General features: G+C 39.2%; 48 protein-coding genes and 2 tRNA genes (1 of these 50 running past the window's edge). 27 read left to right on the forward strand and 23 right to left on the reverse strand.

What is annotated here, in order from left to right:
- Positions 1-200: 200 nt before the first annotated feature.
- The 9 genes from A33Q_RS04215 (at position 201) to A33Q_RS04255 (ending at position 6,037) form a co-directional block, all read left to right on the forward strand.
- Positions 201-274: transfer RNA gene (locus A33Q_RS04215), tRNA-Asp, on the forward strand.
- Positions 275-309: 35 nt separating this feature from the next.
- Positions 310-567 carry a GIY-YIG nuclease family protein gene (locus tag A33Q_RS04220; protein ID WP_009036510.1) on the forward strand — a complete coding sequence of 86 codons (258 nt, stop codon included), beginning with the start codon at positions 310-312 and terminating at the stop codon, positions 565-567.
- Positions 568-713: 146 nt separating this feature from the next.
- Complete coding sequence (locus tag A33Q_RS04225; protein WP_040489904.1) at positions 714-971, forward strand: GIY-YIG nuclease family protein; 258 nt, start codon at positions 714-716, stop codon at positions 969-971.
- 109 nt (positions 972-1,080) lie between these two features.
- A complete protein-coding gene (locus A33Q_RS04230; protein ID WP_040489905.1) occupies positions 1,081-1,308 on the forward strand; it encodes a GIY-YIG nuclease family protein in 228 nt (75 codons plus the stop codon).
- A 128-nt stretch (positions 1,309-1,436) separates the two neighbouring features.
- Complete coding sequence (locus A33Q_RS04235; RefSeq protein ID WP_009032264.1) at positions 1,437-2,600, forward strand: lycopene cyclase family protein; 1,164 nt, start codon at positions 1,437-1,439, stop codon at positions 2,598-2,600.
- 219 nt (positions 2,601-2,819) lie between these two features.
- Positions 2,820-3,767, forward strand: a complete 948-nt coding sequence (locus A33Q_RS04240) for an acetyl-CoA carboxylase carboxyltransferase subunit alpha (protein WP_009032265.1) — start codon at positions 2,820-2,822, stop codon at positions 3,765-3,767.
- A 74-nt stretch (positions 3,768-3,841) separates the two neighbouring features.
- A complete protein-coding gene (locus A33Q_RS04245) occupies positions 3,842-4,687 on the forward strand; it encodes an MBL fold metallo-hydrolase (RefSeq protein WP_040489923.1) in 846 nt (281 codons plus the stop codon).
- A complete protein-coding gene (locus tag A33Q_RS04250; protein ID WP_009032267.1) occupies positions 4,677-5,477 on the forward strand; it encodes a patatin-like phospholipase family protein in 801 nt (266 codons plus the stop codon). The genes A33Q_RS04245 and A33Q_RS04250 overlap by 11 nt, the downstream gene beginning before the upstream one ends.
- Positions 5,477-6,037 (forward strand): 1-acyl-sn-glycerol-3-phosphate acyltransferase, encoded by a 561-nt coding sequence (locus A33Q_RS04255; RefSeq protein WP_009032268.1) that lies wholly within the window; start codon positions 5,477-5,479, stop codon positions 6,035-6,037. Before A33Q_RS04250 ends, A33Q_RS04255 begins: the two co-directional genes overlap by 1 nt.
- Here the strand turns inward: A33Q_RS04255 and A33Q_RS04260 are convergent, their stop codons facing one another.
- Positions 6,038-6,628 (reverse strand): hypothetical protein, encoded by a 591-nt coding sequence (locus A33Q_RS04260; RefSeq protein WP_009032269.1) that lies wholly within the window; start codon positions 6,626-6,628, stop codon positions 6,038-6,040.
- A gap of 146 nt (positions 6,629-6,774) precedes the next feature.
- On the opposite strand from A33Q_RS04260, the gene A33Q_RS04265 reads away from it, so the two are divergent.
- Complete coding sequence (locus tag A33Q_RS04265) at positions 6,775-7,635, forward strand: bile acid:sodium symporter family protein (protein WP_009032270.1); 861 nt, start codon at positions 6,775-6,777, stop codon at positions 7,633-7,635.
- Positions 7,636-7,654: 19 nt separating this feature from the next.
- Here A33Q_RS04265 and A33Q_RS04270 read toward each other — a convergent pair whose 3' ends face one another.
- The 4 genes from A33Q_RS04270 to A33Q_RS04285 all read right to left on the reverse strand — a co-directional run bounded on the left by A33Q_RS04270 (position 7,655) and on the right by A33Q_RS04285 (position 12,031).
- Positions 7,655-9,136 (reverse strand): M28 family peptidase, encoded by a 1,482-nt coding sequence (locus A33Q_RS04270; RefSeq protein WP_009032271.1) that lies wholly within the window; start codon positions 9,134-9,136, stop codon positions 7,655-7,657.
- A gap of 89 nt (positions 9,137-9,225) precedes the next feature.
- Positions 9,226-9,936, reverse strand: coding sequence for a pseudouridine synthase (locus tag A33Q_RS04275; protein WP_009032272.1), 711 nt, complete (start codon positions 9,934-9,936; stop codon positions 9,226-9,228).
- A gap of 50 nt (positions 9,937-9,986) precedes the next feature.
- Positions 9,987-11,198 (reverse strand): tRNA 2-thiouridine(34) synthase MnmA, encoded by a 1,212-nt coding sequence (mnmA, locus tag A33Q_RS04280; RefSeq protein ID WP_040490027.1) that lies wholly within the window; start codon positions 11,196-11,198, stop codon positions 9,987-9,989.
- Positions 11,199-11,290: 92 nt separating this feature from the next.
- Positions 11,291-12,031: an NYN domain-containing protein gene (locus A33Q_RS04285; RefSeq protein ID WP_009032274.1), complete on the reverse strand. Its 741-nt coding sequence runs from the start codon at positions 12,029-12,031 to the stop codon at positions 11,291-11,293.
- A 140-nt stretch (positions 12,032-12,171) separates the two neighbouring features.
- On the opposite strand from A33Q_RS04285, the gene A33Q_RS04290 reads away from it, so the two are divergent.
- Together A33Q_RS04290 and A33Q_RS04295 are read left to right on the forward strand one after the other, a co-directional pair.
- Positions 12,172-13,263, forward strand: a complete 1,092-nt coding sequence (locus A33Q_RS04290; protein ID WP_009032275.1) for a 6-phosphofructokinase — start codon at positions 12,172-12,174, stop codon at positions 13,261-13,263.
- A gap of 10 nt (positions 13,264-13,273) precedes the next feature.
- Positions 13,274-13,717 carry a DinB family protein gene (locus A33Q_RS04295; protein ID WP_009032276.1) on the forward strand — a complete coding sequence of 148 codons (444 nt, stop codon included), beginning with the start codon at positions 13,274-13,276 and terminating at the stop codon, positions 13,715-13,717.
- A 32-nt stretch (positions 13,718-13,749) separates the two neighbouring features.
- Here the strand turns inward: A33Q_RS04295 and A33Q_RS04300 are convergent, their stop codons facing one another.
- A complete protein-coding gene (locus A33Q_RS04300) occupies positions 13,750-14,961 on the reverse strand; it encodes a PQQ-dependent sugar dehydrogenase (protein WP_009032277.1) in 1,212 nt (403 codons plus the stop codon).
- A 147-nt stretch (positions 14,962-15,108) separates the two neighbouring features.
- Here A33Q_RS04300 and A33Q_RS04305 point away from each other — a divergent pair, with 147 nt between their 5' ends.
- The gene (locus A33Q_RS04305) at positions 15,109-16,569 is read left to right on the forward strand and encodes a sulfatase family protein (protein WP_009032278.1); all 1,461 of its coding nucleotides are present in this window, start codon (positions 15,109-15,111) and stop codon (positions 16,567-16,569) included.
- A 79-nt stretch (positions 16,570-16,648) separates the two neighbouring features.
- Complete coding sequence (locus A33Q_RS04310; protein WP_009032279.1) at positions 16,649-19,783, forward strand: AsmA-like C-terminal region-containing protein; 3,135 nt, start codon at positions 16,649-16,651, stop codon at positions 19,781-19,783.
- A 90-nt stretch (positions 19,784-19,873) separates the two neighbouring features.
- Here the strand turns inward: A33Q_RS04310 and A33Q_RS04315 are convergent, their stop codons facing one another.
- The 5 genes from A33Q_RS04315 to A33Q_RS04335 form a co-directional block, all read right to left on the reverse strand.
- A complete protein-coding gene (locus tag A33Q_RS04315; protein ID WP_009032280.1) occupies positions 19,874-20,308 on the reverse strand; it encodes a hypothetical protein in 435 nt (144 codons plus the stop codon).
- Between the two features lie 64 nt (positions 20,309-20,372).
- The gene (locus A33Q_RS04320; RefSeq protein WP_009032281.1) at positions 20,373-21,554 is read right to left on the reverse strand and encodes a class I SAM-dependent rRNA methyltransferase; all 1,182 of its coding nucleotides are present in this window, start codon (positions 21,552-21,554) and stop codon (positions 20,373-20,375) included.
- A complete protein-coding gene (locus A33Q_RS04325; RefSeq protein ID WP_009032282.1) occupies positions 21,517-22,935 on the reverse strand; it encodes a sodium:solute symporter family protein in 1,419 nt (472 codons plus the stop codon). The genes A33Q_RS04320 and A33Q_RS04325 overlap by 38 nt, the downstream gene beginning before the upstream one ends.
- Before the next feature lie 249 nt (positions 22,936-23,184).
- Positions 23,185-24,798 (reverse strand): ABC-F family ATP-binding cassette domain-containing protein, encoded by a 1,614-nt coding sequence (locus A33Q_RS04330; RefSeq protein WP_009032283.1) that lies wholly within the window; start codon positions 24,796-24,798, stop codon positions 23,185-23,187.
- 148 nt (positions 24,799-24,946) lie between these two features.
- Entirely contained in the window at positions 24,947-25,708 is a 762-nt protein-coding gene (locus tag A33Q_RS04335; RefSeq protein ID WP_009032284.1) for a 3-keto-disaccharide hydrolase, read from the reverse strand.
- Positions 25,709-25,845: 137 nt separating this feature from the next.
- On the opposite strand from A33Q_RS04335, the gene A33Q_RS04340 reads away from it, so the two are divergent.
- Positions 25,846-26,751: a DUF1684 domain-containing protein gene (locus A33Q_RS04340; protein ID WP_009032285.1), complete on the forward strand. Its 906-nt coding sequence runs from the start codon at positions 25,846-25,848 to the stop codon at positions 26,749-26,751.
- Here the strand turns inward: A33Q_RS04340 and A33Q_RS04345 are convergent, their stop codons facing one another.
- The 3 genes from A33Q_RS04345 to A33Q_RS04355 all read right to left on the reverse strand — a co-directional run bounded on the left by A33Q_RS04345 (position 26,752) and on the right by A33Q_RS04355 (position 31,847).
- A complete protein-coding gene (locus A33Q_RS04345) occupies positions 26,752-27,792 on the reverse strand; it encodes an alpha/beta hydrolase (protein ID WP_009032286.1) in 1,041 nt (346 codons plus the stop codon).
- The gene (locus tag A33Q_RS04350) at positions 27,786-28,466 is read right to left on the reverse strand and encodes a Crp/Fnr family transcriptional regulator (RefSeq protein WP_009032287.1); all 681 of its coding nucleotides are present in this window, start codon (positions 28,464-28,466) and stop codon (positions 27,786-27,788) included. Before A33Q_RS04350 ends, A33Q_RS04345 begins: the two co-directional genes overlap by 7 nt.
- 138 nt (positions 28,467-28,604) lie before the next feature.
- Positions 28,605-31,847 carry a TonB-dependent receptor gene (locus tag A33Q_RS04355; RefSeq protein ID WP_016254658.1) on the reverse strand — a complete coding sequence of 1,081 codons (3,243 nt, stop codon included), beginning with the start codon at positions 31,845-31,847 and terminating at the stop codon, positions 28,605-28,607.
- A gap of 414 nt (positions 31,848-32,261) precedes the next feature.
- Between A33Q_RS04355 and A33Q_RS04360 the strand changes: the two genes are divergently transcribed.
- Genes A33Q_RS04360 through A33Q_RS04375 form a run of 4 tightly spaced genes read left to right on the forward strand, consistent with a single transcriptional unit; the run spans position 32,262 to position 37,385 of the window.
- Complete coding sequence (locus tag A33Q_RS04360; RefSeq protein WP_009032289.1) at positions 32,262-32,942, forward strand: TetR/AcrR family transcriptional regulator; 681 nt, start codon at positions 32,262-32,264, stop codon at positions 32,940-32,942.
- The gene (locus A33Q_RS04365; RefSeq protein ID WP_009032290.1) at positions 32,932-34,632 is read left to right on the forward strand and encodes a peptidase domain-containing ABC transporter; all 1,701 of its coding nucleotides are present in this window, start codon (positions 32,932-32,934) and stop codon (positions 34,630-34,632) included. The genes A33Q_RS04360 and A33Q_RS04365 overlap by 11 nt, the downstream gene beginning before the upstream one ends.
- Before the next feature lie 11 nt (positions 34,633-34,643).
- A complete protein-coding gene (locus A33Q_RS04370; protein WP_009032291.1) occupies positions 34,644-35,990 on the forward strand; it encodes an HlyD family secretion protein in 1,347 nt (448 codons plus the stop codon).
- A 9-nt stretch (positions 35,991-35,999) separates the two neighbouring features.
- Positions 36,000-37,385, forward strand: a complete 1,386-nt coding sequence (locus tag A33Q_RS04375) for a TolC family protein (RefSeq protein WP_009032292.1) — start codon at positions 36,000-36,002, stop codon at positions 37,383-37,385.
- Between the two features lie 208 nt (positions 37,386-37,593).
- On the opposite strand, the gene A33Q_RS04380 is transcribed toward A33Q_RS04375, so the two are convergent.
- Entirely contained in the window at positions 37,594-39,054 is a 1,461-nt protein-coding gene (locus A33Q_RS04380) for a Gfo/Idh/MocA family protein (protein WP_009032293.1), read from the reverse strand.
- Between the two features lie 214 nt (positions 39,055-39,268).
- On the opposite strand from A33Q_RS04380, the gene A33Q_RS04385 reads away from it, so the two are divergent.
- From A33Q_RS04385 to A33Q_RS04395, 3 genes are all read left to right on the forward strand, one after another.
- Positions 39,269-40,861: a beta-N-acetylhexosaminidase gene (locus tag A33Q_RS04385; protein ID WP_016254659.1), complete on the forward strand. Its 1,593-nt coding sequence runs from the start codon at positions 39,269-39,271 to the stop codon at positions 40,859-40,861.
- A 118-nt stretch (positions 40,862-40,979) separates the two neighbouring features.
- Positions 40,980-42,338, forward strand: coding sequence for an alanine/glycine:cation symporter family protein (locus A33Q_RS04390; protein WP_009032295.1), 1,359 nt, complete (start codon positions 40,980-40,982; stop codon positions 42,336-42,338).
- Between the two features lie 2 nt (positions 42,339-42,340).
- Entirely contained in the window at positions 42,341-43,438 is a 1,098-nt protein-coding gene (locus A33Q_RS04395) for a glycerate kinase (RefSeq protein WP_009032296.1), read from the forward strand.
- 6 nt (positions 43,439-43,444) lie between these two features.
- On the opposite strand, the gene A33Q_RS04400 is transcribed toward A33Q_RS04395, so the two are convergent.
- The gene (locus tag A33Q_RS04400) at positions 43,445-45,223 is read right to left on the reverse strand and encodes an acyl-CoA dehydrogenase (RefSeq protein ID WP_009032297.1); all 1,779 of its coding nucleotides are present in this window, start codon (positions 45,221-45,223) and stop codon (positions 43,445-43,447) included.
- A 552-nt stretch (positions 45,224-45,775) separates the two neighbouring features.
- Here A33Q_RS04400 and A33Q_RS04410 point away from each other — a divergent pair.
- Positions 45,776-46,570, forward strand: a complete 795-nt coding sequence (locus tag A33Q_RS04410) for a type IV toxin-antitoxin system AbiEi family antitoxin domain-containing protein (RefSeq protein ID WP_009032299.1) — start codon at positions 45,776-45,778, stop codon at positions 46,568-46,570.
- The gene (locus A33Q_RS04415) at positions 46,567-47,358 is read left to right on the forward strand and encodes a nucleotidyl transferase AbiEii/AbiGii toxin family protein (protein WP_009032300.1); all 792 of its coding nucleotides are present in this window, start codon (positions 46,567-46,569) and stop codon (positions 47,356-47,358) included. The genes A33Q_RS04410 and A33Q_RS04415 overlap by 4 nt, the downstream gene beginning before the upstream one ends.
- A 96-nt stretch (positions 47,359-47,454) precedes the next feature.
- On the opposite strand, the gene A33Q_RS04420 is transcribed toward A33Q_RS04415, so the two are convergent.
- A tRNA-Ile gene (locus tag A33Q_RS04420) sits at positions 47,455-47,528 on the reverse strand.
- A gap of 78 nt (positions 47,529-47,606) precedes the next feature.
- Here A33Q_RS04420 and A33Q_RS04425 point away from each other — a divergent pair.
- Complete coding sequence (locus tag A33Q_RS04425; RefSeq protein WP_009032301.1) at positions 47,607-48,239, forward strand: HAD family hydrolase; 633 nt, start codon at positions 47,607-47,609, stop codon at positions 48,237-48,239.
- Complete coding sequence (locus A33Q_RS04430) at positions 48,229-49,344, forward strand: site-2 protease family protein (RefSeq protein WP_009032302.1); 1,116 nt, start codon at positions 48,229-48,231, stop codon at positions 49,342-49,344. The genes A33Q_RS04425 and A33Q_RS04430 overlap by 11 nt, the downstream gene beginning before the upstream one ends.
- A gap of 49 nt (positions 49,345-49,393) precedes the next feature.
- On the opposite strand, the gene A33Q_RS04435 is transcribed toward A33Q_RS04430, so the two are convergent.
- From A33Q_RS04435 to A33Q_RS04460, 6 genes are all read right to left on the reverse strand, one after another.
- Complete coding sequence (locus tag A33Q_RS04435; protein ID WP_009032303.1) at positions 49,394-49,705, reverse strand: rhodanese-like domain-containing protein; 312 nt, start codon at positions 49,703-49,705, stop codon at positions 49,394-49,396.
- A gap of 4 nt (positions 49,706-49,709) precedes the next feature.
- Complete coding sequence (locus A33Q_RS04440) at positions 49,710-51,551, reverse strand: T9SS type A sorting domain-containing protein (RefSeq protein ID WP_009032304.1); 1,842 nt, start codon at positions 51,549-51,551, stop codon at positions 49,710-49,712.
- A 1-nt stretch (position 51,552) separates the two neighbouring features.
- Entirely contained in the window at positions 51,553-52,326 is a 774-nt protein-coding gene (locus A33Q_RS04445) for a PASTA domain-containing protein (RefSeq protein WP_009032305.1), read from the reverse strand.
- A gap of 162 nt (positions 52,327-52,488) precedes the next feature.
- Positions 52,489-55,533 carry a zinc-dependent metalloprotease gene (locus A33Q_RS04450; protein ID WP_040489942.1) on the reverse strand — a complete coding sequence of 1,015 codons (3,045 nt, stop codon included), beginning with the start codon at positions 55,531-55,533 and terminating at the stop codon, positions 52,489-52,491.
- A gap of 16 nt (positions 55,534-55,549) precedes the next feature.
- Complete coding sequence (locus A33Q_RS04455; protein WP_009032307.1) at positions 55,550-55,798, reverse strand: NifU family protein; 249 nt, start codon at positions 55,796-55,798, stop codon at positions 55,550-55,552.
- A gap of 4 nt (positions 55,799-55,802) precedes the next feature.
- The gene (locus A33Q_RS04460; RefSeq protein WP_009032308.1) at positions 55,803-56,897 is read right to left on the reverse strand and encodes an Mrp/NBP35 family ATP-binding protein; all 1,095 of its coding nucleotides are present in this window, start codon (positions 56,895-56,897) and stop codon (positions 55,803-55,805) included.
- Positions 56,898-57,073: 176 nt separating this feature from the next.
- On the opposite strand from A33Q_RS04460, the gene dnaG reads away from it, so the two are divergent.
- Positions 57,074-57,671, forward strand: partial view of a DNA primase gene (gene dnaG / locus A33Q_RS04465; protein ID WP_009032309.1) — the 5' portion only. 1,337 nt of this gene lie beyond the right edge of the window; the window shows 598 of its 1,935 coding nt (coding positions 1-598); its start codon is at positions 57,074-57,076; the stop codon falls past the right edge of the window.

Consider the following 57,671-nt stretch of genomic DNA (forward strand, 5'->3'; position numbering starts at 1 on the left):
CTGGTTAGAATGCCTGCCTGTCACGCAGGAGGTCGCGGGTTCGAGTCCCGTCCATTCCGCTTAAATTCATTTGTTTTGAACTTCAAGTGAATTAGTTTTAGTTTAAAAAGTTCTATATTAAGAGTGGTAGTTCAGCTGGTTAGATTGTCTGTCCCGAGTTTTCGGGAAGGTCGCTGTAGTTGAGTTATTAAAAAATAAAAGGAGTGGTAGTTCAGCTGGTTAGAATGCCTGCCTGTCACGCAGGAGGTCGCGGGTTCGAGTCCCGTCCATTCCGCAAAGTCTCAGTCATATCTGAGACTTTTTTCATTTATGGTCTTTTTTGTCTACATACTACAATCCCTGAAGGATAGAAGCTTTTACGTAGGTGTATCTCACAATCCAGAGGAACGCTTAGAGAAACACAACCGCCCTCACAAAGGGTATACTGGTAGAAAACAACCTTGGGTTTTGGTTTATACTGAGACCTTCCCAACAAAAACTGAAGCGCTGAAAAGAGAAAATTTTATCAAAGCCCAGAAAAGCAGGGTATTCATTGAAAATTTAATCAAAGGTAGTTCGGCTGGTTAGAATGCCTGTCCCGAGTCCTCGGGAAGGTCGCGGGTTCGAGTCCGTCTCCCGTTCCACAGGAAGGTCGCGGGTTCGAGTCCCGTCTCCCGTTTCACGGGACAGGCTATTCCTTAAAGTCTCAGTCAAATCTGAGACTTTTTTCATTTATGGTCTTTTTTGTCTACATACATCAATCCCTGAAGGATAAAAGCTTTTACATAGGTGTATCTCAGAATCCAGAGGAACGCTTGGAGAAACATAACCGCCCTCACAAAGGATACACCGGAAGAAAGCAACCGTGGATTTTGGTCTATACGGAGTCCTTTCCGACAAAGACTGAAGCGCTGAAAAGAGAAAATTTTATCAAAGCTCAAAAAAGCAGAGCATTCATTGAAAGTTTAATCAAAGGTAGTTCAGCTGGTTAGAATGCCTGTCCCGAGTTCTCGGGAAGGTCGCGGGTTCGAGTCCCGTCTCCCGTTTCACGGGACAGGCTATTCCTTAAAGTCTCAGTCAAATCTGAGACTTTTTTCATTTATGGTCTTTTTTGTCTACATACATCAATCCCTGAAGGATAAAAGCTTTTACATAGGTGTATCTCAGAATCCAGTGGAACGCTTGGAGAAACATAACCGCCCTCACAAAGGATACACCGGAAGAAAGCAACCGTGGATTTTGGTCTACACGGAGTCCATTCCGACAAAGACTGAAGCGCTGAAAAGAGAAAATTTTATCAAGGCCTTGTTTCTCGTCATACTAGCTTGAGGTCTTCAAGCAATATATTTTCTTAAGGATCGACAACATTCCTTCTGATCTTGTTTCTTGATTTGAGGAATTGGATAAACACTATCCCGATTTTATGGTATTATTGGAAAATAATTAAACAAGAATCCATGTCGAAAAACTACGATTTTATCTTTGCAGGTTCTGGATTGGCTGGTTTGAGCTTGTTATACAGGTTAGTTAAAGAAAAAGAATTTTCTAAAAAGAAGATTTTGGTAATTGATCAATTTCAAAAGAATCAAAATGACAGGACTTGGTGTTTTTGGGAACGAGAGATTGGCCCTTTTGAACAATTGGTATGCAAGCAATGGAATAGCCTGCGTTTTTTTTCTCCATCAGTGACCCGTGAATTTGCTCTAAAGGAATACAGTTACAAAATGATACAGTCAGGAGATTTTTACAAACATGTTTTGGATTTTGTAGGGAGCTTTGACAATGTTGAGTTTTTGGTAGAGAAGATTGAAGAAATCGGAGACAATGGAAATAATGCCTTTATAAAAACCGTAAATAACATTTACAAAGCAGGATTTGTGTTTAATTCTACACCTTTGTTTCACCCTGTGATGTCGGAAGAAAATACCCTTTTACAGCACTTCATGGGTTGGTTTATTCAAAGTGATCAACCAGCATTCGATGCTGAAGTAGGTACTTTGATGGATTTTACGGTATCTCAATCTTATGGTACTACCTTTATGTATATGTTACCTACTTCAGAAAATGAGGCTTTGGTGGAATACACGCTTTTTTCAGAAAAGGTTTTGGACAAATCAACTTATGAAGTGGCTTTACGCCAGTATATAGATGAAAAACTAAAATTAGATAATTATAAAATATTACATCGTGAATTTGGTGTGATTCCGATGTCGAAGGCAAAATTTCCCAGATTTGTGGGGGATAAAAAGCACATCATCAATATTGGGACAGCAGGTGGACATACCAAAGCAAGTTCAGGGTACACTTTTCAGTTTGTACAAGGTCAGGTAGGTAAAATTGTGGATGCCCTTAAGAAAGGAGAGTCCCCCTTAGTACCTTTATCTTGGCGGGACGAGATGTTCCAATGGTATGATATGACTTTGCTTGATGTGTTATTAGATAAAAAAATAGAAGGGGAGAAGCTCTTCAGTCTTTTGTTCAAGGGAAATGATCCAGAGCGTATCTTGGCATTTTTAGCGAATGAAAGTGGTTTTTGGGAGGAGTTTAAAATCCGGAATTCAGTTCCGTTTTGGCCCTTTTTTACTTCTGGAATGAAGGAAATATACAGAAAGCTGCGCTAAATGTAATTTGAAAGAGGGTTTTTGGTTGGAATATTTAACAGTGAACTGGCGAAATCAATGATTTAATCAAATGTATCTTTTTGCCAAAATAATATGCAGAAAATATATTTGAGGTTGAAGTCTAACAGGTCTATACAAAAGAGTTTTTTTCAAGTCGTGTAAATTAAATTTTACTTCCTGAGATTATTTTTATCTTTGCCAGTGTCAAAAAACCTAAGTATGCTATTAGAATTCGAAAAACCAATTGCTGATTTAGAGCTAAAGCTTCAGGAAATGAAAGATTTAGCAAAAGGTAGAAATATAGATTTATCTGCAGATATTCAGTCTTTGGAAGATAAAATTCAGATTTTGAAAAAAGAAACGTTTCAGAACCTTACCAGATGGCAAAGGGTTCAACTTTCCAGACATGCTGACAGACCATATGCTCTGGACTATATATATGAAATTACAAATGATTTTATAGAAATTCATGGAGATAGGACTGTCAAAGATGATAAAGCAATGATTGGTGGCCTTGGGGATATTGACGGAAGAACAGTGATGTTTGTCGGCCAACAGAAAGGGAGAAACACCAAACAAAGACAGGAAAGGAATTTTGGAATGGCTAATCCTGAGGGCTACAGGAAAGCATTGAGGCTGATGAAAATGGCTGAAAAGTTTGGAAAGCCGATTGTAACTTTAATTGATACACCTGGGGCATTTCCGGGGCTTGAAGCTGAGGAACGTGGCCAAGGTGAAGCTATTGCAAAAAATCTCCGGGAAATGTTCATGTTGAAAGTACCTGTCATTTGTATTATTATCGGGGAAGGTGCTTCTGGCGGTGCTTTGGGAATTGCTATCGGAGATAAAGTTTTCATGTTGGAAAACACCTGGTATTCGGTGATATCTCCTGAGTCCTGCTCCTCAATATTATGGAGAAGCTGGGATTACAAAGAGCAGGCCGCAGAAGCGCTTAAACTGACTGCAAGCGATATGAAAAAGAATGCCCTCATAGATGGCATTATTGAAGAGCCTTTAGGCGGAGCCCATAAAGACATGAAAAATATGGCAAAAACTCTAAAATCTACCATTTTGGAGGCACTCAAAGAGTTAGATAAAGTCAAGCCTGAGAAGCGAATAGACCAAAGAATTGAGAAATTCTGTTCTATGGGTGTTTTTGAGGATTAAAGATCATAATACATAAGACACAATACTTGTATTAGTTTATTGAACTATCAGGCGTTGTGTTTTTTCTTTTGCAAATGAATCTTAAAGTAATCAATACTGGGTATTTTAAACTTGATGGTGGAGCCATGTTTGGAGTCGTGCCCAAAGTTTTATGGTCCAGGACCAATCCTGCTGATGCTAATAACCTTTGTACTTGGGCGATGAGATGTCTTTTGGTGGAAGATGAGGGAAGGATTGTATTGATAGATAATGGCATAGGGACTAAACAAGACGCTAAATTCTTTTCGCACTATTATCTTCATGGGACAGATTCTTTAGAAAAATCTCTTCATCTAGCAGGAATTGATTTTAAAGATATTACAGATAATTTTCTAACGCATTTACATTTTGATCATTGCGGGGGTGCTGTGGCCTATCAGGATGGAGATTTAAATAAGCCTAGAACTGTTTTTCCGAATGCAAAATATTGGAGCAATAGGGACCATTGGATCTGGGCCACGGAACCTAATGGTCGGGAAAAAGCCTCTTTTCTCAGAGAAAATATTCTTCCGATTCAGGAAAGTGGACAGTTGGAGTATCTGGATCTGGAAAAGAAACAGCTATTTGAAGGGTTTGAATTCTTTACCGCTGATGGACATACGGATAAGCAGATGATCCCCAAAATTCATTATAAAGGCAGGACTTTGGTGTTTGCTGCTGATTTACTTCCTTCAGTAGGGCATATTCCTCTACCGTATGTGATGGGTTACGATACAAGACCTTTATTGACATTGGAGGAGAAAAAGTTTTTTTTGGAAGAAGCAGCAAGAGATGAATATGTTATTTTTTTGGAACATGATCCAAATTATGAATGTTGCACAGTCAAGATGACCGAAAAAGGAGTCAGGCTTGATCAAACATTTTCATTAAATGAAATCTGAAAAAAAGATAGGACTTGCCCTTTCAGGAGGAGGGGTAAGAGGAATAGCGCACTTGGGTGTGCTGAAAGCTCTGAACGATCACGACATCTTTCCCAATAGGCTAAGTGGAAGCAGTGCAGGCGCAATAGCGGGCGCGCTTTATTGTTCAGGTCATGATCCAAGTGAAATCCTTGAAATCATCATCAAAACAAACTATTTTAAATTTTTGAGACCTGCTATCTCTTGGACAGGGATTCTTAAAATGGATGTCGTTGAAGATTTATTTTTAAAATATATTCCTGAGAACAAATTTGAGTCATTAAAAATACCTCTCTCAGTGGCAGCTACTGATATCAAACGTGGCAAAGTGGTGTATTTTTCAGAAGGACCGCTAATCAGACCTCTTATGGCCTCCAGCTGTATTCCTGGGATGTTTGACCCCATTGCTATAGACAATAAGTTTTATGTCGATGGGGGAGTACTTAATAACCTTCCCGTAGAGCCATTAGATGGATCTTGTGACTATATTATTGGTGTTAATTGTAACCATTTACCCGTTGAGCATAATATCAATAATATCAAAAAACTTATTGAAAGGACAGTAATAATGTCCATGAATTACAATGTGTACAGCAGAAAGGAAAAATGTGATTTTTTTATTGAGCCAAAGGGCCTGGCAAGGTATGGAGTATTTGACATCAAAAAATCCGAAGATATTTTTAAGGCGGGATATGAAGCAACGTTAATATTTATTGAAGAAAACCAGCAGATTTTAGAACTTGCCAACTCCAATGTTAAATCAATAAGCTAATGATGAAATTTTTGTCAAAAATCGTTTTTTTTATTGCTGGATGGAAACTCAACGTAGGTTGGCCGGATGGTCTAAAGAAGGCTGTTCTGATAGCCATCCCACATACAAGCAATTGGGATTTGCTATATGCTAGAGCCGCCTTTTATTTGATGGATATTCCGGTAAGGTTTACGATTAAAAAAGAAATAATGGTGGGGCCTTTAGGTTGGTTGATCAAAGGGCTAGGAGGTATTGCAATTGACAGGAAAAGAGTGCCTGGCGGGAGAAAACAAACCTATACAGAGGCCATGACTAATATGCTGAAAGAAGCTGATGAATTGGTAATTATGGTCACTCCTGAAGGAACCAGAAGTTATGCCCCAAGGTGGAAATCAGGTTTTTACCATATTGCCCTTGGAGCAGAAGTTCCGGTAGTAATTGGTTATTTGGATTATAAAAAGAAGGAAGCAGGCATTGGACCTGTAATCTATCCAAATGGGGACAGGGATGGTCAAATTGAAGAAATGATGGTTTTCGGAAGAACCGTTACTGGTAAATATCCCGAAAAAGGGATCAGGTAATTATTCTACCGAAAGGGTTACATTGTCGAAGTATACCTTACCAAAAGTTTTTCCTGACATTACTAAAAATACAGTAAGCTCCTCCACTTCTTCCGGAAAACTCGGTAATACAATTTCTATAGGCTCCCAGTCAAAGGTCCCATTTACCAATATCCTGTTTTGTGTAGAAGCAAATCTGTTTCTGGTGATGCCCGAACTGTCTTCTACAGGAAATGCCCTGATTGAAATAAAAACATTACTTACAGATCCATTTGAAATAATATTTTCACCCTTGATGAAGGCTTGTAGTCTTAACCTTCTTCCAGGCGCAGGCATTGCCCCTCTGTATGTTTGGCGCCATGTTCCTGAATTAGAACTTAGGCTGTCAGTACTCTCTATAAAAACAGATCTAGTTCCAGTTTGAAATTCCTCTGTACTGATACCAGCTCTAAATCCTGCTGGAGCTACCGAACTCCAAGGAGAAACATTGTTTTCCGAAACGGAGAAGTCCGTATTGCTTAATAGTTGGGAGCCAACCGGAATCCCATTTTCATCTCGAATGCAGGAGATAAAAAGGAAAAATATCAAACATGGGATAAGTGTTCTAAACATGATTCAAATTTATATCAAATTATAAAACGGATTCAATTTTTTGAGGTTCTTTGTTTCGTTTTGAGATAATTGATTTTTCTTTCTAAATTGATTTTCATGTCTCTTTTTGAAAAATATCATTTAGTGTTCTTTAACTCAAAAAATTTATGCAGGATAGTATTTTAACGGCCGTTTTTCTTCCTCTCGCCCTAGCTTTCATCATGTTGGGAATGGGGCTCTCCCTCTCTTTGAAGGATTTTAAAAATATAGTGATTTTCCCCAAAGCCGTCATTTTGGGGCTTACAAATCAACTCATACTATTACCGCTTTTTGGCTTTGCACTTGTTCAGTTATTTGGTTTATCAGGGGCCATGGCCGTGGGTGTTATGATCCTTGCTGCTTGCCCAGGTGGTGCCACTTCTAACTTGATTACGCACCTCTCAAGAGGAGATATAGCCCTTTCAATTAGTCTCACTGCTGTAAGTTCATTTCTGACAATAGTTACCATACCTCTAATAGTAAACTTTGCTATCAATTTCTTTGGGGAGGAGGGTAGTGTCACTTTACCAATTATGGAAACTATCATTCAGATCATGGGGGTTACTGTTATACCGGTTTCCATAGGCATGTTTCTTAAGAAGAAGTTTCCTGTTTTAGCTATCAAAGCGGACAGACCTGTAAGGTTTGCATCAGCTGTGTTTTTTGCTCTGATCATCTTTGCAGCAATTTTAAAAGAAAAGGAATCCATTGTGGAGTTTTTTGTTTTGTCCGGCCCGGTTATGTTTTCCCTAAATTTGATTACACTTGTTGTTGGATTTTTCTTGGCCTCTGTTTTTTTATTACCTAAAAGACAGCGTTTAACTATTTCAATAGAATCAGGAATCCAGAATGGGACACTTGGAATCATGATTGCTGCCACACTTCTTAAAAACTCGGAGATGACTATCCCAATAGCCATTTACAGCCTTATCATGTTTATTACTTCAGCAATCATAATTTTTGCAGCAAATAAGAGAGCCCGCTATTAGACGGGCTCTTGATCAAATTCTATTTTTCATAACCATACAACTCTTTGGCAGCCTGTTCATATTTATCTCCTGCTGTCCAAATAGGTCTTTCCGGATTGTTGGCGATTTTTTCAGCGGTGAGTATATATGATTTCCAATATTTGACAGCATAGTCCAAGTCAAAATTATCCACTTCATCAGATGGCTGATGATAGTGCCGGGTAATTTCTTCATCAAATGCTGTAAACCCTAAGCTGAAGGTTGGAGAGGGAATTCCCTTTCTAGCAAAATTCACATTGTCAGACCTGTCATAAAGCCCTTGCTCCGGAGATGGATCTCCGATTGTTTTAAGGCCAAAAATCTCTGTAGCTTCAGCTATCAAAGGATCTATAGAAGTTCTCCCAAAACCGATTACAGTAATGATAGATGTATCATTATACCCTCCGTTGTCTATATTAAGATTATAGACAATTTTGTCTAAGGGCACTAGTGGGTTGTCAGCAAAATAACCACTCCCCAGCAATCCCTTTTCCTCAGCCGTCCAAGCGCATAGTAAGATTGATCTCTTTGGAGGATTTTTTACAAAATATTTTGCAGCTTTAATTACAGCTACAGTGCCTACAGCATTATCTCTTGCTCCATTGTAAATGGAGTCACCTTCTGCATTTGGTCTGCCAACTCCCACATGATCATAGTGTGCTGAAAGCATGATATACTCCTCTTTCAATTCCGGGTCTGACCCTTCAATGTAGGCTACAACATTTTTTCCAATAATGGCCTTATTTACTTTTCCCTTAATTTCAAGCCCAGCTGACGGATAATCTCCTTTACCTATAGCGTTTATCAGTTCATTTTTTGGATCCTTAAGCCACAAATAGGGGATACTTTCGGTTCCTCCACTTGTATCGATAGTCAATTGGGATCGGTTTAGGAAGTTTGTAGCCATTTGCCATGGAAGCGTTGGAACATTGAAAATTTCAACCAAAGCTACAGCTCCTTTTTCTTTGGCTAGGGCAAGTTTTTTTCTACCTCCTGAAAAAAGATCAGCGGGCCCTAGTTTGCCAGGCTCACCTACATTTGTTACAACTACTTTACCCCTTACATCTTTTCCTTTATAATCACTTTCAAGGCCGTACCCTAAGACAATCAGTTCGTGTTCACCAATATAAGATGGACCATCAAGTACTAAAATATCTTCACCCTGCTGATATACTTTTTCTCCCAAAATCAATTTCCCACTTTCAGGAGGTGCAGATAATCGGAATGGAATATGCTGATAGTAGCCATTGGCTCCTTGGATTTTTTTTGCTCCATACTTCCAAAACTGCTCTGCAATAAACCTTGAGGCTGCATCTATCTCTGGTCTTATTGGATCGCGTCCCATTAATTCATCCGAAGCTAGATATCTAAAACTTGACAATGCATCTTTCTCATCAAAAGCTGCTTCAATTCTTTCTTTTTCATTTTGAGCACTCGCACAAAAACTGAAAACTAGTAGTGCTAATGTGATTTTCAACTTCATAATTTTTAAGGGTAGTTTGTTAATTTTTTTGATTTTTAGAAAAACAATAAATCAGTCATAATATAAGGAGTAATAGTAAGATAACTATTTTACAATGGTAGTTCCAATTCAAGTTTTTTCAGAATTTCAAGAAAGTGAGATGGTAATGGTGCTGTAACAGAGATGGGTATCTGTTTTTTCGGATGAATAAAATCCAATTGAAATGCATGCAATAACAGGTTATTCAAATCGAATTGAGCCCTGAAAAAATTATTCTGCTTATTATCTCCATGTGTGGTATCTCCTATGATATAATGCCTTAAGTGAGCCATATGTCTTCTGATTTGGTGCATTCTGCCAGTTATTGGATAAGCTCTGATCAAGGAATACCGGCTTGTTTTATATCTCGGTGAAGATGAATAAGGGATCTCTGATTTTGAAATGAGGCTGTATTCTGTCCTTGCTTCCTGAAGTTCACCGTGAAGGTCTTTTTTCAATGGGGAATCAATAGTTCCTGGAATTTCTGGCATAAATCCTCTCACTACTGCGAGATACTTTTTTTTGACAGCATCTGTAGGGAATAAAGGTTGAAATAACCCAGCTGCTTCCGAAGATTTGGCAAAAACCAAGATTCCGGTAGTAGGCCTGTCTATCCGGTGAAGCGGATAGACCCTACAGCCTATTTGGTCCCTCAGAATCTGAACAGCTATGAGTTTTTGTTCTTCTTTGGCTATACTGGTCTTATGGACCAGTACGCCAGCCGGCTTATCAATGATGATATAATCTTCATCTTCGTAAATTACATTCAATAAAGGATTCAATATTTTGGATTGTCTTTAATCATCTCAGGGTCAGTCCGGAGAATCTTGAGTTAATAAATTACCCCTGACCCAACAGCTTCATTTTCTATGTACCAGGCCACAAATTGCCCAGATGCAATACCTCTTTGCAATTGGTCAAAAACCACAAAAAGCCCCTCTTTTTTCATTAGAAGTGTGGCTTCAGACAAAGGTTGCCTGTAACGGATGCGCGTTTGGTACCTGGCTGATTCGCCAGGGTTTAGTTTCAGATCCTCCCTAATCCAATGCACCTCTTGGGCAGGTACAAATAAGCCATACCTATTTAGACCTGGGTGATCCTCACCCAGTCCTGTATAAATAATATTGGACTGGGTATCCGTAGCAATAACAAAAAGCGGTTTGCCAGTTCCTCCCACTTGAAGGCCTTTTCTTTGACCAACTGTGAAATAATGAGCGCCGGTATGTTCCCCTACTTTTTTTCCGTCTACCGGATTGTATTGGATAGGTAGACAAATGCTTTCAAGCATTTCAATATCCAAATCCTGAGTATCTATACCCGCAGGAATATTTGTTTTTTGATAAATTGGCAAATCCTCACTGACCATCAGAATTTCGCCTTTCTTGGGTTTGAGTTGTTGTTGTAGAAAATCCGGTAATCTTACTTTTCCGATGAAACAGAGTCCTTGGCTATCTTTTTTATCTGCCGTGATCAGGTCTTGTTCTTTTGCAATTTTTCTAACCTCGGATTTTTGAAGATGCCCAATTGGGAATAGTGCTTTGGATAACTGTTCCTGATCCAATTGACAAAGAAAATAACTTTGGTCTTTATTTGGGTCAGCTCCTGCTATCAGCTGGTAAATGGTTTTCCCATCCTTTTGAAATTGATTTTTTTGACAGTAATGACCTGTTGCAACATAATCTGCTTTAAGCTTTTGGGCAGCTTTCAAGAAAATATCAAATTTGATCTCTCTGTTGCAGAGAATATCAGGGTTTGGAGTTCTTCCAGCTTCATATTCTGCAAACATATAATCAACAATCCGCTCTCTGTAATCTTCACTTAGGTCAATTGCCTGGAAGGGGATGCCAAGTTTTTCAGCAACAAGCATGGCGTCTGTACTGTCCTCCATCCAAGGACATTCATTGGAAATGGTGACAGATTCATCATGCCAGTTTTTCATAAACATCCCGATGACTTCATAACCTGCTTCTTTCAGAAGATAGGCCGCAACTGAGGAATCTACTCCTCCGGACAGTCCGACGACTACCCTTTTTTTATTTTCCATAATTTTGAAATTATTCATGGGTTAAAGGTCCATGAGTTTTCATACGCTTTGGAACAATTTCTTAACAGCAATTGGTTCGCGAAGTTATTCAATCAATCTTTATTTCTTACATAAATCAATTTGTGCTTTCCTTTTTGAGCTTCTCTTTGTTCTATTTCGAATGCATTTATTGAGCTGACTAAAGGAGTTAGTTTCTGAAATCCATAGTTTCTCGAATCAAAGTTCGGTTGTTTTTTCTGAAGTAGATTTCCTACATCTCCCATGAATGCCCAACCATCATCGTCTGCCAAATCGGAGATGGTATTGTAAATCAGCCGGATCAATTTTGGTGTTATTTTGTCTACCTGAGGCCTGGTGCTCGTTTTTCCTTTTTGAAAATTCAATTCTGGCTCTTCTTCTTTCTGAAGAATTTCCACATAAATAAATTTGTCACAGGCAGCAATAAAGGGTTCAGGTGTTTTCTTTTCCCCCATTCCCAACACCAACATACCCGCTTCTCTCAAGCGCATAGCCAATTTGGTGAAATCACTGTCACTTGAAACAAGACAAAATCCATTCACTTTTTCAGAATAAAGAATATCCATTGCATCAATGATCATTGCAGAATCTGTGGCGTTTTTTCCTGTAGTGTACCCATATTGTTGAATAGGGCTGATGGCATTTTCTAACAAGACGTTTTTCCATTTGGCCAATTGGGGCTTTGTCCAATCTCCATAGATCCTCTTTACTGTTGGGTTTCCGTATTTGGCTATTTCTTCCATCATTTCTTTGATGGGATTGGATGAGACATTATCTGCATCTATCAATACGGCTATTCTGATATCATTTTGCATAAAAAATTCAAAGTTGATGGTTTGGTGCCAATTTAATCAATATTCATTGAACAGTTGTTGAATTCAGATACTATTCCTGAGTGCAGTATGTTTTAGAGTCAATTTTTGTAAGTTGCATCAAGTAATCAATTTTGACAATAATGAAAAAACTTTTAGTAGCTACCGGGGGAGGTGATTGCCCAGGACTCAATGCTGTAATCCGGGGGATTTGCAAAAGAGCAAAAAAATCAAAGCAGTGGGAGGTCTACGGCAGTATGGAAGCCTTCAATGGAGTAAATGAAAACCCTCCAAGAATCATCAAATTAAGCGGAAAGAAAACAGCGGGTATTCATGTCCGAGGTGGTACAATTTTACAGACTACCAATAAAGCTGATCCTCTTCACTTCCCTGTCAAGGATGAGCATGGGAAAGTGATTTTTGTAGATAAGACACAGGAGCTGGCAGAAAAAATTAAATCTCTAGGTTTTGATGCAGTGATTAATATTGGAGGGGATGGCTCTCAGAAGATTTCCAAAGCACTTTTTGACAAAGGTCTGCCCATAGTAGGGGTTCCCAAAACCATTGATAATGATCTCTCTGCTACTGATATGACTTTTGGTTTTCAGACAGCGGTTCAGATTGCTTCTGACAGCTTTGATAAACTGGTAACCACCGCAGAGAGCCATCATAGAGTGATGATAATGGAAGTCATGGGGAGAGATGCCGGTTGGATAGCTTTGCACACAGCAATAGCCGGTGGTGCCGAAATTTGCCTTATACCCGAAATTCCCTATGACTTGGGAAAGGTGGTAAAAAGGATTGAATCAAGATACAATGATGGAAGAGGTTTCGTCAATATTGTAATTGCAGAAGGAGCTAAAGCCCAAGCAGGGAGTATCGTCGCCCAAAAAGGAGAAGAGGGGTCAAGGCATGTGAGATTGGGTGGGGTTGCATATCAACTATCCCAACAGCTCAAAGATGCCGGTGTCAAGGCCGAGATCAGAGAGACAGTGCTAGGTCACGTACAAAGAGGGGGCACTCCTATTGCATTCGATAGGGTGTTAGCCTCATTATTTGGCGTCAAAGCATTCGATCTGGTTCAAGCTGGTGAGTTTGGAAAAATGGTGGCCTTCGTCAACAATGATTTCAAAGCAGTGCCTTTGGAGAATGCAACGAAGGAATACAATGTCGTAGACAAGGACAGTTTTATAGTGGATGGAGCACGGGGATTAGGGATAGTCTTCGGAGATTAAATTATTTAATATGAAGGATGTACTTTTGACTCTCTTTGAGAGAGATTTGGATAAGCTCAAAAATGAAATCCTTGCCTATGGAAATGAAACAAACCTTTGGAAAGTTTCAGGGGAAATCAGGAACTCCACAGGCAATCTTGCTTTACATTTAATTGGTAATCTCAACCATTACATTGGAGCTGTGATTGGAAGTAATGGATACCAAAGAGATAGGGAAGCTGAATTCAGCTTAAAAAATGTCAGTAGAAAAGAACTGTTGGATCAAATTGAACAGGCCCAACAGCTTGTTTCTCATGTGCTTTTACAGTTTCCCGAGGACTGGTTTGCCAGAACTTACCCTGAAATGGTTTTTGATGAACCAATCACCTATGAGTATTTTCTACTTCATTTAGTGTCCCATTTAAATTACCACTTAGGTCAGATCAATTACCACAGAAGATTATTGGATGTATAAAAAAAAGAGGCAGCCCTTTGTGCTGCCTCCATTTATTTAGGTTCTATTCTGAACAAGCCTCCATCAGAGTGATCAGTCAGCATATAAAGTAAGCCATCAGGGCCTATTCTTACATCCCTTATTCTTCCTATTTTTTCTGTAAGAAGAACTTCATCGTGAACGACTTCATCTCCTTCTAAAACTAACCTATGAAGTTGTTTCTTGTAAAGTGATCCTGCAAATAAATTCCCGTTCCAAGCTTCTATTCTTCCATCAATATGAAACGCCAAACCTGATGGTGCCATTGATTCTTTCCATATATGTTTAGGTTGCTCGACTCCAGGAGCTTCTGTACCAATTCCTATTTTTGCTTCAGATGAATATTCCACTCCTTGACTTACCTGAGGCCACCCATAGTTTTTTCCTTTTTGGATCAAGTGTAACTTATCTCCTCCACTGGGCCCGTGCTCACTGCTCCAGATTTGTCCGTTGGGTCTGATCGCCATTCCCTGATTATTTCTATGTCCAAAAGAGAAAATTTCAGGTCTTAAATTCCCAGGGGCAACATTGACAAATGGATTGTCCATTGGAGCACCACCGACTTCTTTAAGTCGGATGATAGAACCAGCTGGATCTGTTAGGTCTTGAGAAGGATATCTTATGCCCCTGTCACCTATAGAAAACAAAACCGTCCCATCTCCAGGGAAAACAATTCTGCTTCCATAATGTCTACCAGGTTCTGTTCGGGGTATTTGGGTATAAAGAATCTCCAAGTCTTCAAGCGCGTCTTTCTTGGCCGAAAGGCGGGCCCTGCCAAGAGCTGTTCCTGTGGCGTAATCATCGTCACTGAAATTGGAATCATCGTCTCCCGGGCTGGAAAAGGTGAAATATATCCATCCATTTGATTTATAATCCGGGTGGGTTACTACATCTAATAAGCCCCCTTGATTACCTCCGTCAGGAGCAGTTTTTTGATCCTCATCAGTATCTATTTTGGGAAGATTATTTATGGAAGTTATTTTTTCTCCCTCAATATGCAGAAGCCTTCCGGGTCTTTCTGTAATCAACATGCTGCCGTCTTCCAGCCAAGCCAGGGCCCATGGATGCTCAAGACCTTCTATCAATTGAACCACTCTAAAGGAAGTCTCCTCGCTATTGATGTTTTCTTCAACAATTTTATTGATTACCGATTGGGATTTGGCTTGAGGAATAATACCTGATAAAACCCAGGTTAGTATGATGATTTTTAAAATGAATTTATCCATGATTTTTCTAAAATAAATGGTTAAAAAAGGAATTCAATTAAAACCTTGCAAATAGGAAACCAACAGAGGTTATAAAGCCTTACACATTAATTTTTTGTCTTAGTTTTTTATATATTCAAGTAGGTATTACCTGCTAAAACGTAAAAAATGGCCTTAAAACATCTATTTGAGAGATTTCAATCTAATTTAAATGCGCTCGCGTTTCTTTTAATTCTATTTTTAAACTTTTCTTGTACTTCTAAAAGACAAGAAGAGTGGAGAAAATTACCCAATGTGGTGATTATTTTTACAGATGATCAAGGTTACAATGATGTAGGAGTGTTTGGTTCCAAGGATATCAGTACACCAAATCTTGATAATATGGCAAAGGAAGGTGTTCGCTTTAGTAATTTTTATGTAGCGCAGGCGGTATGTTCTGCATCAAGAGCAGCACTTCTTACAGGGACTTACAGCAATCGACTTGGAATCCATGGTGCCTTGGATCATTCCAGTAATCATGGCCTGAATCCAGATGAGACCACGATTGCAGAAATGTTGAAACCTCTAGGATATCAGACGGCAATATTTGGAAAATGGCACTTGGGACATCATCCTGAGTTTTTACCTGTTCAACAAGGTTTTGATGAGTATTTTGGAATTCCTTATTCGAATGACATGTGGCCCAATCATCCAGAAACAAAAAACTATTACCCACCTCTCCCCCTGTATGAGAATGATGAAGTAGTAGATACACTGCATCATGACCAAAGTATGTTGACCACAGTGTTAACAGAAAAGTCATTGGATTTTATTGAAAGAAATAAAGAAACCCCATTTTTCCTCTATTTGGCCCATCCAATGCCTCACGTACCGCTTTTTGTTTCAGACAAATTCGAAGGAAAGTCTGAAAGAGGGCTTTATGGGGATGTCATCATGGAAATAGATTGGTCGGTGGGGCAAGTATTGGAGTCATTAAAAAGTAAGGGTTTGGAGGAAAATACTTTGGTTATTTTTCTTTCTGATAATGGTCCTTGGCTTTCTTATTCTTTACATGCTGGATCGGCATACCCTCTCAAGGAGGGAAAAGGAACCTCATGGGACGGAGGAGTAAAAATACCTTCAATCATGCAGTGGAAAGGCAAAATCCCCGAAGGTAAAGTTCAAACTAACCCTGCTATGAGTATTGACATTTTGCCAACCATAGCGGAGATAACAGGGGCAAAACTGCCTGAATTACCTATTGACGGTAAGAGTATTTGGAAGATGATCTTGGATGAAAAACACAAATCACCTCAAGAAGCTTATTTTATTTATTACAACAGAAATGAATTGCAGGCTATCGTAATGGATGAATGGAAACTCTATTTCCCTCACAGGTTTAGATCAATCGCTCCCGGTCAAGAATCCAGAGATGATGGAATCCCGATCAAATATGAGATGCTTGATTTGACTGAAATGGAACTTTATCATATTCCAACAGATCCTTCAGAGGAGAAAAATGTCATATCAGAGAATCAGGATATAGTAGACTTGATTTTGAAATATGCCGACAGCGTGAGGGATGATATGGGAGATGCCCTTGTCAACATGAAAGGTAAAAATAATAGGGAGCCGGGAAGAATAGATTGATATCTTTAATTTTAGGTTTTTTTAAGAATCAAAGGAACGTTATTTGCGTTCATTTATTGATCTAATTCAAAGTTTCATAATGAAGTATAAAAAAATCTGGATAATTCTAAGTGTATTTTTGTTTTCCCTGATTGTAATTCCCACTATCGCAGTATTTCTTCTATATCAAAACCAAAAGCAGCTTACCCAAAAGGCGGTTGAAGGTCTGAATGAAAGCATTCATGGTGAACTGAGAATAATGGATTCCCATATATCTCCTTTCAAAAACTTCCCTTATGTTTCTATTGATTTGGAAGGCCTTTCCTTATTTGAAGAAAAGGGGCAGTATTCAGATACGGTTTTAAATGTAAACGACCTTTATGTAGGATTCAGGATTACCGATATTTTATCAAGCAATTACACAGTAAAATCAATCAGGCTGAGCTCTGGTAAATTAAATTTGGTGCAACCAGAATCAGGAATATTGAATTTGTTAAAAGCCATAGAGACTGAGCAGGCACGATCATCTGAAAGTGAGGCCTTGAGTTTGGACCTCTCCTCGGTATTATTGGATAATGTAGCCCTTTCATTTGATGATTTTGGTAGTGGTACTGCCATAGATGCTGTTTTGGAGAAAATAAATGCAGGGTTCAGAATCGATCAAGGACTTATTTTTATTGAAGTCGCTGGAGATTTGATCATGGATTACCTTCAAGATGGGGAGCCTACTTTTTTCAATGATAAGCATGTTAATCTTGGACTAAGTATGAATTATGATGAGGGACAGTCGAGGGTAACTATTGAGAAATCAAATATTAAATTGGAGGAGGCTTTGCTGGGCTTATCCGGTAGCTTACTGGTAGGAGAGGGGTTGGATATGGATATAAGACTTTTTGGTGAGAAACCTGATTTTTCTTTGATTGCTGCGTTTTTACCCAATGAAACAGCTTCCATCCTCAAAAGATATAAAAATGAAGGAGATGTGTTTTTTAATGGAACAATTAAAGGAAAAGCAGGAAATGGACAAGTCCCGGAGATAGCAGTGGAATTTGGCTGCGACAATGCCTATTTCTTAAATCCTAGTATTGATAAAAAGGTAGATCAATTAAGGTTTACAGGTTTTTTTACCAATGGAAAAGAAAGAAGCCTCAAAACTTCTGAATTCCAACTTCTAAACTTCAATGCAAGACCTGATGAAGGTGTTTTTCAAGGCCGCTTAGTCATCAGGGATTTTGAAAACCCGTATGTGAAAATCAACCTTAATGCAGATCTCGATCTGGGATTTTTAGGTGAGTTTTTTGAAATAGAAGGTCTTTTAGGAATCAGTGGTCAGGTGATTTTGAATATGGATTTTGATGAGCTTATAGACCTTGAAGGAGGAATAGAAACCATTTCAGATGTTCAGAATAGTCTTCAGAGTGAATTGATTGTAAAAAACTTAAATTTTACCATTCCTGAATTACCATATCCAGTAAGGCAACTCAATGCCTATGCAATGATGAAGGGTGGAAATATGAAATTGGAAAACCTCAACTTCAAGATTTTAGACTCTGATTTTTCTTTGAAGGGCTCTTTCGATGATTTCCCTTCATTGCTGCATGCAGACAATGACCCTGTAAAGGCAAAGTTGGAAGCTAAAGCCTCCAAAATTGATTTTGGCCAATTGATTCCTGCAGATACTTCACTTACTGAAGTATTGACCGATTTTAGTGTAAAGCTGGCCTTTGAATCTACAGGGAATGATCTTAGAAATTTTGAATATCTTCCAAAAGGGGAGTTTTTTATTGAAGACTTTTATGCAAAGCTCAATAACTACCCACATGAGTTTCATGATTTTGATGTAGATATTCTTATAGGTGACAACAGTATGGAAATCATAGATTTTACGGGCATGATTGATGCCTCAGATTTCCAGTTTACAGGAGGTATTGACAATTATTCCAAGTGGTTCAAAGAAAAGACCGAGGGAAAAAGTAATTTTTCATTTGAACTCAAATCGGATCGGCTAATTGTTAAGGATTTGATCAGTTATAATGGAGTCAATTACCTTCCGGAAGATTATAAAGATGAGATTTTTTCTCAAGTATTTGTGGCTGGAAAAGTAGAATTGAATTATGAGGAGGTCTTCAAGTCTGCGGATTTGTATTTAGACAGATTAGAAGGTAAAATGAAACTTCATCCATTGAAACTTGAGGATTTCAAAGGAAGGGTACATTATGAAGAAGATTATCTTACTATTGAAGGTCTCGAGGGTAAAATGGGAAGTTCAGACTTCAGGATTGATGTTGGTTATTTGGTTGGAGAGCCTAGAGTAAGCAAGAGAAACCGTTTTTCAATCGAAGCAAAAAGTTTGGATTTGGATGCACTGATGGGATTTGAATCCATTGAAAAGGAGGTGAACCATGCAGACTCTTTCAATATTTTTGAACTCCCTTTTTCTGATATGGATTTCTCTGCGAAGATCAAAAAGCTGAATTATCATACTTTCTGGTTGGAGGATGTGGTTTTCAATGGCAGAACTACACCGAATCACTACTTGTATGTTGATACCCTGGGTTTGAGAGCAGCTGATGGCACTTTGGGGATCAAGGGCTATTTCAATGGATCAGATCCAGAGCAAATTTACTTCAATAGCACGATGAAGGCAGAAAAGCTGGATCTGGATAAGTTGCTGATCAAATTTGATAATTTCGGTCAGGATCAATTGATCAATGAAAACCTTCATGGCCTTGTTTCGGGGATTATAAAAAGCAATTTTTTGGTACACCCTGACCTTACACCAATCATAGAAAAGTCCGAAGCTTCCATGAACCTAACGGTTTATAAAGGGAGTTTGGTCAACTTTGCTCCATTGCGTGCGATGGGTGATTATTTCAAAGATAAAAACATGAATCTTGTACGTTTTGATACACTTAAAAATACCTTTGATCTCAAGGAAGGTGTGCTGAATATTCCTAGGATGAATATTAATTCCAGCTTGGGTTTTATTGAGATATCAGGAAAACAAAGCTTAGATATGAATATGGATTACTTTATTCGGATTCCTTTAGCTCTTGTAACACAGGTTGGGTTTAGATCACTTTTCGGAGGAAGGTCAAGAGAAGAAATTGATGCTGAGCAGGAAGATGAGATAGTTTACAGAGATCCTAATTCCAGAGTAAGGTTTGTGAATGTCACCATGAAAGGGACTCCGGATGATTTCAAAATCGGACTTGGAAAAGATAAAAAAAAGTGAAGTACTGTCTTGTAATCAATTCAAGAATAAAAAAACACCTCACACAAGCAAGACTCTGTTTGCGTGAGGTGTTTTACTTTGGAATGGATTTTATCCTATCCAGCTTCCCCAAGGGATTCTGCTCAGGATAAGCAGAAGACCAATAGCATAAAGCATGTAAATTGATCTGAATTTGGCTCTGCTATCAGCAAGTTTTTTAGCTCTTGAATATCCGATGGTAATCACGACTATGGCTACGATATTGATCAAAGGGTGCTCCAAGGCAGTTAATCTGGCCGCACTGTCAGACATGGCTCCGCCTCCTTTTAGTAATGAAAATCCTACAGGGCTGACAAAATAAAGGATTAAGCCTACGAGTAGCTGTACGTGAGCAAGTATAAATGCGATCAATGCAATTTTCCTATCTTTTTCTGTAAAGGGGCGATTACTCAAAGAGCCTATCAAGGCGTAAATAAAGACAATAGCCAAGGCTGCCAGAACTAGGTAGGCGAGACCTGAATGAAGATGTTGAAGTCCGGTATACATGATTTTTATTTAGATTAAGTGTTTGGTTAAAAATTTTGTTTTCAAAAATGAGTTTTTGAGTTTATTACTCCACAAATAAAACCAATCCCTTCAAATATTCCGTCTCAGGATGAAAAATGTTGATCGGATGATCTCCAGGTTGAGAAAGGAAATGGAGTATTCTAACATTTCTTTCAGCTTCATGGGCTGCAGCAGTAATTGTATTTGCAAACAGTTGCTTGTCCACCACTTGAGAACAAGAGAATGTAAAAAGAATACCGCCTTTTTTGATTCTTTTCAAGGCTTCCGCATTCAATCTTTTATAAGCTTGAACGGCATTGTGTCTGGATTTGATATTTTTTGCAAATGCAGGAGGATCTAAGACAACAAGGTCAAAATCATTATCTATTTCCCTGATATATTTGACAACATCAGCAATAATAGATTCATGTTTTCCCTCAAAACCCATATTGATGCTGAGGTTTTTCTCGGTAAGTTCAATGGCTTTTGCAGAAATATCCACTGAATGTACTTCTGATGCTCCTGCTTTTAAGGCTGCAATTGAAAACCCTCCTGAATAACAGAAAGTATTCAGAACCTTTTTTCCAAGACTGTATTTTCCAAGTAAATTTCTGTTTTCCCTCTGATCAATGAAAAAACCGGTTTTTTGACCTTTTTCCCAATCTATTTCATAAGAACAGCCATACTCTCTGACCAGGTTGGTTTCCGGTTTTCCAAACAAAACCCGGTTTTCTGCTCCCACATCTTTTGGCAATGTTTCTGCACTTTTGTCATATACTGACTTTAGTTTTTCGCCTAGCACTTCCCGAAGAGCAATAGAAATATCTTTGACATGCTTATACATTCCCACATGGTGGGTTTGTATGACGGCTGTACCATTGTAATAGTCGATGATGAGACCAGGAAGTCCGTCTCCCTCTCCATGAATCATCCGAAAAACATTTGTTTCCTGATTCTCCCAAAGGTTTAGCGCTTTCCTGACATCCAAAGCAGACTGAAATTTGCTTACCCAGAATGCTTGGTCTATATTTTTTTCCTCAAAGGAAATTAACCTGACCATGATAGATCCATATTGAAAATGACCTATCCCCAAAAATTCATTTTTGAAACTAAAAACCTGAACCAGATTTCCATTTTTTAGGTCATCGTCTTTTTTAGCTATAGCACCTGAAAAAATCCAATGATGTTTTCTATTGATGGAGTGTTCTTTACCCCTGAGAAGCTCGATTTTTGGATATGTAAGCATGTGTAATTTTTTTGTTAGGAAATACGTAGGAGCCAAGAACCATAAAGATAGCACTTATAATCAACGCAGGCATATGTGGGTAGAATGGTAAGTCATAAACCGACAGTGCTAGGAAAGAAATCATTCCAAAAACGATGGACATCAAAGCGCCCATTTCAGAAGCTTTTCTCCAATATAGCCCTGCTGTAAGTGGCACAAATAAGGATACCAACATAAGGATTGATGCTCCGGCCACCAGTTCATAGATGTTTGTTTTCCATTGCGCCATCAAAGTCGCAACAATGGCAACGGTGACTACATTGACCCTCAAAATCCAAAGAAAGTGTTTGTCCTTAAGCTTGCTTCCAAAATATGGCCTGATCAGATTTTCGGAAATGATTGCAGATGGAGCCAATAAGCCTGAGCTTGTAGTACTCATAATTGCAGATATTAGTGCACCAAAAAACAGAATCTGCACGTGCATGCCCGTATGCCTCAGTACCATTTCAGGTAAAAGCAACTGTTTGTTTTCAAGGTAAATTTCAGGGTATAAATGTTTTGCAGCTAAAGCAATAAATAAAGGTAAAAGTCCAATAGTCACATAGAAACCACCTGCTAAATACGTAGATCTTATGGCAACTTTTTCTGATTTGGCAGACATCACCCTTTGATAAATATCCTGACTTGGAATACTTCCTAGGCCCAAAATAGCCCAGGCTCCCAGGTAATTGATCCAAGCAGTGGGCTTAGGTTCTGGGAAAAAATCAAAACTGCCCTCTGGTGCATTTTCCAGAATTGGCATTACACCACCAGCTTTTTGACTGACCAAAACGGCAACCCAAATCAGTCCGACGACAATAAGAGTAGTCTGTATAAAGTCAGTAATGGAAATGGCCCACATACCTCCTAAGAAAGTGTAAAAGACTACAATTGCAGCGCTTAACACAATACCCGAAGAAATGCTGATGTCGGATATAGAGGTGAAGATCAAAGACAAGGCTACAAGTTGCGCGGCTACATAACCGAAGTAAGGTGGAATCATAAAGATAGAGGCAAAGAATTCAACCCTTTTACCAAAAATCTTCTTGTAGACATCTCCAATGGTCAGCACATTCATTCTGTACATTGGCCTGAGATAGAAGACACCGAATAGGATTAGGCACAATGCCCCGCCAAAAGGGTCTTCTATAACACCCAGAAGTCCATGATCTAAGTATTCTGATGACGCTCCGAAAATAGTTTCTGAACCGAACCAAGTGGCGAATAGCGCTGAGGCTGAAAGTACGAGAGGTAGCTGTCTTCCAGCTAGAACAAAATCAGTGGAATTTTTGACCAATTTAGAAGACCAAGCACCTATCGCTATGGTGATCAGGATATAGATGATGATTGCTGTTAGAAGCAAATTGATTTACTTTTTATTTATTTTGGATTCAAGCCAGAAAGATAATCGAAATACGGTTGAAATATTGTAGAATCCGGAGTTTTTACGAAGGTCCCGAGAGTGAAACGATTCGGGATAAAGTGGAAATACAATTGAAATACAGTTGAAATAAATTCCCACATCAGGCCTAAAGTAAAAAACTAGGCCTGATGCTAGGAATCTATATCGCCGAAGGCATTTATCAATTTATTAAGCGCAGCATATATCACTTCAAGAATACATTTTTTCCCTCAATGCCTTGATTTCTTCTGATTCCAGATAATCGTCGTAAGGCATTCTACGATCAATAGTTCCTTTTGGCGTAAATTCTATTATCCGATTGGCCGATGACTGTACAAAAGCGTGGTCATAAGAAGTCATCAAGACAGTACCCTGATATTCAATGATGGCATTGTTGAATGCAGTGATAGATTCTAGATCCAAATGGTTGGTGGGCTCATCTAAAACCAAAAGATTCGGGTTTTGAAGCATCATTTTTGAAATCATACACCTGACTTTCTCTCCCCCGGAAAGTACAGATGATTTCTTAAGCGTTTCCTCACCTGTAAATAGCATTCTTCCTAAAAATGTCCTTACATAAGCTTCCTCCTGATTGGAAGAATATTGTCTTAGCCAGTCAATCAAATTAAGCTCTGAGTTGAAAAATTTTGAGTTGTCATTAGGTAGATATGCTTTATTGATGGTTACACCCCACTTGAAGCTGCCCTTTTGAAGAGGGATTTCTTCCATGATTGTTTGGAAAAACTTGGTTACAGCTTGTTTGGTCTTGGAAATAAAGGCAATCTTATCACCTTTATCTACCATCAAATTGACATCTGTAAAATAGATGGCATTTTCATCCTTCAATTCAAGACTCTCAGTCATAAAAATCTGATCTCCAGCTTCTCTTTCAGGTTTGAATTGGATTCCAGGATACTTTCTTGTTGAAGGTTCTATATCATCTACATTGAGTTTTTCCAGCATTTTCTTTCTGGCGGTAGCTTGCTTGGATTTGGCCACGTTTGCTGAAAATCTCGCAATAAATTCCTGAAGCTCTTTTCGCTTTTCTTCTACTTTCTTGTTTTGATCAGACCTTTGTTTGGAAGCCAATTGCGAAGATTCATACCAGAAGGTATAATTTCCTGAATAAATTTTGATTTTTCCAAAATCAATATCCACAATATGGGTGGAAACTGCATCCAAAAAGTGCCTGTCATGCGAAACTACAATGACCAAGTTCTTAAAGTTTACTAAAAAGTCCTCCAGCCAGTTGATGGTTTCAGAGTCCAGGTCATTGGTAGGTTCATCAAGGATCAAGATATCCGGATTTCCAAAAAGTGCCTGAGCTAATAGAACCCTTACTTTTTGGTTACCGGCAAGTTCTTTCATTGGAAGGTAATGCAGGTTTTCAGATATACCCAAACCGGAAAGCAAAGCTGCTGCATCCGATTCTGCATTCCATCCGTCCATTTCTGCAAATTCTGCTTCAAGTTCAGAAGCTTTGATCCCATCAGCTTCAGAAAAATCTTCCTTCATGTAGATGGCATCTTTTTCGGCCATGATCGCATAAAGTTTTTTATGACCCATAATTACAGTCTTCAAAACTTCAACTTCGTCAAACTCAAAGTGATTTTGTTTTAAGACTGCCATTCTTTGCCCAGGAGTAATGTTGATGTTTCCTGAGGTACTATCTTGCTCTCCTGAAATGATTTTCAAAAATGTTGATTTTCCGGCACCATTTGCACCGATTACACCGTAGCAGTTGCCAGGTGTAAACTTTAAATTTACGTCTTCAAATAAGGTTCTTTTGCCAAACTTTAGAGAGAGATTATCTACTGAAATCATGGAGTTCTTTTTAAATTTTAGAGGTGCAAAGATAGTCAAATCTTAAAGAATCAGTAAATATCCCTGCTTTTTACAAAGTATTTCCCAAAATAAAAGTGCTGGATTGTAGACAATCCAGCACTTTTATTTTCCAATTTTGCATTAATTTTTAAAAATCAGTGCCAGCATTACTCAAATCAATCTTTTCGATCCAAATATTTCTGAATAACACGCTATGTCCCTCAGCCTGAAGTTTGATGCCTCCAAGTGTGTCTGTGATCCCCTTTCCACCATCATTTCCTCCATCAATGCCTGAATTGGGACCACCCCAGACTTGTTGGATTGCTTTATCCTTGTGAATTTTTTTACCATTGAAGTAAATGGTAGCTCTTGCTTTTTCTTTCAACTTTCCATCCTCAAACCGGGCTGCTTTGAATTTGATATCATAGGCATTCCATTGGCCTGTTCCATTGTATGCTTCCTGCTCAGGTAAGTGCTCGTTGATGATGGCCGCCATACCATGAAGCCCATAGTCTCCATCTAGGATCTGTATCTCATACCTGTTTTGTAAATAAACACCCGAGTTGCCACCTTCTTCCTCTACCAAAAATTCCACATGAAGCCTAAAATCTCTAAACTCATCTTTTGTCACTATATCAGCAGCCCCATATTTTCCACCTGCACCTGCCGGGTCGTTGCTGCTCATGACTGTTCCCTCATCAATTGGATCTCGGACTATTTCCCATTTAATTGGCATTTCAGCAGCTAGTCGAGGACCTTTCCAGTAGGTCCATTTTTCATCCAGCATTTTTCTGCTTCCGTCAAAAAGTATCTCGGCATTATTTGGTTTTTCAACTCCGACTCCGGTCTGAGCATTTATGTTAAATACCACTCCAATGATCAAGGTAAAAACTAAGGCAATTTTCTTCATAGGTTGATTTAGATTTTGCATTGAATTTAGTCAATTCATAGAATTTGTTGTGTAAAATTTACACAAACATCCAATTTACCAATTTGATCCTTTGAAAGGCTGTTTTTCTCTTTATATTTAAACCGGAATCAAATGTTATGACAAAGAATAAATTTAGTAGCCTAATACTCTTTTGTTTCTTCTTATCCTGCACCGCAGGAGAAAATCATGATATCTCTGTTCAAGAGCATCAGGAACAAGTAGATGCTTGGCATGAAAGTCAAATGGAGTTTTTGCAGTCGGACCAAGGTTGGCTCAACCTCATCGGGTTGATTTGGTTGGAGAATGGTGTCAATACTTTTGGGGCTGAGATGGAAGAATTAAGTCTTGACGCCAATGTTTTTCCTGAGAAAATCGGAAGCTTTATCCTGGAAAACGATAAGGTATATTTTGATCCTTTGGTAGAAGGGGTTGAGTTGGAAAACATAGCAATAGATAGTAAGAAGTTGGTATTTGATATCAATGCTGGAATAGACAAACGTCAAAATTTTAAAAACCTTCAATGGAACATTATTAAACGAGGAGACTCTTTTGGAGTAAGGCTACGTGACCTTCTAGCAAAGGATGTAGTTGAATTTGCTGGGGTGGATAGATTTCCTGTCGACCTTAAATGGAGAATTAAAGCAAAATTTATTCCTTACAACCCGATCAAAGAGGTGATGATTACCAATGTAGTGGGACAGGTAAGCCCCAATGCTTCTTCAGGCTACGTGGAGTTTGATTTTGAAGGTAAAACATACAAAATTGATGCATTGGCCAATCCTGATGATGTTGAGCTATTCTTAATGTTTGCAGATGATACCAGTGGAGAAAGTACATACGGTGGAGGAAGGTATATGTATGTAGACAGGGATTTTGAGTCTGATGAGATTTTATTGGATTTTAATATGGCCTACAACCCCCCCTGTGTTTATACTGCACATGCCACTTGTCCACTTCCGCCTAAACAAAACGTCTTGGATTTGGCTATTATGGCGGGCCACAAAAACTTTGGTAAACACTGATTAGGCTGCTTCCTCCAGATCTTGGGTTTCGGTGACTTTATATTTTTTCACTTTGGCAATGTTTTCCAAAAAATCTATGGTTTCATCAAGAACGCCTTGCCAGTCTTTTGAAGTAATATCAGAAGCAATTACATGATCTCCTGACCCAGGAAATGCAATTTTTTTCTTCAAAGATTCCGGTGTGGAAACCAGCTCAAACATTTCAAGCATTTTAGGCACTGAAACTACAAAATCCTGTTCTTTGTCATTTTTATAATAATAGCCTAAAAATAAAGGTTGCTTGATTGCCTTAAATGTATCTTCAGTCATCTTACTACGAAGTAAAACTGCTAAACTCGTGAACGAATTAACGTGATATTCTTCTGACCAATATTTTGCCTTTTCACCCTCTCTAGGCGTTATTCGGACTCCATTTTTATAGAGGTAATTCTCAGCCAAATACTTTGACCAAGGTTTAAAGAATTGTTCCAAAGCATCCCCACCTTCTCTGATAGCAGGGGAATAAAGGATCAGGGCCTTCATATCCGGCCTTTCTGAGGCAAGCATTATGGATAAGGCCCCTCCCATGGAAGTGCCCACTACAATTACAGAGTCACCCAGACTTTTACCTATCATATAAGCTTCACGCACATCATCTGCCAATTTCTGAGCGGAGAGGTGCTTGAATGCATCGGGACGGGAAATTCCATGTTCTGGAAGCCTGACTAAATAAAGGTTGGCACCAAAATATTTCCCAAGCTCCCGATTGACCGGGCTTCCTTCCATTTCACTTGCTCCAAAGCCATGAATGTAGACTATGGAGTAGGGTGTTTTTCTTTTGTGAATGCTATCAGCCCAAATTATTTTTGCTTCATTGCCGGGCTTTAGCCCTTTGACAGTATCTTCCTTTGTCTGGATGTATGCTTCGAGATCTCCCACTCTTGTTGGTACTTCAGGATATTCTCCTGTTAGGGATTGCGTTTTTTCTTTTGGACCTAGCATATAAACAAATGCCAGAATAACAGCTGCCGACAATAAAAAAACAAGGATTTTTTTTAACATGACGAATGGATGAGGCTTTCTGAAGCTTGTGAGTTTCTAAGTGTTTTAACAGACTCAAATATACTTTTTTCAAACCTTATTTCTTTTCTATTGTAAAAAAGCTTTTTCTTTCTTTTCAAGTTGCTCAAACTCGAAGTGATGGTTTGCCTGCAGGTTCTCAAAATACTGGCAAGGTCTTCATGGGTAAAAAAATTAGGCATGCTGTAATATACTCCAGTATTTTGTCCGTAAATCAAACAAAAGTCTGAGAGAAGATAAAATATTCTTTCAGACATATCCAAATCATAATTTTTCACTTTTTGTTGATGTATTCTTTGCAGTCTTTGGTTATAATAATCCATCATTAACCATGGTAAATAATGTTGTTGCGTGTGATTTAAAAAATGAAGAGGTAGGCTATAAACCTCCGAATATTTGAGGTTTTCAAGAAAAAAGAGATCTGTTGATTTATAGTTGTTTTGTTGGGCAAGAAATAATTCTCCTTTGAAAATCAGATCGGTATTTACCTTAAGTCCACTTTCATTGATTGCAAAAATCTTTGCAATTCCAGTTCTGACCCAGATTAATTCCGGAGAATATTCTAAATACGGATTTAACTGAATTTTGTCAACTTTCCTGCCGATCATTGTCATCAGCTCTAAAACTTGGGCCAAAAACTCTTCTTTGTCTAACATGGCAGTGAAATTAAGCCAAAGCTGTTTTTTTGATGTAAAGGAAAAATTAAGTTTTTGGGTTTTGATGTTAAATTAATAATAAGAAAAAAGAGCGGCAAAGATTTACCGCTCTTTCGATATTTGAGAAAAAGGTGCAATTTAAAAAGTGTACCTTGCTCCAATCTGTACTTGGAAAGGAGGATTAGCTCTTACCGTTTCCCCAAAGGTTGGGTTTACTCTATAGGCATATTGTGGTCTACCTTGTGCAGTTGCAATAGGATCAAGCCCCAAAGTTTGAAGCAATACCTGATTACCACCTGGCACCGTAGGAGCGCCCCCCCATTCTCTGTTAAGCAGATTGGTGAAATTGAATACCTCTGCAATAAGCTCTAAGTTTCCTTTACCCATAGATTTGATAATGCTTTGGTCAATGTTGAAAGTGAAGCGGACATCTACATTATGCCAAAATGGATTGTAGATTTCATTTCTTGGAGCTATTTCTTCAAGATTGTCAACTAACAAGCCTCTGGCAATATTATCTGGGTTGGCAAGTACTCCTTCCATACCCTCAGCAATGAGGTTTTCAAAAGGTGTTGCATTTGGATTGCTCCTGATTGTTTCTGGATTGAATATGAAAGCTCTTTTATTAGCATTGATCAATAATCCAGCTCCATCACCTACAATATCACCAAAGACTAAGGGTGTCCAAGGTAGACCTGACTGACCAACATATCTTGCAGAGATTCTCATGTTTTTAAATGTTGGAGAAGTACCAAATAGGACAATTTTATGTCTAAAGTCAGTATTTGCTCCTCCTCTGTTTGCCACAAGGTCTCTAGGGTCATCTACAATAGCTGTCAATACAGAAGTCCTTGCTATACAACAGTTGTAAGAATTGTTGTCCTCGGTTCTGTTGATTGTGAAAGTCCCCGTTATGCTTCCTCCTTTCGCAAAAACGTATCCTGATTCGAAAATTATCCCTCTCTGCCAAATATCAGAGTCACCATTCAATTCCAAAACTCTACCCAAATTAGGGTTGGCATTGACAACTGAAGGGTTGATAGGGTAAACAACTACCCCTGGATTGGATAGATTAACATTAGTAATCTGATCTGGGTTAGCATACACGCCTCTATTGTTTTCATTTCCCAGTCTAAATGCAAAATCTTGTCTAAGATTCAAATCCTGATAGCGGTAATTGTTAAGTGTTCTCGCAAAATAGGCATTGGCACCTACATAAAACTCGTTAGTAAGGAAGCGCCTATAGGCCAGATTTCCCTTCCAAGTGTAAGGAGCCTCAAAGTTTTCTCCGATTAAATTGATATAAGGTGACCTTCCAACTCCTCCGGCCGGAACACCTGGAACAGATGCAGGATCTGCAATGTATCTTGGAAAGTCAGGCATTGGTACATCCTGACCAGTGAGTAACAAATCAGTAAGCTGAGTACCTGATTGGAGAATATTAGAAAGCTGGGCCCAATGGACAATATTTGCAGAGTATCCACCAATTCCGAATTTCAGGACATTTTTTTGGTCTTCATTGAAATCATAAACCAACTGGAACCTTGGCTGGATATTGTTATAATCTCTGGCCACTACATCGGTTCTTCTGCCAAGCTCATTTTGTACTAATGGATTGAACTCAGGGGTAGTCAAAAACACTGTTGCATCCCACCTCAAACCAATCATTGTACTTAACTTATTGGTAATATTAGTTTCTGCTTGCACAAAGGCAGAGAGATCCAAGGCTGTCTGTCTTAATTTGGGAGCATACCTTCCATCAGGATTATTAGGTACCAAGCGGGAATATTGGAAAGCAACCCCTTCTTCTAACGCATCCAAGCTGGCAAATTGGAATAATCCACCTTGTTCGTTGGTGTTGAGCGTATTAGTAAATGTAGCCATGTTATCCGTACCAAAAGTCCAGAAAATTTTACCCGTTTGTAAATATGTAGTGTTGATCAATTGTAATTGTTGTTCTCCTTGCTCCTCAGGTGCGATTCTATTCCCACCAAATTGGAATTGTCTAAAAAGTCTAGTGCCGTCTTCTTGAAAGGATTCAATTCCAACAAAACCTCTTGGAGCAAAGGATCTTGCAGGGAAGTCTCTCTGGGCTCTTAGGTATTGAAACTTGAGTTCATTGGTAAGTTTTGAAGAAAATGATGACCTCAAAGCCAATTGGCTATTTGCTCCAAAAATCTTGATATCACCTCTTGAATCAGCCAGAGCAGTAGCGTCGCCCCCGATGACAAATTCATTTTCTCCCCAAAAGAAATTATTTCTGAATGTCAACTTATGGGTGTCATTGATTTGCCAATCCAGCCTTGCAAAAACAGTCCTGTTTGTAGGCCTTCTGTTAAATAATCCAGTCTGCTGTCTATTGGGATCAAGTCCGTATCTCTGCTCTAGGATGTTGATAAACCTGTCCAGACTTTGTTGGGTAATCTGTTCAAGACGCTCGGTTTGTTGATCTCTGACATCGATGATTGCAAAAGGCTCACTCCTATCTTCAAAATCCAATGCGGTAAAAAAGTGTAGCTTGTCTTTGATAATTGGTCCACCTAATGAAAAGCCATATTGATTGACATTGAAGTCATTGATAGGCCTGCCAATATAATCTTCGTCAGCGGTGAGAGCTTGATTTCTATTGAAGAAAAATGCTGAACCTGAAAGTTCATTGGTTCCAGACTTGGTCACCACATTGATTGCACCTCCACCTTGACGACCTTCCATGACATTATATTCATTGGTAGTGACTTCATATTCACGGATTGCTTCCATAGATACTGTGTATTGTGATATCAACCCGCCATTCATCATAAATCTTTGGTTTCCTCCATCCAAGGTGATAGCTGTGGAGCTGACTCTTGTTCCTCCAATAGCTAGCGAACCTCCTGGAGATGTGGTAGGTGCAAGGTTTGCTAAGTCTTGAAAACTTCGGCCATTGGTAGGCATGAACTTGATCTCAGTCATACCTAATCTGGTTCCAGATCCAATAGGTGAGACCCTGTTTGGAGAATAATCATCTGCACTAATGACAATGGTCTCTAATGTGCCCTCACCGTCTCTTAGGTCAAAGTCAACCCTGACCTGATCTCCTAGGTTCAATTGGTAGCCGACCTTTTCTTGACTTCCCTCGCCCACAAAGGACGCTTTGATACTGTAAGGCCCCCCTAAAGGAACCTGATTGATTTGAAACCTTCCATCCAGATTGGTTACCGATCCTGTTGTAAATCCAGTGGATTCATTTTTGAGAATGACATTGGCTCCTGGAAGGGTTTCACCCTCAGAAGAGCGCACTACTCCGAAAACCGAAGCTGATGCAGACTGGCCAAAACTCTGGTTTACTGCTAGCGATAAGAAGCTAAAGAGCCAGGCCATTAAGAGTAAAGATTTTTTCATTTTGGTAGTTTTTTTAATGATTCAGATATAAAACTACCGTAGATGGCAGGCTCTCGATTGTCGTTTAGCGACAAATGAGCATTCTTAACCTATTCGTAATTTTCAGGAAATTTTGAGTAAATATTGTTACTTTGGAATTAGTATCGTCAACCTCGTATACCTAGCGAAAATTAAAATTGTTTTCTTTGTTTCTTTTGACAAGTCAGTATAGGCCGCCTTGGAGAGACTGCTCAGAGTTCAAAAGTGTAAGAGATGCCTGTATGAAATAATAGAACCGCTGATGAAAGGATAATTCCAGCGATGTAAGTTGCCGGGATTTTTTTTGTTTGATTTAGTGAGTATTACAAACTTTTTGAATATTTGTGTAAACTTTTCGTAAGTGAAAGTCGTTATCGCAGTGTTTTGGATAAATCAATGGAAAGTATACTTCAAAAAATCAGGGTAGATGTCAATGAGGACATTTTTCTGAAAGATCCCTTTAGTTCCGACTTAGGTAAGGAGATTATTTCCCAAAGCGTCAATATGTTGATTGATTTGGGTTTTGAGCAATTTACATTCAAAAAGCTTTCCAGTCATATAGGCTGTACAGAATCTGCTATTTACAGATATTTTGAAAACAAGCATAAGTTGTTGCTGTACCTAACTTCTTGGTATTGGGGATATCTGGAGCAAAATCTGGTATTTGCGATAGCCAATTTGACGGATTCCAGAAAGAAATTGAAGATTGCCATTAAGATTTTGGTTCAAGGCCCTATCTTCACCCAAAATGATTTTATCAACCCCCTTCAACTCAGAAGATTGTTAACAGACGAAGCTACAAAGGCAATTATGACCAAAGAAGTAGATGAAGAGTATAGAAAAGGTTTCTTCAATCATTATCACAAATTAGGAGAAAGAATAGCCAAGCTTGTTCTTGAAGTCAACCCGAGGTTTGAATTTCCAAAAACCTTAGTGTCAACCGTAATGGAATCAAGCTTGATGCAGTCCTTTTATTCAAGGCACCTTCCCGCACTTACAGAGCATCAACCGGGAGATGAGCGTAGAATTGATTTTTTCAACAATTTAGTCTTCAAAACCATAGAAAATGAAAATTGATTATACCATGACACCTTTGAGGAGGTTTTTCAAACTACTCAAGGAAGAGAAAAAAGAAGTTTACGCAATTTACTTCTATTCACTGCTTAACGGTGGGGTTTCGTTGATTCTTCCCCTAGGTATACAGGCAATTGTAAACTTTGTACTCGGAGGAAGGGTCAGCACGGCATGGCTGATAATGGTCTTAGTGGTGGCCATAGGGATCACTTTTGGAGGCTTTTTACAAATCTCCCAGTTGTATCTGACGGAAAAACTGGAGCAGAGAATTTTTACCAAAACAGGATTTAGCTTTGCTTATAGGCTTCCCAGACTTAAACTTGATGAACTCCGTGAAAAGCATCCACCTGAATTGGTTAACAGGTTTTTTGATGCTGTTAATTTACAAAAGGGGATGGCCAAAATCCTGATTGATTTTTCATTTGCTACAGTGCAGATTTTTTTCGGGATGATCTTGTTGGCACTTTACAATGTATTTTTTGTGATTTTCAGTGTGATACTACTGGCTTTGGTTGCAGTAATATTTTACTATACCAGCCCAAGAGGTATGGAAACCAATCTGAAAGTTTCTACTCAAAAATATAAGACGGCATATTGGTTAGAGGAAATTGGAAGAACCATGGCTACTTTTAAGCTTGCAGGCAATTCCAAGCTTCCTTTCAACACAATTGATAAGCTTTTGGAATCCTATGTAGATTTTAGGAATAAACACTTTGCAGTACTTGTCCTTCAGTATAAAGTAATGATTGTCTTCAAAGCTCTGATCGTTACGACATTGTTGGTTGTAGGTAGTTTGTTATTGATTGACGATCAGATCAGTATTGGTCAATTTATCGCTGCAGAGGTAATTATCATTTTGATCGTAAGCTCGGTAGAAAAAGTCATCCTTTCTTTGGAGACTGTCTATGACACATTGGTTGCTACTGAGAAAATAGGACAGATTATGGATTTGCCAATGGAGCGTACTTCAGGTACTGAAAAGTCATTGATCACAGATTCTAAAGGATTGAATTTTGAAATCAGAAATCTTACATACAAGGGGAACAAAGCAGAAAGCAATGTGCTGGATGATATTTCCTTTGAATTGGGCTCAGGTGAAAAAATCATCCTTACAGGTAATAGTGGTGCAGGTAAAAGTACCATGTTGTACCTGATGGCTGGACTATACAGTGATTACAATGGCAGAGTGATAGTCAATGGGCTACCAATTGATACCATGAACCTTGATAAGTTCAGAAGTTTTATTGGAGATAGCCTTTCTTATCAATCCATTTTCCATGGGAGTATTTATAACAATATCACTTTGCAAAAAGAAGTGGAAGAAAAACATGTCAGGGACATCATTGAGATAGTAGGACTTAAGGAGTACATCTATCAACTTCATGATGATTGGGATACTGTACTACTCCCTGAGGGCAAAAACCTGAGCAGATTGATCATCAGTAGGATAATTCTAGCCAGATGCTTGGTCAATCACCCAAAGGCAATTCTTTTGGAGGACATAGTTTCTCCTTTTGAAGGTGAGGAAAAAGAAAGGATTTTGGATTACTTGATCGATAATGATTGGACAGTAATCATGGTCAGTCAGGATGAAGACATCATCAAGAGGTTCTCCAGAGTAATTGAATTACAGGACGGGAGATTGAAATTCGATGGAAATGCTGAAGTTTATTTGGAAGGTAAAAGGAAATAACCCGATAGATTATGATTGATATTTCAAAAAATAAAATTGGGGAAAAGGCCACATTCAGTGGTTATAAGAGCTTGGGAATGTCATTTCCCAAAGACGAGGCCAGAAAAAGAATAAGGATTCTCGTTTGGTTTTTGGTAGGAGGATTTCTGTTTTTGTTTCTTCCTTGGACACAGAATATTCGGTCCAATGGTTTTGTGACAGCTTTGAGACCGGATCAAAGACCACAGACAGTTCACTCTATCATTGCCGGAAGAATTGAAAACTGGTATGTGTCAGAAGGTGACTATGTTCAAAAGGGAGATACGGTATTAATGGTATCTGAGATCAAAGATGATTATTTTGATCCTCAACTTTTAGAAAGAACTCAGCTTCAGGTCAATGCAAAAAATCTCTCAGCTCTATCTTACTCCGAAAAAGTAAAGTCGCTTGAAGTACAAATACAAGCTCTGAAAGAGAATAATGTTCTCAGAAAAGAACAGGCAGAAAACAGGCTTAGAATGGCGGAGCTTCAGGTGACTTCAGACAGTATTCGTTTTGAGCAAGCTAAGGTAAATTTCAAAATTGGGGAGGATCAGTTACGACGGGCTAAAAATCTGTACGAAGAAGGCTTGAGGTCATTGACGGATTTCGAACAGAGGGAGTTGAGGTTTCAGGAAGTACAGGCGAGTATGATTGCTGCAGAAAATGATCTGCTAAAAAGTCAAAATGCCAGAATTGCAGCTATGATCGAGTTGAATGCCATTGATAATGATTTTAGAGATAGAATGGCAAAATCTACGGCAGATATGTATGAGGCTATGTCAGCGAGGTATGATGCCGAGGCCACCGCTACCAAGCTGGAAAATCAATATACCAATTATGAAGTTAGGACAGGATTTAGATATATCCTGGCTCCGCAGGAAGGATACATAACAAGGGCTATCCAGGTGGGTATTGGAGAGACCATCAAAGAAGGAGCTGAAATCATAAGTATACTTCCTGCGAATGCACAATTGGCTGTAGAGATGTATGTATCCCCTGTTGATTTTCCATTGATGAGAATAGGGAATAGAGTAAGATTTATATTTGATGGTTGGCCTGCTATCGTATTCTCGGGCTGGCCTCAGATCACCAATGGTACTTTTGGCGGGGTAGTTCATGCTATTGATAATTTTTCAGGTCCTGATGGGAAATACAGAATTCTGGTCGTTGAAGACCCTCAAGACAAGCCTTGGCCTGATGCGCTTAGAATTGGTTCAGGGGCAGATGGGATCGCTTTGCTCAATGATGTTCCTTTATGGTACGAGTTATGGCGGCAGCTCAACGGCTTCCCACCAGATTATTACACTGCAAGACAAAAAAGCGAAAACCGAAAGTAGATTTAGACCATGCGGCTGATACTATCAATAATTACTTTTCTATTGATTTCCAATTCTCAGGCTCAAGAGTTGTTGACCTATGAGGATTATATGCTTTGGGTTAGGGACTTTCATCCTGTGGCCAAGCAGGCTGATATCACCTTGAGGTTTGGTGAGCAGGAACTTAGAGCTTCCAGAGGGGCTTTCGATCCTGTGGTCTTCATGGACGTCAATGCCAAAAGGTATAACAGCACCAATTATTATGACCGAAGAGAAGCAGGTATCAAAGTTCCCACCTGGGGTGGTGTAGAATTGAAAGGTGTTGGAGAACAGAATAGAGGCGTTTTTCTAAACCCTGAAGAAACAGTCCCTGAAAGTGGCTTATTGGCTTTGGGTGCTTCGGTGAATATTGGTCAAGGTTTGTTTATTGACCGCAGAAGAGCCGCTCTCAGGCAGGCTCAGATTTATAAAGACGCTACCCAGGCCGAAAGAGAATTGATCCTCAATGATTTATATCTTGATGCAACAGAGACGTACTGGCTTTGGGCGGCAGACTATAATAATCTGAATGTAGTTCAAGAAGGTCTCCGATTAGCCGAAATGCGGTTTGATATGATTAAGGAAAGTTATATTCAGGGTGATTTTCCTGCAATAGATACAGTAGAGGCTTACACGCAAGTGATGGATAGGCTTTATAGGTTTCAGCAAGCTGAAATCAATTTCTTTCAATCAACACAGATGCTTAATACCTTCCTTTGGGATGGGAATGAGGAACCGGCAGAGCTATTGGGAGGAGTGATTCCAGAAAATGTATTGGAAGGTTTTGTTTTTGATTACAATAAGGAATCTTTGAGGGAATATGTGGCAAGCCATCCTGAACTACAGCTGACAGATTTTGATATTGCTACTTTAGAGGTGGAACGGAGGTTCAGAGCTGAAATGCTCAAGCCAGTACTTCGCGTAGACTATAATTTTTTGACTACCACAATCAATGAAATCCCCACCAATAATTTTTTCGTCAATGACTATAAATGGGGCCTGACATTTTCAACTCCCTTATTTCTGAGAAGGGAAAGAGGAAATCTTGGTTTCACAAAAGCAAGGATTGATTTTAAAAATTATCAAAGGGATCTGAAGTTTTTGCAGTTGAGAAATAAACTCGAGACTGAAATTTTCAATTTTGAAACCGTTGAACAACAGTTGGTCACCTTCACCAATAATGTCACTGGACTTCAGAGATTGTTAGATGGAGAAATGAAAAGGTTTGAAATAGGTGAAAGTTCACTTTTCTTGGTAAATGCAAGGGAGGTAAGTTTGTTTCAGGCACAGCAGACCCTCAATGAGCTTGCGGCAAAAAGAAAAACAGCTTATGCCAAAATGCTGAATGCAGCAGGTCTTGGCTTTGATCCGGAATAGAGAAATATTAACTGTAAACACGAAACTTGGCCGGCGTTAAAATAAGAAACAGATTAAGTTTAATTTCCGTCATTAAAAATAAAAATCCCGCTCAAACTTGGTTTGGCGGGATTTTTTGATGTTGTCAATATTGAAAATGCTTATTGAGTACATTCAATTTTTAAGAGACCAATATAAACTTAATTGGCTTCTCATCTTTAGAATCAAATTATAGACTGAAACCTTCTCTGTATTCCCTTTTCACAAATTGATTGGCAGGTTCAAAATTGGTTATTTTCATATTTGGACCATCCCATACCAGTTTAATACCTCTTCCCGGATAGTCAAACCTGTTCGGATTATTGCTTTGAGGTACCCTGTAATCATAACTTCTGATAGCCAAATTACCCATAAGGACTGATTCAGTCAAGGGGCCGGCAACTGAGAAAGGAGAGCTTAACTTTTTGTATGCATCACTGCCATATCCAGCAATACATGCTTCCACCCAGTTATTGTAATGTCCTCTATCTCCTCCAGGTACCCTATACTCAGTTTCAGGCACATTGATGTCAGTGGTCAGAGAGGTAGGCAATAATTTGGGGTCCCGTCCGTAGGTACCGCACATCATTTTTCCCTTGGTACCCTCTATGATGACACCATTTCCACCATCTCCCATAATTTCGTTTGGCCCAAGTTCTTCCGGGCGGGCAGGTTGTATTCCACCATCCATCCAATGAAATTGCAAATCTTCCTTTCCATCTCTTTTGAACCTGAGTGTAATATGAGAAGAAGGAGGGCAGCTTTCTGGGAAATAGCCTCTTTGGAATTCCCCGACATAGACAGACCCTACGCTGCATTCTGCTGATTCAGGATATCCAAGCCCTAAGACCCTAAATGGAGGCTCCATGATATGGCAGGCCATATCACCTAAAGCTCCTGTACCATAATCCCACCATCCTCTCCAATTAAAAGGAATAAGGTTTGGTACATATTCTTTGTAAGGAGCAGTGCCCAGCCAGAGGTCCCAATCTAAGTCAGCAGGAGGAGTAGCTGTGGCTTCAGGCCATGGAATACCTTGTGGCCAAACAGGTCTATCCGTCCAGCAATATACTCTAGTAGCTTCTCCGATAAGTCCGGCATTGTACCACTCTACCATTTTTCTGACACCTTCACCAGAAGAACCCTGATTTCCCATCTGGGTGACCACCTTATACTGATCGGCTGCTTCTGTGAGGACTCTAGCCTCATAAATGTCATGTGAGAGTGGCTTTTGGACATAGACATGTTTCCCCATTTTCATGGCCATCATAGCCTGAACAGCGTGCATGTGATCAGGGGAAGATACTGTGACGGCATCAATGTTGTCGCCTTCTTTGTCCAACATCTCCCGATAGTCTCTATAATATTTGGCCTTTGGATGTGCTTCGACACTTTGTTTAGCTCTGGTATCATCCACATCACACAATGCGATGAAATCAGCCTTACCACTAGCAAAAACCCCACGAACATCATTTCCGCCCATTCCACCTACTCCAATCCCGGCGACCCTAAGTCTGTCTGAGGGAGCAATAAAACCTGGACCTCCCAAAACATGGCGGGGTACAAAGTAAAATCCAGCCAAAGCAGTGGCAGAAGCTTTGATAAAGTTCCTTCTTGACCCTAATGCTTTTGGCAACTCTTCTTTCTTCATTCTATCTGTCTTTATTGTTATCGAATTCTTTTTTTCCAAATTTCTAATTTATCAAAAAAATGAGCTTATCCGTTTTATTATTTTTCATTTGGTAAGTATGGAAAATAAAGCGGATAAATGGATTTATTGAGAGCTTGAATTAACTTTTAAATAAACGGTAAATACTTAAGAAAAAAAATTGATTAAGTTTAACAAATTTAAAAATCTATTTATCATGAATTTCAAAAGATTGATCAGTAAAACTCTTGGGGTTTCATTGGCTGCAGTTTTATTATCATGTTCATCAAATGATACTGCACCACTAAGTATGTCTCCGATCATACCCCTTCCGGTTTCAATTGTAGATGCTGACGGTGCTTTTAAAATCGGCTCAACTACAAAAATTGCTTATTCAGGAAACGCCCTAAATGAAGTACAAAAGTTTTCTGAATCCATAAAAAGCCTTACGGGACTAGGCTTGGAGATCGAAGAAGGGGCTACAAGTGATGCTATTATTTTTGCAATAGAAGCAAATGCATCTTCGAATGCAGAAGGCTATAAAATTGATATCAACACTGAGCGGGTTTTGATATCGGCACCAACCGAGGCGGGGCTTTACTGGGGTGCCCAGACATTTTTGCAGGTAATCCCGGCAGATGGAACAGATTCAGGTCTTAATCCAAAGTTTGCAGTTTCTGCGGGTACCATAGAAGATTATCCTGAATATGAATATAGAGGTATGATGCTGGATGTTGCCCGACACTTTTTTCCGGTATCTGAAGTGAAGCATCTTATTGACAATATATCGACTTATAAAATCAACCACCTTCACCTCCACTTATCTGATGATCAAGGTTGGAGAATTGAAATCAAATCTTGGCCCCTATTAACGGAAATAGGAGGTAGCACACAAGTTGGTGGTGGGGCAGGAGGCTTTTATACACAAGAAGATTACAAGGAAATTGTAAGGTATGCCGCAGAGAGACACATGGTGATTGTTCCTGAAATTGATATGCCGGGACACACCAATTCTGCTTTGGCGGCCTATGGAGAGCTGAACCCTGGAATTAAAGTGCCAGATGATGGTGCCGTACCTACCGAAAGAACACAAATGGGAGTTGCAGGGCAACCAACACCACTTTACACAGGAAGGGATGTTGGATTTAGTACTTTGGATACTGATAAGCCTGTTACTTATAAGTTTATTGAAGATGTGATCAGGGAAATTTCAGAAATCACTCCAGGCCCCTATTTCCATATTGGAGGAGATGAGTCCCATGTGACAGCAATGGAAGATTATGTACCGTTCATTGAAAAAGCACAGGCCATTGTGGCAAAGTACGGTAAAAAATCCCTTGGATGGGATGAAGTGGCTCATGCAGAGCTCTTACCCAATACTGTTGTACAATATTGGGCCAAGGCAGAGAATGCTATTATGGGCATAGAGCAAGGTGCTAAAGTCCTGATTTCTCCTGCTGTTAGGACATATTTGGACATGAAATATGACTCTACGACGCATATCGGCCTAAATTGGGCTGCTTATATTGAATTGGATGAAGCTTATAATTGGGATCCTACTACCCTGGAAGAAGAAATCAAAAGAGAGCATATAGTAGGAGTGGAGGCGCCACTTTGGACAGAAACAGTAGTTACGAGAGACGATATAGAATTTCTGACTTTTCCAAGATTAGCGGCTGTAGCTGAAGTGGCATGGACTCCAATAGAAAAAAGAAATTGGGAAGATTTCTCTAAAAGGATAAAGTATCATGGAGTCCTTTGGGAAAATTCAGGGGTTAACTTTTACAGGTCCCCAAAAATAGACTGGTGATCTTTTAGATGGTTTAAAAAGGCGGAATCGGATACATTCCGCCTTTTTTCATTCTGGAGAATCTCTTGTCTTTTCCGAAAAATGCGCTTAATATGCTATTTCAATTTTAAACAGAAATATGGGAGAATTTATCATCAGCTTTAGTAACTGGATCTGGGATACCCCCATGCTTATCTTATTGATGGGTGGGGGATTTATTTTATTTGCCTATTCGGGCCTTTTACCTTTTCGAAGACTTGGACATGCCATCAAGTTGGTCAGTGGAAAATATGATGACCAAAATTTACCCGGTCAAATCAGTTCAAGACAAGCATTGTCAGCAGCTATCGCAGCCACCGTCGGGTTGGGAAATATTTCAGGGGTAGCCATAGCGATTAACATGGGAGGTCCTGGAGCCATTTTCTGGATGTGGATGTCTGCATTTGTAGGAATGGCGACCAAATATTTTTCTTGTAGTCTTTCCATTATGTATAGGGGAAAAGATGATTCAGGAGAAGTTCAGGGTGGTCCCATGTATGTGATTGAAGAGGGAATGGGCAAGAAGTGGAAGCCATTGGCGATCCTATTTTCTGTAGCCGGTGTATTAGGACTCTTGGCTATTTTTCAAGCTAATCAGTTGACTGCAGTTTTGAGAACAGTATTGCTGATGCCCAATGGTTTGGATAATGGAGAGACTACCAAATGGATTTTGGGGATTTCCATGATGCTGATTGTTGCAATTGTAATCCTGGGAGGAATCAAAAGAATTGCCTTGGTCGCATCGAGACTGGTGCCATTCATGGTAGGTCTGTATTTTGTTGCTGTGGTAATGATTATGATCCAATATATAGGAGATGTACCCAATATGCTTTTGTTGATCATCAAAGACGCATTCACAGGAGATGCAGCAATGGGTGGAGCTGTGGGCGCAGTGATTGTAATTGGAGCCAGAAGGGCAGCATTTTCTAATGAGGCTGGAATTGGTACAGCTCCAATGGTACACGGGGCATCTAAAAATAATGAACCTGTCAGAGAGGGGCTGATTGCCATGCTAGGTCCTTTTATTGACACAGTTGTAGTCTGTACGCTTACTGCCTTGGTGATCTTATTGACAGGAGTATGGCAAAGTACAGATAATGATGGGGTAAGACTTACTTTGTCCGCTTTTGAAATGGCACTTCCAGGTTTTGGGAAATATGTCCTGATGTTGGCTGTTCTTGTTTTTGCACTGTCCACCATGTTTACTTATTCTTATTACGGGCACAAATGTTTCAATTACCTTTTTGGCTCCAAAAAGGCTGATTATTACAATTATTTCTACTTGGTGACTATTGTCGCTGGAGCTGTAGTGTCTCTGGAAGTAGTGGTTAGTTTTATTGACGGTATGTACGCCATCATGGCAATCCCTACCATGATTTCCACCATTTATTTAGCTCCAAAAGTCAAAGCGGCTACCACAGATTATTTCCGAAGAATGAAAGAAAAAGAAACTGTCTGAAAATGAATGTTCTTATCGCTCCCAATGCATTTAAAGGAACCATAGAGGCTGATGAGGCTGCAGAAATCATTGCTGAAGGTATCAAAAAAAAGTACCCTCAAGCCAATTTAAAGTTATGTCCTATTGCTGATGGGGGAGACGGGACTTGTTACTTGTTGGGGAAAGCTCTTGGTTTACAAAAGTTTGATTTGGTCTGCTTGAATCCAATTGGCAGGCCAGTCAAAGGCTTTTTCTTTTTCAATCCAAGTACCAAAACAGCGCTGATCGATGTGTCTACAGTATCAGGAATCAAATATCTGAAAGAAACTGAAAAACAAGCTTGGTTAGCTTCGAGCTTTGGAACTGGGGAATTGGTGAAAGCTGCAGTTGCTCAGGGAGCGGAACATATTGTACTTGGCCTTGGAGGTTCTGCAAGTATTGATTTGGGTTTGGGAATTTTAGGAGGCTTGGGATATGTTTTTTTGGATGAACATGGGCGTCAGATTCCTTTCTTTTCGGAAAGATTTATTTCAAAAATAGCCCATATCCAAGCGCCTATTGTCAATTATAAAATCCGGTTTACCATTCTTTGCGATGTGGAAAATACATTTTTTGGGCAAAATGGGGCAATACCTGTGTTTGGTCCTCAAAAGGGCTTAAATCAAACTGAAATCCCAAATTACCTGAAGGCAAGTGAATATGTATTGAAGCTGCTTGGTAAAAAAGCTGGGGTGGTGGTTCAGGACAAAAAGGGTTTTGGTGCTGCAGGAGGGATAGCTTTTGGTTTGTCTTTTTTCTTTCCAATCCAAATCAAAATGGGAGCCAATTGGTTTTTCAATGAACTAAAGATAGATTCTCTTGTAAAATGGTCTGATGTGGTCATTACCGGAGAGGGTAAATACGACAGCCAATCGGAGGGAGGCAAAGGCAGTTTTGAATTGCTCCAATTGGTGAAACGTTTACAAAAACACTGCATTTTGATTACTTCAGGAAATGATGCAGTAAGAGCCGGTTTTGATCAATTGGTCAAATTACAACCTTTAGACTTTAGCCAAAATGATTTTCTAGATAATGCTAAATCTAACCTCGAAGAAGCCGTTTCTACCATCAAGCTTGTCTGAATCGTTTTAAAACCATTCTTTTTTCATATTGATAGTAACCTTCTCTTCAGAAAGCAGGCGAGTGGAAAGGCTTCCAATTTTTACCAGCTCATATTCAAAGTAATAATTCATGCACATTATCTTCCCTTGGTAAAAATCCTTTTCCAAATCTTCAGATTGCAGTTTTTGAGCTGCAATAGTTGCCTGTTTAAGCCATTGCCAGCCGATAACCAAGATCCCCATCATTTCCAAAAATAGCGTAGCGTCTGATAAAAATGCTTCCATATCCTTTCCCGCTTTGGGCAATAATGTATCAATTACTTCTTGGGTCCTTTTAAGGTAATTTTCCAGCATAATCGTTTTGGACACAAGAGAAGGTATAGCTTTTGCTGCAGCGATGCTTTCAATTATCTCTCTCAATAAAAGCTTTAGAGCTTTACCATTCTGAGTAAGCACTTTTCTTCCCAAAAGATCCATGCCATGTATTCCGGTAGTGCCTTCATGGATCGGATGGATTCTGGCCTCTCGATAATATTGCTCAATCGGAAAGTCTGTGGTGTATCCTGCGCCTCCAAGGACCTGTACTGCAGCTGAAGTACTTAGGCAACACATTTCCGAGGGGTAAGACTTGGCAATTGGGGTGAGTAAATCCAGTAGCAAACCAAAATCCTCTTTCTGATCTCCTTTTTCTACATGCACCAAATCACTAAGTTTTGCACAATACAACAAGAGAGAAAGTGAACCTTCTATAACTGATTTTTGGAATAACAGCATGCGTTTGACATCGGCATGCTCAATAATCGGTATTTGGGGCAATGAGGGGTCCTTTTGTGATAATTTTCTTCCTTGAGGCCTTTCGTTGGCATAACTTAGTGAAGCATGATAAGCAGCAGTTCCAATCGCACAGGCATTCATGCCTACACCGACTCTTGCTTCATTCATCATCTGAAACATGTAACTCAATCCTTTATTCGCTTCACCTACCAAATATCCTTCACATCCATCATCAGATCCTATCATCAAGTGTGCTATAGGAGCCCCTTTGTAACCCATTTTATGATAAATTCCCTGGGTAAGCACATCATTGGGCTGATTGTCAGCAACTCGGTATTTGGGTACCACAAAAAGAGAGATACCTTTCGTTCCCGCGGGAGCATCCACAATTCTGGCAAGCATCAAATGAATGATGTTTTCGCAGGCATCATGGTCACCACAGGATATGTAAATCTTTTGTCCCTTGATTTTGAAAGTACCGTCATGGCTGGTGGGGTAAGCCGTGGTTTGCAGATCGGAAAGAGAACTGCCGGCATCAGGCTCTGTAAGGGCCATTGTTCCTTGCCACTTGCCGGAATACATGTTTGGAGTGAATTTTTCCTTTAGTTCTTTACTTCCAAAAATTCGGATCAGATTCGCTGCTCCTGTAGTGAGAAATGGGTAAACGGATGCGGAATAATTAGCGGCCTGAAAAATGAATCCCGAGGCCTGATAAACAGTATTGGGTAATTGTTGACCACCTTCCTCATAGCTGAATGTTGCGTTGATCCAACCGTCTTCTCCAAACTGGCGGATTATTTTCCGCATACCGGGGTGAACTTTTATCTTGCCATTTTCAAGCTGGGGCTCATTCCTATCCATTTCAGTAAGCAAAGGATACATGGAGTTTTGAGCAATTTTCTCTGCAGCATCTAGGACCAAATCAAACGTTTCCCTTTGATGGTCTGAGAAATATGGATAAGAGATAAGATCTTCAATCTTGTGGTTTTCAAAAAGATGAAAGTAAAGGTCACGCTTGGAGTAAAATGCCATAACTTAAATAAACATGAAGTCTTTCAAGTTATTAAAGTCGAGAGGTATTTCAAATGTTTGTATATAAAAAAAGGCCGGAAAACTAATTCCGACCTAGTGGGCGACACTGTGCAAATTTCGAACCGCTTTACAGAAGATTTTAATAAATTATATGCCCTCCACGAGCATATCCAAACAGTATTAAAGAAGGAGAATAAGCTGGATATAATGGGTAGTCATATGGTTAATACGCACACAAAATATGCTGATGAATTAAAACACACCGGAAACGTCAATCGGCAAATAAAGAAAAAAGGTTCAGCGAAACAGTAGCAATTGATTGCATTTGGGTTGACATATGGCCATAACGAAATGGTAACATTTGATCTAATATGGGTCGACAATATTGCCCAGTTTTTGATTTAATGTCTTGCATCAGTTAGATCAGCTTTGTCTAACTACCTTTTTCATATATTTGTGGTAGTTAAAATTGAGTTTTGCAGCAACAAGTTCATAGTATAATTATGCATGTATTGCTTCTTTTTACTATCTTTCGCATAAATTTACTAAGATATGATGCGTGTCGCTGATTTTGTGGAAAATTGCCTGGCATATGAACAATATGCTTTTTCCTGGGATGAATTAAAAGTCAAAATACCCAAAACTGATGTAGCATTACGACACGAATTGGGACGTCTTTCCAAAAAGAAAGAGATTCTTGCACTTCGTCAGGGGTTTTATCTGATCCTTCCTCCTCGATACAAAGGATTCGGCAAACTACCATTGGAGTTTTATGTTGAAGAGTTGTTCAAATTCTTAGATAAGCCTTATTATATCGCTTTTTTTTCAGCAGCAGCTTTTCATGGCGCAAGTCATCAACAAGTTCAACAGAGCTATCTTATGACAAAAATCCCTAACCTTCGGGACATTAAAAAAGGGAATATCTATCTGAGCATTTCAGCCACAAGTAAATGGCCAAACAAAAACATTCAGCAAAGAAAATCTGATGCCGGCATCTTTAATATTTCCTCACCGGCACTTACAGCTATTGACCTCATCCATTATCAATCTAAGATGGGAGGGTTAAACAGAATTCTGGCCATTCTAGAAGAATTAGCTGAGTCTATGACTCCAGAAGATATCCAGGAGTTACTCCAGTGGTACCCCCATACCAGCTCCATACAACGGCTAGGATTCTTATTTCAAGAGTTGCAATCTGATCGGGTTCTATTGGATCCATTAGAAAAGTATTTTATTGGTAAAAATTACTTCCCGGTGTTGCTGTGTCCTGATAAAGATAAAAAACCCGGAAGAGTCGATAATATGTGGAAAGTAGTTAGGAACATTGAATTGGAAAGTGATTTATGATTCCCAGGCCCCATATAGCAAAATGGAGGGATCAAGCTCCCTGGACTACCAATGAGCAGGTAGAACAAGATCTGATTATATCCAGAGCATTGGTAGCACTTTTCTCTGATGAATTCCTAAGCGAAAATCTGGCATTCCGTGGGGGTACCGCACTACACAAACTCTACCTGAATCCGGCTCCAAGATATTCAGAGGACATTGACTTAGTCCAAATCAAAGAAGGTCCGATCAAGCCTATCCTACAGAGAATAGATAAAGTCATTACCTTTTTTGAAGAAGATAGAGTGGTTAAGCCCAAAGCCAACAATAACACGCTGCTTTATCGCTTCAATTCTGAATATTCACCAGAAGTTCGGTTGAGACTAAAGATAGAGATCAATTGCCGGGAGCATTTCAATCTGCTTGGATGGAATTCATTTCCATTTTCTGTATCAAATGAATGGTTTACAATGGGGAGTAACATTACCACATATCATTTAGATGAACTTCTGGGAACCAAGTTCCGGGCACTCTACCAACGTAAGAAGGGCAGGGATTTGTTTGATCTCTACTATGCCGGCCAACACGCAAAGTTGGATTATGACAAAATCATCCATTGTTACAATGCGTACATGAAGTTCGTGGTGGGCACGCCGCCTAGCCAAAAGGAATTCCTGCTCAACATGGAGCTAAAGAAAAAGTCAGCACAGTTTTCGGGAGATATGGAGGGACTTCTCAACCCGAATCTGAAATATGACCAGGAGGAGGCTTTTGAGTGGTTGTTTGATGAATTGGTACAAAGACTTTAAACCATTCTGGCATGGATAAGAAAGCTGAGCTAAATAGACTGTTTCGTTTAATCCAAAAATAAAAAAGCCCTCCGTATTGAATACGAAGGGCATCTGTGGGCCCACCTGGGCTCGAACCAGGGACTTTCTGATTATGAGTCAGATACTCTAACCAGCTGAGTTATAGGCCCGGTTTTTTTAAGCATTTGACCTTGCTTTTGGGACTGCAATGTTACATATTTGGTTTTAATTTTACAACTTGAATTCAAATGAAAAAACTGGATAATATTGATTTTTTGATCTTTGATTTAGGAAACGTAATCATCGACATAGATTATGATTTCAGTATCAGAGAGTTGAAAAAAATACTCCCTGAACAAAAACATGACCTTGCCCCACAATTTTTCACCTCTACTTTTCATAAGCAGTATGAAAAGGGTGAAATCAGCAATGGGGAGTTTCGGGATGCAGTCAGAGAATTGTACCGCGAAAACTGGACTGATAGCCAAATAGACCATGTTTGGAACAGTCTTTTGATCAATATTCCCAATGAGAGACTGGACTTATTGGATTCCCTGAGAAGTAAATTCAAAACTGCTATTTTGAGCAATACCAATGACATTCATATTGTAAAATTCAATCAGATGTTGAGTGAAGTTTCAGAACTAAATTCCATCTATGATTTATGTGACGATGTTTTTTTAAGCCATGAAATGGGGCTTGCAAAACCAGATACAGCTATTTATAAAAAAGTTTTGTCCTCATTAAATGCTGATGCCGAAAAAACTATTTTCTTTGATGATCTTGAAGCCAATGTGAAAGGGGCCCAAAAAACCGGAATGAATGCTGTACAAATTACCCATCCAAAGGCGCTGATTGAATTTTTTGTAGATGTACAATAAAAAAGAGTATCTCCGGCATGCGCTTTTATTTATAGCGACTGTCATAACAGCCACTTTTGCAGGAGGTGAGTGGCTTTTTGGCCGGTCAATATTGGGTAAGGAGGAGCATTTTCTCAATTGGGAATATTTTCTAAAGTCCCTGCATTTTTCCATTCCGTTTATAGGAATACTCTTGATACATGAATTGGGGCATTTATTTGCATCCATTCACCATAATGTGAAATCTTCCCTTCCTTATTTTATTCCAGGCTGGTTGGGTTTCTTAAGCGCTCCTTCCATAGGTACTTTTGGTGCTGTCATTCAGGTAAAGAGTTACATTCAGAGCCGTAAAAAGTTTTTTGATATTGGAATTGCAGGACCATTAGCCGGATTTGTCATTGCGCTAGGGGTGCTTTATTACGGTTTCACCAATCTGCCAGATGCAGATTATATATATCAAATACATCCAGAATATCTTGATCCTGAATTTGAAGGGCATTCTCCTGAAGATGGGTATATTAGTTTGGAAATAGGTTATAATCTTCTTTTTTGGGGAATGGAAAAAGTGTTTGCTGATCCTGAAAAGATGCCCGTAATGTCTGAAATTATTCACTTCCCATATTTATTTGCAGGATATTTGGCCTTGTTTTTCACTGCTTTGAATTTGCTGCCTATTGGGCAGTTGGATGGAGGACACATTATTTTCGGACTTTTTCCCAGAAAGCATAGAATAATTTCCCTTGTGGCTTATACCGCCTTTATGTTTTATGCAGGTTTAGGCATTATCAACCCTTTCCAATCAGTCAATGAACTTTTGATCAGGATTCCTTTATATATTGGATTTCTGTATATCTGTTACCGAAGGGTAGAGCTTAGCACTCAGTCAAAATGGGCATTGATTCTGTTGATAGTGGCTACCCAGTACTCCATAGTGAATATCTGGCCTGGGGTGGAGGGCTATGCAGGTTGGCTGCTCTTTGGCTTGCTCTTGGGAAGGTTTATGGGGGTTGACCACCCTGAAGTAAGTGGCTATAAAAAATTGGATCGGAACAGACAGATTTTAGGCTGGATTGCAATCTTGATATTTTTGCTTTGCTTTACGCCGCAACCCTTTATAATGGAATAAAAAAGCCCTTTGATCAAGGGCCTTTTTGTATGATTGATATGAAGATTAATTAACCTTCCTCTTCTTCCATGCTACGGTAGGCCATGATACCTCCAAGAAGGTTTCTGACTTTGGAAAAACCCTTAGTTTCCAAAAACTTTTTGGCATTCCCACTTCTAGCTCCTGATCGGCATTGCATGACGATTTCTTGGTCCTTATAGCTTTCTAATTCTTCCAGTTCATGAGGTAATTGGGCAAGAGGGATATTTTTGGCTCCAAGATTGTCTTCTTCATACTCCCATTCCTCCCTGACATCGATAAAAAGAAACTCATCTCCATTTTGAAGTTTTTCCCTTAATTCTGATACTGTAATATCTTCCATGTTATTATCTGACTAGTATTCTTTTAGAAATAGATTTTTCTCCCTGCAAAAGTTTTAATACATAAACACCTTTCTGCAGTCCTGTAAAATTAATAATTTTTACTTCTGAATCTGATTCTAATGGCAAATTCAGTTCTCTTCCATAAGGATCAACTATATTGATGGCATCTGTATCACCTTCTATGAAAAGCCTTTCAGTAACAGGGTTGGGATATATCCTTAGCTTGCTTTCTTCATCTTCGGACTCTTCTTCTACAATAGGGGTCTGGCTAAGGTGAACACGGATCATCAATGATCCTTCTACGAGTTCGTTCTGTTGCCAAGGACCTGCTACATTAAAGAAAATTTCCCTGCCATTATCAAAAGTTTTGTCCAAACCTACGTGGATAAAGTCATTGGTAAACTGGGTGAAACCCACAAAGAAAAAATCTGAAACAAGCACATTTTCCTCCAATTCGAAATAGGAAAACTCCTCAACATCTTCTTTTTCCGGAATAAATATCTCCTGTACAAATACAGGGTCTGCCTGCAGGTCTTGCCAGATACTCAAATCAATGATTTGATTGGCTTGACTTTGGTTGGTAAAGTTGATACTGATGCCTTTGATATAAACATTCCCGGAAGATTCAAACCTGTTCACCAAACTCCCTGATCTTTGGTTAATGCCGGCAGAATAGTCCACTTTCCCATCATCATAGGCGAAGTAGTCTCTGAATGAAATGACTGATCTTACGGTATCATTGACCCGTAAATTGATTTCATCGTAGAAAACACTATCTCCATTTACAACCTGGAATAAGTTTAAGTCTCCAGAACTGATATAAGTAGTGATTTCGTAATCGGTTTCTACTTCAGGAAAAGACAAATTTTCTATTTCATTGCTTTCGAAAATCCTTCTTTCCGATCCTAGCGGGACAGGGTTGAAAGGAGTATTGTTGTTTATCCTGTTGATCAGACTATTGTCATTTTTATCCCTGACTTCTATACTGTATTCCATAGCCCTGAATCTATTTTCAAGGTTTTTGAACTCATTGCCAGTTCTGTTCCAAAAACTGCCTTCAATATTGGTAGCCTCGAACAACGGAATTGCAGAATATTTGGAAGTAGGTCTGATGTTGTCTTGAGTAAGTGCTCTATCAGGATAAAATATGTCGTTGGTACTTCTGTTTTTATTAAGATAAACATAGTCTATTAGCCAACTGTCAAAAGGTCCTGAAGCTCTACCACTGATCTGAAATCTGAATTGAAAATTTTCATGTTGAAAATCAGGTCCGACCTGTATCATTTCTTGGGTAAAAAAGAATTGCTCTGCCGGGAGGTCTCCTGCCATTTCCCAAACAGAAATCCAGTTGTCAAGTGTGTCCCTAAAGAAAAGTGTGATATTATCGTTGAAGTCCGGCATTTCGGCTTTGCCTCCGGCTTGCCAAAAAAAACTTAAAAACACAGTATTGGACTCTTCTTCTGAAATTCCTGATAAGTCTATTACTCTTGAATTGATCGCGTCTGTTAATCCCTGTTCTACCAAAACATTGGAGTAGGGTCTACCTCTCTCATCCACTCCATCCAGCAAAAGGACTCCAAGTGTAGGAGCTGCATTGCCTACAGTAAAAGATTGAGTAGCGCCCTCATTGATCCATTTGGTACTGTCAATTCCTCGGGTCGAAAAATCATCCCAAAACGGTAAACTCAATTTTTCTTCCAATTGTCTATGAAGATTGGACTCTATATCGCCTTTCTTTTTGTGAACAGGAGTTGGAAGTTGCTGGAATTGAGCAAAGGCAGATTGTTCTATGCCGATTAAAAGCATGAGCAGGATACATATGAATATGTTTCCTTTGGCCTGCATACTAGAAGTTTGAGTTTCTGCTAAGATCTGAGATCCAAACCTCTATAGGGTCACCAGTTCTGACTTCAGCACCGGCAGGAGGATTTTGTAGGATAATTGTTCCCTGAGGGACTGAGTCAGTTTGAACATAATTGATATTTCCCATTCTAAGTCCGGATCCTATTATCAAAAACTCCCCATCTACTTCATCCATACCAATTAGATTCGGCACATCTAATATTTGATTTCCAAGACCATCCCCAACTACTAGGTCGATTTGGGAACCTTTGGGTATTTCAAAACCTTCCCGTATACTTCTGCCTCTGTATTTTTGCTCCAAGACTACATTGATCCCAATGTCAGGAACATAGACGATTTCTCCACGGACCAAACCTATGTTGGCGATGATTTCCTGAGCATTTTTCAAGGGACTGTTTACAAGATTTGGCATTTTAATCAAAGGCGCATTTTTGGCATTGAGGGTAATATAAATTTTTCTGCCGTTTTTTACCTTATTTCCTGCTTTGGGGTTTTGTTTCAAAACTGAAAGAGGTTTTAATTCATTATTGAAACCACTATCCAAGGTAATTTCATAACGTAGATTTCTTTCTTTAAGAAAATCATCCAATTGCTCAAACTCATAACCTTCCAGGTCTGGTACAGTAACTGTTTGTCCATGATTGGTATATGATGGAAGAAAAACTTTTAGAAACAAGAATGCAAGAGTGATTACTATGGTAATCACCAATGCAAGGTGAATAGCGATTTTTTTTGAAGCGTCTTTAAACTTGCTCATGCAAAAAGGATATTTTTTGACTAACGAATAAAGGTAGAATTAATTTATAATTTGTTTGGCAAATCTATCAATAAGCCGACAAGAAATCAGCCAATTTGTTTTAAAAAAGGAAAAGCCTGAAAACAAAATGTGCTTTCAGGCTTTTTTTGACTCTCTTTGACATCAGTGAATGATCAAACGTCTCGTTTCAGTCACCGAATTGCTGGTGATTTTTACAACAAAAAGACCTTTGGAAAATAAATCTGTACTGAAGGTATAGGTTTGGTTCAAAGTATTTGGATAATCCACATCATGAACCAATTGACCAGTGGCGGAGGTAATTTGAATATTTACATTTTCAAAGGTGTTGAAGTTAAACACAATATTGAAGTAATCTCTGGCAGGATTTGGGTATATGACCGTATTGCCCAAACCAGGGTCTACAGGTTCAGGATTAGCAGAAAGGAATAGTTCAATATTATTGATATAGGCCGTGCTGTTCGTTTCTGAAGTATTTTCCAGGACAATGGCAACACGAACTGACCTTTCACCTGCGTAATCAGTAAGATTAACATATTGCCTATCGAAATCTTCCCTTTGGTTTGGGTTAGCTTCAGGAGAACCTGAAGTATTCAAATCAGAACCATTTTTTCGGAATACTTCTATGTAGTTGGTACCACCATCTTTACTGGCAAGTACTTTTAATCTTGTGTTTTCGGCTATTTGCCCTGATGCAAAATCGAAGAATAAAGCGGCCTGTCTGTTTTCTGATAAATCAAAAAGAGGTGAACCTATCCAATAGGAATTATTTTCACCGCTGTCTTCAAGCCTGACAAGGTTTTCACCCGAATCGCCAGATTGAATAGGGGTAATTTCCCAATTTGTATTGTTTTCTTCAGGATTTACCACAACCCAAGGTGATAAAACAGTGGTGTTGTTGAAGTTTTGTCTGAATGGAACCCGTGATGTATTAGAATTGATCACAACAAACCTTGACAACACATCTGAAGTACCTGGATTTTGATCAAAATTAGGGAAGTCCATAGTATAGGTCAACCTATTCAATCCATCAATAGTTGGACCTAATGGCACATTGACATTGATACTGTCGCCGGGTTGCAGGCCAATACCCCTGCCTATATAAGAAGTGGTAGAGCCATTGCCTAACCTTCGCCTGAAAATAAAGCCATCTACAGGAAGGTTTCCGGTATTGACAGCTCTTATAGTTTCTTGTTCATGGCCACCCGTAGAGATAGGTGTAGGGCTTGTTAGCTCGGTTAATGTAACCCCATACTGATAGATTTCTTCAGGAAGTATTTCAATATCCTTGATATAAAGATTGTTTCCATATCCATTTCTATTGATAAAGGCAATCCTCACATTTCCTAAATCTGCAAAAGGGGCAAGATTTACAATCTCCCTTCTAAATTGGTTTTCCCTAGTTGGCAAAAAGAAATCCAATGTCGGTGATACAGTCTGTAAAAACTGTCTGTCTTTATTATAAGGGGCCGTGGAGATAGGGAAAAGATTTCCACAATCATCAGAAACAGCTATAATCAAATTGTCCCCAAAGCCCTGTGCATTATAAGGCGCATAGGCCATATTGAAGGTCAATTGTGTATTTGGAAATTCACTGAGATTTATTTGTGGAGAAATAAGGAAATCAAGTTGTTCAAATGCCTCATATTCGTAATTTCTGATTTGGATGACTTGTTGGATATTGCCATCTAAAGTAACTTCTCCCACTTCCCAGGTAAGGCTGTCATCTGGATTTCTTATTACCCATAAATCTTCCAAATCTCTGAAAGCAAAGCTGTAAGGTTGGCTAATTGTTGGTTGAAGTTTTGGAAAGGAAACAACAGACCTGCTTACTGTTTCAGGATCATCGACATCGTTGACCCTAATAATATTTGCCTGAAACTCATCTCCATCACCTTGTAATTCTATTGGAGCAAAACTCACAGTAGTAGTATCACCCAATGCAAGATTTAAATTAAAGTCTTTGGTCTCGACTACATTACCATTGAGTAATATTTCAATTCTTGTAAAATTGATAACATTTTCACCTCTGTTTCTTAAAAGTAATTGGGGAATCACAGTCAAATCACACAAAAGGTCAGAAGGATTTAACAACCTGTCAATAGAAAGATTATTGGGGAAAAGAGGTGGTTCTCTAGTAGCTCGTCCATTGACCAAGCTTGCCCTTCTAGGACTGTTAGCGAGCACCACATTGAATCTTTCCACTTGTCCTTGAGTGAAAATATTCATACATGCATCTGTAGTATAGTCCATGTAATTTTCAGACATGTCTCTACTTTCACAAGTGAATCGTGGACTATCTATTCTACAGACGAAGTTAGGTCCGTCCTGATTGGGCGTATCCTCTACAAAATCATCTGCATTGCAATTTCCGTCTCCCCAAATATGCCGCAGACCTAAAAAATGTCCAATTTCGTGAGTAAGCGTTCTTCCCCTGGCATTAGCATTGGCATTTCCTCCTTCCCCAAACCAGGCAGAGGTAACAAACACACCGTCTATTTCTCTTGGGAATACAATAGCTCCTAAGCCAGGTAAATCTGCTAAAGGAGGGCTTGCCCAACCCAGAACGTTACCTGCTATAGGAGCCACCCAGATGTTAAGGTAATCTTCAGCTGGCCAATAGGAAATCTCACTTAATAGCTGAGCATCAGAAATTGCCGTGTAGGTGTTTTTTGTTCCCTGTACCCTAAGAATTCCATCGGTGGGTAAGCCTTCTGGATCTTGTTTGGCCAAAACAAATTCAATATTAGAATCAGCGGCTACTCCCAGAAACTCTTGTGATGTATTGGACGCGTCAGGGTTCTGCCTTCTAAAATCTTCATTTATAATTCTGATTTGATTGAGAATCTGTTCTTCAGGAAGATTTCTGCCAACACCTATTTCCTCACCATTGTGTATTACGTGAACTACCACAGGAATTACCCGGACGTCTTCTTCCATGCTTCTTTGGATAGATGGCGATTTCCTTAAATCATCGACTTTGCCCTGCATCCAAGATTCGAAATATTCTCTGGAACCCACTACTCCGATTCTTTCTTCTATCATTTGTTCCATGTGGACGGCTGCACACTTTTCATCATGGATGTGTTGATACACCTGTCCAAAAAATTGTTGGGCTGAGGCAATGGGAAGACAAAAAAAGAGGAATAAGAGTAAGATTGAACTTACCCTTATTCCTGATTGATTCATTTTTGAATTAAATATCTTAGGCAACCGCAACATTTACAGCCTCTACTTTAATGATTTCGGGGATATCCCTTTTGATTGCCTCCTCAACTCCCGCCTTTAAGGTCATAGTTGACATTGGGCAGGAACTACAAGTTCCTGTAAGTTCTAACTTCAAAACCTTCTCTTTGGTTATTTCTACTATCCTAACATTCCCTCCATCTGCTTCCAAATAGGGGCGGATGGTATCTAATGCTTTTTCTACTCTGTCTATCAATTCGACTTCCATATACTTAAATATTGACTTGAACTACCTCAGTTTTATTCTTTTCGGCATTCCTAATTGCCACTTGTCGGGCTACATTCTCGGCAAGTTCTGAAAATGCTTTTTCAGTCACTCCTTTTTTGAAAACTGCAGGGTAACCGGTATCACCACTTTCTCTAATGCTCTGAACTATAGGTATCTCGCCCAAGAATGGGACTTGATACTTTTCTGCAAGCCTTTGACCTCCTTCTTTTCCAAATAAATAATATTTGTTTTCTGGTAGCTCTTCTGGTGAAAAATAAGCCATATTTTCCACAACACCTAGCACTGGAACATTAATTTGTGGTTGCTTAAACATGGTCAACCCTTTTGTAGCATCCGCCAAAGCAACCTTTTGTGGAGTAGTCACTATAACCGCACCTGTTACAGGGATGGTCTGTACCATGGTCAGGTGAATGTCCGAAGTGCCTGGAGGTAAATCGATTAGCAGGTAATCCAACTCGCCCCAATCCACATCCCCAATGAATTGTTTTAGTGCAGAACTTGCCATAGGTCCTCTCCATACAACTGCTGATTCCGCAGGCGTAAGAAAGCCGATAGACATTAATTTTACTCCATATTGTTCTATAGGAAGGATGATATTTTTACCATCTACCTGCTTTACTGTAGGTTGCTCGGACTCTACATTAAACATGGTAGGGATACTAGGACCGGAAATATCTGCATCAATAAGTCCTACTTTTGCTCCGGTATTGGCTAAAGCCACAGCAAGATTACTGGCTGTGGTGGATTTCCCAACCCCACCTTTTCCGGAAGCTATAGCAATAATATTTTTAACCTTAGGCAAAAGGGGCCCCTCATTTCTTGCAGTGGTCACATTGGAAGTCATGAAAATGTCCAATTCCACTTCCTTGCCAAAACTTTCTTCCAAAGCTTCTATACAATTGTTTTTGATGACTTCCTTCAGCGGACACGCAGGAGTGGTCAATACAACTTTGAAGCTTATCTTTCCTTCACTTATTTCTAAGCCCTGTATCATACCTAAAGTTACCAAGTCTTTTTTCAAATCGGGATCTTCTACCTTGGATAGGGCTTCTAATACACTTTCTTTATTTATGGACATTTTTTTAATCTTGAATGCGGCGCAATTTAATTGAATAATGTTCTAAATGAAAAGCGCTCGATGGAATATATAAATCTCATTCAAAGAACTTGCACCCCCTCAAAATAGTTTCCCACAAGTTTGATTCTATGTTTTGATTCAATACTTTTTATCTTTGGCACTTCAATCAATAAGGAATGGGAATCAGCCGGGCGACAACCGAAAAAGTCAAAGAAAGAGCAGATATTGAGGATGTAGTCAATGATTATGTGCCTTTGAAAAAAAAGGGGCAGAATCTTTGGGCTTGTTGTCCGTTTCATAATGAGAAGTCCCCTTCTTTTTCTGTTTCACCTGCAAAACAGATCTATAAATGCTTCGGCTGTGGAAAAGCAGGCGATCCTATACAGTTTGTAATGGATATTGAAGGTGTAGGCTTCAATGAAGCTATTCGTCATCTTGCCCAAAAGTATGGGATTGAAGTAGAAGAAGATAAGGAGCAGACCCCTGAGGCTGTCCAAGCTCATAATGAAAGAGAAAGTTTATATATAGCTCTTGGATATGCCCGTGATTTTTTTGTCAAAAGCCTTCATTCCGAGGAGGGAAAGTCTATTGGTCTTAGTTATTTTAAGGAACGTGGTTTTAACCAAAACATCATTGAAAAATTTGACCTTGGATATGCCTTGAATGGTTGGAGTCATTTACATGAGGCTGCTAAGGCTGATGGTTTTAGTGATGAGATATTGCTGAAATCAGGTCTGATTCTTCAAAAAGAAGGCGATCCACAAAGGCTGTATG

It is taken from the genome of Indibacter alkaliphilus LW1 (assembly GCF_000295935.2).
GTDB lineage: Bacteria > Bacteroidota > Bacteroidia > Cytophagales > Cyclobacteriaceae > Indibacter > Indibacter alkaliphilus.

Bases quoted from the DNA above. Each gene is read 5' to 3' on its own strand.
- A33Q_RS04220 (WP_009036510.1), top strand. From the start codon at position 310: ATGGTCTTTTTTGTCTACATACTACAATCCCTGAAGGATAGAAGCTTT.
- A33Q_RS04225 (WP_040489904.1), top strand. From the start codon at position 714: ATGGTCTTTTTTGTCTACATACATCAATCCCTGAAGGATAAAAGCTTT.
- A33Q_RS04230 (WP_040489905.1), top strand. From the start codon at position 1,081: ATGGTCTTTTTTGTCTACATACATCAATCCCTGAAGGATAAAAGCTTT.
- A33Q_RS04235 (WP_009032264.1), top strand. From the start codon at position 1,437: ATGTCGAAAAACTACGATTTTATCTTTGCAGGTTCTGGATTGGCTGGT.
- A33Q_RS04240 (WP_009032265.1), top strand. From the start codon at position 2,820: ATGCTATTAGAATTCGAAAAACCAATTGCTGATTTAGAGCTAAAGCTT.
- A33Q_RS04245 (WP_040489923.1), top strand. From the start codon at position 3,842: ATGAATCTTAAAGTAATCAATACTGGGTATTTTAAACTTGATGGTGGA.
- A33Q_RS04250 (WP_009032267.1), top strand. From the start codon at position 4,677: ATGAAATCTGAAAAAAAGATAGGACTTGCCCTTTCAGGAGGAGGGGTA.
- A33Q_RS04255 (WP_009032268.1), top strand. From the start codon at position 5,477: ATGATGAAATTTTTGTCAAAAATCGTTTTTTTTATTGCTGGATGGAAA.
- A33Q_RS04260 (WP_009032269.1), bottom strand. From the start codon at position 6,628: ATGTTTAGAACACTTATCCCATGTTTGATATTTTTCCTTTTTATCTCC.
- A33Q_RS04265 (WP_009032270.1), top strand. From the start codon at position 6,775: ATGCAGGATAGTATTTTAACGGCCGTTTTTCTTCCTCTCGCCCTAGCT.
- A33Q_RS04270 (WP_009032271.1), bottom strand. From the start codon at position 9,136: ATGAAGTTGAAAATCACATTAGCACTACTAGTTTTCAGTTTTTGTGCG.
- mnmA (WP_040490027.1), bottom strand. From the start codon at position 11,198: ATGGAAAATAAAAAAAGGGTAGTCGTCGGACTGTCCGGAGGAGTAGAT.
- A33Q_RS04285 (WP_009032274.1), bottom strand. From the start codon at position 12,031: ATGCAAAATGATATCAGAATAGCCGTATTGATAGATGCAGATAATGTC.
- A33Q_RS04290 (WP_009032275.1), top strand. From the start codon at position 12,172: ATGAAAAAACTTTTAGTAGCTACCGGGGGAGGTGATTGCCCAGGACTC.
- A33Q_RS04295 (WP_009032276.1), top strand. From the start codon at position 13,274: ATGAAGGATGTACTTTTGACTCTCTTTGAGAGAGATTTGGATAAGCTC.
- A33Q_RS04300 (WP_009032277.1), bottom strand. From the start codon at position 14,961: ATGGATAAATTCATTTTAAAAATCATCATACTAACCTGGGTTTTATCA.
- A33Q_RS04305 (WP_009032278.1), top strand. From the start codon at position 15,109: ATGGCCTTAAAACATCTATTTGAGAGATTTCAATCTAATTTAAATGCG.
- A33Q_RS04310 (WP_009032279.1), top strand. From the start codon at position 16,649: ATGAAGTATAAAAAAATCTGGATAATTCTAAGTGTATTTTTGTTTTCC.
- A33Q_RS04315 (WP_009032280.1), bottom strand. From the start codon at position 20,308: ATGTATACCGGACTTCAACATCTTCATTCAGGTCTCGCCTACCTAGTT.
- A33Q_RS04320 (WP_009032281.1), bottom strand. From the start codon at position 21,554: ATGCTTACATATCCAAAAATCGAGCTTCTCAGGGGTAAAGAACACTCC.
- A33Q_RS04330 (WP_009032283.1), bottom strand. From the start codon at position 24,798: ATGATTTCAGTAGATAATCTCTCTCTAAAGTTTGGCAAAAGAACCTTA.
- A33Q_RS04335 (WP_009032284.1), bottom strand. From the start codon at position 25,708: ATGAAGAAAATTGCCTTAGTTTTTACCTTGATCATTGGAGTGGTATTT.
- A33Q_RS04340 (WP_009032285.1), top strand. From the start codon at position 25,846: ATGACAAAGAATAAATTTAGTAGCCTAATACTCTTTTGTTTCTTCTTA.
- A33Q_RS04345 (WP_009032286.1), bottom strand. From the start codon at position 27,792: ATGTTAAAAAAAATCCTTGTTTTTTTATTGTCGGCAGCTGTTATTCTG.
- A33Q_RS04350 (WP_009032287.1), bottom strand. From the start codon at position 28,466: ATGTTAGACAAAGAAGAGTTTTTGGCCCAAGTTTTAGAGCTGATGACA.
- A33Q_RS04355 (WP_016254658.1), bottom strand. From the start codon at position 31,847: ATGAAAAAATCTTTACTCTTAATGGCCTGGCTCTTTAGCTTCTTATCG.
- A33Q_RS04360 (WP_009032289.1), top strand. From the start codon at position 32,262: ATGGAAAGTATACTTCAAAAAATCAGGGTAGATGTCAATGAGGACATT.
- A33Q_RS04365 (WP_009032290.1), top strand. From the start codon at position 32,932: ATGAAAATTGATTATACCATGACACCTTTGAGGAGGTTTTTCAAACTA.
- A33Q_RS04370 (WP_009032291.1), top strand. From the start codon at position 34,644: ATGATTGATATTTCAAAAAATAAAATTGGGGAAAAGGCCACATTCAGT.
- A33Q_RS04375 (WP_009032292.1), top strand. From the start codon at position 36,000: ATGCGGCTGATACTATCAATAATTACTTTTCTATTGATTTCCAATTCT.
- A33Q_RS04380 (WP_009032293.1), bottom strand. From the start codon at position 39,054: ATGAAGAAAGAAGAGTTGCCAAAAGCATTAGGGTCAAGAAGGAACTTT.
- A33Q_RS04385 (WP_016254659.1), top strand. From the start codon at position 39,269: ATGAATTTCAAAAGATTGATCAGTAAAACTCTTGGGGTTTCATTGGCT.
- A33Q_RS04390 (WP_009032295.1), top strand. From the start codon at position 40,980: ATGGGAGAATTTATCATCAGCTTTAGTAACTGGATCTGGGATACCCCC.
- A33Q_RS04395 (WP_009032296.1), top strand. From the start codon at position 42,341: ATGAATGTTCTTATCGCTCCCAATGCATTTAAAGGAACCATAGAGGCT.
- A33Q_RS04400 (WP_009032297.1), bottom strand. From the start codon at position 45,223: ATGGCATTTTACTCCAAGCGTGACCTTTACTTTCATCTTTTTGAAAAC.
- A33Q_RS04410 (WP_009032299.1), top strand. From the start codon at position 45,776: ATGATGCGTGTCGCTGATTTTGTGGAAAATTGCCTGGCATATGAACAA.
- A33Q_RS04415 (WP_009032300.1), top strand. From the start codon at position 46,567: ATGATTCCCAGGCCCCATATAGCAAAATGGAGGGATCAAGCTCCCTGG.
- A33Q_RS04425 (WP_009032301.1), top strand. From the start codon at position 47,607: ATGAAAAAACTGGATAATATTGATTTTTTGATCTTTGATTTAGGAAAC.
- A33Q_RS04430 (WP_009032302.1), top strand. From the start codon at position 48,229: ATGTACAATAAAAAAGAGTATCTCCGGCATGCGCTTTTATTTATAGCG.
- A33Q_RS04435 (WP_009032303.1), bottom strand. From the start codon at position 49,705: ATGGAAGATATTACAGTATCAGAATTAAGGGAAAAACTTCAAAATGGA.
- A33Q_RS04440 (WP_009032304.1), bottom strand. From the start codon at position 51,551: ATGCAGGCCAAAGGAAACATATTCATATGTATCCTGCTCATGCTTTTA.
- A33Q_RS04445 (WP_009032305.1), bottom strand. From the start codon at position 52,326: ATGAGCAAGTTTAAAGACGCTTCAAAAAAAATCGCTATTCACCTTGCA.
- A33Q_RS04450 (WP_040489942.1), bottom strand. From the start codon at position 55,533: ATGAATCAATCAGGAATAAGGGTAAGTTCAATCTTACTCTTATTCCTC.
- A33Q_RS04455 (WP_009032307.1), bottom strand. From the start codon at position 55,798: ATGGAAGTCGAATTGATAGACAGAGTAGAAAAAGCATTAGATACCATC.
- A33Q_RS04460 (WP_009032308.1), bottom strand. From the start codon at position 56,897: ATGTCCATAAATAAAGAAAGTGTATTAGAAGCCCTATCCAAGGTAGAA.